The organism is Citrobacter sp. wls708, assembly GCF_005281255.1.
Classification (GTDB): Bacteria; Pseudomonadota; Gammaproteobacteria; order Enterobacterales; family Enterobacteriaceae; genus Citrobacter; species Citrobacter werkmanii.
In genome coordinates this window covers 1-57,671 of sequence record NZ_SZXE01000016.1, presented here as the reverse complement: position 1 = coordinate 57,671, position 57,671 = coordinate 1, and the positions used below count along the sequence as shown (strand labels likewise).

The following is a 57,671-nucleotide window of genomic DNA, read 5'->3' as shown; positions in this document are numbered from 1 at the left end:
ACGCACATGGCGGATCTGGACTACGGCGAACTGCGTGTTTATCCGGGGAACTACGACGAATACATGACGGCGGCCACCCAGGCGCGTGAACGTCTGCTGGCCGATAATGCCAAGAAGAAAGCGCAGATTGCCGACCTGCAATCTTTCGTCAGCCGCTTTAGCGCCAACGCCTCAAAATCTCGTCAGGCGACTTCCCGCGCCCGTCAGATCGATAAAATTAAACTGGAAGAAGTTAAAGCTTCCAGCCGTCAGAACCCGTTCATTCGCTTCGAACAGGATAAGAAACTGTTCCGTAACGCGCTGGAAGTGGAAGCGCTTACTAAAGGTTTTGATGAAGGCCCGCTGTTTAAAAACTTCAATCTGCTGCTCGAGGTGGGTGAGAAGATTGCCATTCTGGGCGCCAACGGCGTGGGTAAATCCACTATGCTGAAAACGCTGGTCGGTGATTTGCAGCCGGATAACGGTACCGTGAAGTGGTCCGAAAACGCGCAAGTTGGTTACTACGCGCAGGATCATGAATATGAGTTCGAAAACGATCTGACCGTATTCGAGTGGATGAGCCAGTGGAAACAAGAAGGCGATGATGAACAGGTTGTGCGCAGCTTCCTCGGTCGTCTGCTGTTCAGCCAGGACGATATCAAGAAGCCTGCAAAAGTGCTCTCCGGTGGTGAAAAAGGGCGCATGCTGTTCGGTAAGCTGATGATGCAGAAACCGAATATTCTGGTAATGGATGAACCAACTAACCACCTGGATATGGAATCGATTGAGTCGCTGAACATGGCGCTGGAAATGTATCAGGGCACGTTGATTTTCGTTTCTCACGACCGTGAGTTCGTCAGTTCTCTGGCAACCCGTGTGATTGAAATTACGCCGGAGCGCGTGATCGACTTCACCGGTAACTACGAAGATTACCTGCGTAGTAAAGGTATCGACGGCTAATTTCCCGTCGTCTTTCACGCTGCAGATGTGTTGGCTTCACCTGTTCACCCCGGTCACTTACTAATGTAAGCTCCCGGGGATTCACAGGTTTGCCGCCTTCCTGCAGCGCGAAATACTTAGGGAAAGGCGTCGAGCCTTTATTCCCTCTCCCTGTGGGAGAGGGGTAGGGTGAGGGCATCAGGCAGCACTACACCAGCCACTCGCCCCCTTCAACCCCATTCACCAGCAGCTTACGTTTTTCCCCCGCCGGTAACGACACCTTCAGCGCCTTCCACGCCGGATGATAATCCCCACGCGCGTTGACCTTCAGATTGATCGCTGCGCCATCACACACCATCTCCCATTCCACCCACAGCGCATTGCCATTCTGGTAGCCCCAGCTTTCGCCGTCATCTTCAAACAGCAGGCCGGAGGTTGTGCCGACGCCTTTCACCGGGAACAACTTCAGCTCACGGGTGTTGTCTTTTTCAGCGGACACGTGGGTAATGCGTTCGCTTAGCGGAAGAGCAGCACCTGCGCGTACCAGCAGCGGCAGTTTTTCCAGCGGCGCGTCGAGAACGATGGATTGCCCGCCAGCGAACCACTCGTTGGTGTAAAAATCGTACCAACCGGTTTCGTTATCCGGCAGCCAGACACGACGCTCGCGCTGCCCGGCTTCGACGACGCTTGCCACCAGCAGGTCGCGGCCCAGCAGGAAGTCATCGCACTCTTCAAAGGTCTGCGCATCGTGTTCGTGATCGAGGAAGGTCGGGCGCAGCATCGGCTCGTCGTCGGCATGCGCCTGCCAGAGCAGGGTGTAAAGATACGGCAGCAGGCGATAGCGCAGTTCAATGGCTCCACGAATGGCAGGCGTCACGCCCGGATACATCCACGGTTCGTTCACCGTGTGGTCATCATTCCAGGAGTGAATGGTAAAGCGCGGATGCATCACGCCGTTTTGTACCCAGCGGACAAACAGCTCGGCGTCCGGCTTGTCGCCGGAGAAACCGCCGACGTCGTGACCGACGTTGAACAGCCCGGACAAACTCATCCCCAGCCCCATGCGGGTGTTGAAGCGCAGGGTATCCCAACTGGTGCGGTTATCACCGCTCCAGGTCTGCACGTAGCGCTGCATCCCGGCGCAGCCGGAACGGGAGATGAGATACGGGCGCTTCTCCGGGGCGAAACGCTGCTGCGCTTCCAGCGAGGCGCGCATCATCAGCAGCGGCATTACCGGGCGAATGTGCTTGATAGCGATCTCCTGGCCGAAGCCATGGCAGCGCGCTTCGCCGTCCCACACTTCAAACTCGTTGTTGTCGTTCCAGGTGGCGTCGATCCCCATCTCCAGCAACTGCGTGGTGACGCCTTCCTGCCACCACTGGATAGTCTGCGGGTTGGTAAAGTCAAGGTTAGAGCCTTCGTCATCCCAGAAGCTGGAACGTTCTGGCGCATCGGTTTCTGAATCGCGAATAAACAGGCCGCGTTCTGCCACTTCGTTATAACGCGGGTGATCCTGCAACAGGCACGGTTTGATATTGGCCGCCAGTTTCAGCCCCGCGTCGTGGAACGCCTGGCTCATCACCTTCGGTTGCGGCACCTTGTCGTAGTTCCAGTTAAAGACGTAGCGCTTGCCGTTGATCGAGGTGTAGCCGGACGAGAGCTGGAACGAGTCGCACGGAATAGCATGTTCTGCGCACAGGCGGATGAAGTTCATGAGCTGGTTCTGCGCGTCCGGTGCGTCGGTGTAATGCATGGTCGAGCCGCTGTAGCCCAGGCTCCATTTCGGTCCGAACAGCGTTTTGCCGGTCAGACGGACAAAGGCTTTGGTGACGTCCAGCACGCGCTTGCCGGTAAAGATGTAGTAATCAATATCACCGGCTTCCGCCTGCCAGCGGCGATAGGCGGTGTGGTAGTTATCGATTTCGTTACCCAAATCCAGCCAGCAACTGCTCAGGTTGTCGTAGAACAGGCCGTAGCTCACATCATGACGGCGGGCGATAGTGAATGGGATGTGCTTGTACAGCGGGTCAGTGCTGACTGCGTTATAGCCCATCGCATCGAGGTTGCGCATTTCATAGCGTTTACCGTTACGCTGCAGATCGCCCGCTTTCTCGCCCAGGCCGTAGAAACGCTCATCCTTAGAGCGGCTCAGATAGTGCGCCACGCCGTCGCCGTGGGCATTCAGCAGGTAGGCGCTGGTTGGACGGTCATTGACCAGCGGCTGCCACTCGCCCGCCTCATTGCGGTAGTGCCACTCCAGCCACAGCGGCTGGTGGACGGTCACGCGTAGCTGTTCGGTTGCCACGGTTAGCGCACCATCCTGCTGCGTCAGGTTCCAGGCCGGGCAGGAGAAACCGCTTATGTCGTCACGATGGCGGCCTTCCCACGGCACGTCTTTTTCCGGTGCGATACTCCAGGTGCGGTCCAGCGCCAGCTCGCCTTTGCGCTTAACCAGCACGCGGAAAAGATTCTCTTCCAGCACATACAGACACAGACGGTGCTGGTTATCGACCAGCAGTTCAAGATGGTTTGCTGACTGCTTGTCTACGATCCAGTTTTTCAGGGTTTTCATATGTAATACATCCACTATCAGGCGCGTTTAGCGCGACGTTCAGCAATAAATGCTACCAGGAAGACAGCGCCAATCAGGTCAAAGAAGCCCATGGCAATAAACAGCGGGTTAAAGCCGATTTTGTCGGCGGTTACGCCGATTAACAGCGAGAACAGGAAGCTGGCGATCCACGCAGCAGAGCCGCGCATGCCGTTGACAGTCGCCATCTGGCCTTTGTCGAACGACTCCACGACCAGGGCGCTCAGCATGCAGGAGATGATCTGGTGCCCGAAGCCGCCGATGGAGATCAGCACGATGGTGATATACGGGTCGCGGGTGATGGCTACGATGCCCAGAGAGATCATCAGGAACGCGCCCGTCACGGAGCTTGCTACCACAGAGTTAACGCGGGAGCAGCCGAACAGACGGGTATACAGACGCGTCAGGTAACCACTCACCACGCTACCGAGGTCGGCGGCGAGGAACGGCAGCCAGGCAAACATCGCAATCTGCTTCAAATCCATACCGTGCTCTTTGGCAAGGTACAGCGGCACCCAGAAGCTCAGTACTGCCCAGGCGGGCTCCGCCATAAAGGCCGGGATGGCGATGCCGTAGAAGCGTTTGTTTTTTGAGACGGTCTTCAGCGCAGTCAGGAAGGGCAGTTTGACCGCTGGCGGTTCGTTATCCTGCTTAATAAACGCCAGCTCGTCCTTACTCAGGTTCGGGTGCTGTTCCGGATTGTGGTAGAACGCCCACCACAGGATCACCCATAGCAGCGCCAGCACGCCGGTAAACATAAACGCGCCCTGCCAGCCGAACGAGGCGTGAGCAAAGTAGATGATAGGCGGTGCCAGCATCGCGCCGATGGAGAAACCCACACCCGCCCAACCTGCGGCAACAGGACGTTCTGATTTCGGGAACCATTCGCCAATGGTTTTGGCGTTCGCCGGGGTCGCAGCCGCTTCGGTCGCTCCCATAAAGAAGCGAAGAATGGCCAGGTGTAGCCAACTTCCGGCGCCCGCGTGGAAAATACACATCAGCGCCCATATCGCGGCGCAGATCATAAAGCCAATCTTCAGGCCGATAACGTCGATCAGCCAGCCGCACAGGGGCTGGAAAATGGTGTAGGCAATCTGAAACGCGCCGACGATCCAGGAGTATTGCTCGGTGGTGATGCCGAGGCTCTCTTTCAACTCCGGAGCGAGAATACCTAACGAGTTTCGGGTGATGTAGTTAACGGTGACGCCAAGTAAGAACAGCACCAGGATGTACCAGCGCAGGTTCTTGATGACGCGACGGGTGTTGCTTGTCGCAACGGTGTTATTGATGTCCTGACTCATTTTACTCTCCACAAGACGGACGGTAAGGGGACGGAGGTTCAGGTGTCACACAAATTTTTATGTATTTGATTTCTATGCGTTTTAAATACGTAAGTTGATATACAACTAGTATGGAAGTGGTGTGACAAGTTCACCTTAAGGGAGAACATGAGCGGGAAATAGTCGTTTTTGTGCAAAATTTCTCATAAATAACGTAAGTCATTTGGCATGATGGCTCCCATGCCAGTTATTTACTGATAAATACGCCATGAAAATTTTTTCATTTTGCAAATGGAGCCAGATCACAAAATGGACAAAAGGCTAAAAATTACCGAAATCGCAGCCCGTACTCAGCTCTCTATCAGCACGGTTTCCCGCGTGCTGGCGGGGAAGGCCAACACCAGTGAGAAAGCACGGGCAAAGGTGTTGGCATGCGCGCGGGAGCTGGGGGTGATTGACGGCATGGCGGCCGGGCGTTTGCTGCTTAACTCTCTGGTGGTTTTTGCGCCGCAGCGGGCGTTTGACGAGCGGTCCGACATCTTTTACTACCGCGTGATCCAGAGCGTGAGTAAAGGCCTGGCATCCCACGAGGTTCGCCTGCGCTATTGCGCGCTGGAAGAGAATGATAGCGATGCGCAGTTGTTTCTGACGCGAATGAACGAGCCGGACACCCAGGCCGCCATTCTTCTCGGTATCGACGATCCTCATATCCACGATCTGGCGGTGGATGTCGCTAAACCCTGCATGTTAATTAACTGCCGGGACCGGCACATGCGCCTGCCCGCCGTCACGCCCGATCACCGCGCCATTGGCGAACGGGCGGCGGAATATCTGTTCGAAATGGGGCACCGGGAGGTGCTGAATGTAATGTGTCTGCGCCGCTACACTATGGAGCTGCGCCTGTCGGGGATCCGCGACGCGTGGCAGTCACACAACCTGAAATTTAATGACCTGCGCGATCTGCTGGTGGTGCCGAGCTTTAGCGCTCGTGAAACGGAGGAGCTGGTAAATGCCTGGCTTATTGAGCGGCAGGGTAAGGATCTGCCGACTGCATTTTTAGTTGGCGGCGATTTTATGGCGGCGGGTACCATCAGTGCTCTGCAAAAACACGGCCTGCGCGTACCTCAGGACGTCTCTGTCATGAGCATCGACGGCTTTAATCTGGCGGCGATTCAGGATGTACCCTTAACCGCAGTGCATGTTCCCCGTGATGAACTGGGAACGGAAGCGGTATATATGCTCCAGCAGCGGCTGATGCGCCCGGATGCGCCGGTGGGGACATTATTGCTTAACGGCATGCTGGCCGTACGGGAATCAGTACGGCGGATACGTCAGGGGAAACGACGCACCGCCGTTGATCGGGAAGGACTGTACGACAGCTAAGCTATACCCAGCGCGCGTTTACCGTGGATATTCAAATCCTCCAGCGTGAAGCGTCCTTCCCAGCCAGTTTCATAATCCTCGCGCGGGAAATCCCCCGGCGACGCGCCTTTTTCCAGCGCGGCCTTCACTTTGTGGGCGTAGGCCAGATTCTTTTCGCACATCGGCGCGGCAGGGATATACATCACATTGCCCCAGCCCTGCTGATTTTCCACCGGCGCGACGGAGTGGATCACATCGCAATGCCACCAGACGGAGTCTCCGGCGTCCAGTTGCGGAATACTGGTTAACGCCTCTATCAGCAGCGGATGCCATTGCGTGGAAATCGGCAGAACTCTGCCGGGCGCGACGCCGCAAAGCTCATCTTCCGGCACATCGTCAAGCAATGGACGTAATAGCACATAGGCCATCGCTTCAGGAATCGGGACTACGTGCAACAATCCCTGACCTGGCAACATATCGGAGAGTGCCGTCCAGCCCTGGAAGGTACGAAATACTGAACATTTAGTGGTGTTATCTACCGTGTACTCTTCAACTTCTGTGCGATGCGCCGCCTGCCATGGATCGTAATCTTCCAGCTTGCCATTGAAAACATTCGCAAAGACCTGCTGATATGCCGGCAGAAGCCAGCGCTCCAGCGCGCCGGAATCCGTATGCGCGCCCAGCCCTTTGGACGTTGTTCCCGGCGGACGACGACGTATGCGGTCAGGATAGATGACGCTGATGTCCGGGTTAAACCATTGTTTCCCTTCGCTTGTAAACGTCCACAGACGATTAAGGAATGACTGCGCATTGGCCATTTCTTCGCTCTGACGGGCCTGCATTTGCGCCTGGGACCAGTAGATGGGGTAGATCTCCGGTCGGGATGCGCTGAGGGTGCCAAAGAAGTTATCACCGGGGCCTTTGTAGACCTCATCGAAATGGTTTCGATCCAGGTAATCGAGCATCGACTGATCCCATGCCAGCGCCTGTTCGCGGGGGAAATGTCCCTTGATGACCACGCATCCGCGACGCTTAATCTCTTCACGTTGCTCTGCGTTTACGCGTCCCGCCTCGATATCCGCATAGGACAACGTTGGCCAAACCGGAGAACCTTGCGCTTTGAGGGCGTTGATTTCCGCCACGCGAGTGGCAATGGCATCGCTCAACTGATTGAAAATCAACTGAACATCCCCAAGCTGTGCCCGCAATTGCTGTTTCATCTGACGGATTGCCGCTTTGTGATCGACGGGCAATGTGTCGCTGGTAAACGTAAAAGCCATAACCACCTCGCATTAACTTTCATTCGAAACTAATTTATCTTACACATGCAATATAAGTTAAAAATAGGTTAATGCAAGTTTAAAAACTTGATGGTGTGCACGGAATGCATTAAGCGTGAGAACCGGAGCACGCCCCGGTTAGCAGGATTAGACGTTAGTTAAAAGGAGAGGTGTTATCCAGCACCGCCTGAATCACATTCAGCGCGCCCTGATGGTTATTGTCATCGGTCTGATAGCGGGCAATCGCTTTGATGCTCTCTGCCGCATTGGCCATGGCGAAAGAGTAATGCGCCATTTTCAACATTTCTGCATCGTTGCCGCTATCGCCAATGGCGACGACGTTTTGTGGAGACAGGTTCCAGCGTTTCAGCAGGCGGCTGATACCGTTGGCTTTATGTAAGCCCGGAATAATCAAATCGATAAACCCAAAGCCGCTGGTGACGGGCTTCATTATGCCATCCAGAGCGGTATGCAGGTGATCGATAACCAACGGGATTTGTTGGTCGGGTAAGTTCAGTGAAAACTTAAACAGCACATCATCAATGTCCTGATAATCCTTCACCGGTTTCAGGCGATGGTAGTGTTTCGACATCAATGCCACGAAAGACTCAGGAGCATTCTCACTGACGTAGGCGCTTTGCAGACCACAGGCAACAAAATTGAGCTGCTTGTCTTTGAGGAGTTCGCCAATAACAATGCGTGATTCGTGACGGGTAAGCTCGCCGTGAAACAGCTGTTTGCCATGCTCATAAACCAGCGCGCCATTCTCAGCGACAAACGATATTTCGTCTTTAAGCTCCGGGAAAAAGGAGATCAGCTGGAAATACTGGTTGCCGCTGGCCACGACAAATTCAATATCTCGTTTTTTCAGTTCCTGATACTGCGCCATAAAACGTGCACGATCGTATTTCTTGGCGTCGTCGAGAAAAGTTCCGTCCATATCGGTGACGATAACTTTGATGGTCATACTTGCTCCTGGCTCATAACTGCGACCAGAAACATTCTAATAACAATGTGACCTGAAGCACAAATTTAATTTCGAATGAAAGTAAAAGGCCGGGTGGCAGCTTCGCCTTACCCGGCTAAGGGGAGAGCAGTTGTAGGCCGGATAAGCGTCAGCGCATCCGGCAATGGGGAGGGTAGCGTGCCGGATGGCGGCGTGAACACCTTATCCGGCCTACAATATTGCTTACAGCATATGCTCAGTACGCGCGATGATATCGTCCTGCGCATCCGGAGACAGGGCAGTGAAGAAGGCGGAATAGCCTGCGACACGCACCACCAGGTCACGGTATTGATCCGGGTGTTTTTTTGCTTCCAGCAGCGTTTCACGGGACACAATGTTGTACTGAATATGCCAGCCTTTGTGCTCTTCAAAGAAGGTGCGCAGCAGGATCATCAGCTTTTGTTTATCTGATTCATTCTCCAGCGTGGCCGGATTCAGCTTCTGGTTTAACAACACGCCGCCGAGAATGGAGCCGGTCGGCAGTTTACCCACCGAGCCAATCACCGCCGTCGGGCCGAGATGGTCCGTCCCGGAAGCCGGACTTGCGCCTTCAGCCAGCGGGGTGTGAGCTTTACGGCCATCCGGCGTTGCCATGGTTGCCGCGCCAAACGGCACGTTGGCGGAGATAGAAGAGGTCCCGGCGTAGTAATTGCCGCCAACCGGACCGCGACCATAACGTGGATTATGGTACTGTTTCAGTTCATCAATATAGGTCTGATAAGCGCGGGCCAGCAGCGTATCAACGGAATCGTCATCGTTACCGTACTTCGGCGCGCCGTTGATCAGTCGTTGGCGTAATTGCTCGTGAGTCAGACCGTCAAAATCATCAGCCAGTGCCGCAGCTAATTGCTGCTGGCCGATAGCGCCTTGATCGAAGACCAGTTTCTTCACAGCCGCCAGGCTGTTGCCGAGGTTGGCAATACCCACCTGCAAACCCGATACCCAGTCATACTTCGCGCCGCCTTGCTTAATGCTTTTCGCGCGTTCGATACAGTCGTCTACCAGCGCCGAACAGAGAATATCGTGTACGTTCTCTTCCAGCATGGTGTCGACGACATACTCGATTTCGATGGATTTACGCGTGTAGTAGCGAATCTGTGTATCCCAGGCGTCCATCACTTCATCGAAATTGTTGAAATTGCCGGCCGAGAGCGCTTTTTCCTGCGGCAGGAAGACCTTGCCGCTGGTGGCATCGCGTCCGCCTTCCAGCGCCGCCAGCATCACACGGGCAAAGTTAATAAAGCTCATACCGGTACAACGATAGCCCCATTTGCCGCCAACGGCGGTTTCGATGCAACCAATGGCCGCATAGTCGTAGGCATCCTGCGGTTCAATGCCAAGCTTGATAAATTCAGGTATGACGATTTCATCGTTGTTAAAGGCTGGCATCCCGAAGCCGCAGCGAATGACCTGCACACAGGCATCAAGGAAATCGTCACTCATCCCCGCATGATAGCGCACGCTCAGGTTAGGCTGAGTAGAGCGCAGGCGGCCGCAGGATTCGAGAATGGCGTAGGAGAGCGGGTTGACGGCATCCACCGCCTGACCGTTAACCAGATTCTGTCCGCCAATGGTCACGTTCTGATACAGCGGGCTACCTGCCGATGCTTTGGAGTGGGAGCCGGAGCGGATTTTGTTTACTTCCAGCAGCTTCAGCCAGCAGCTGTGCAGCAGCTCAATGGCGTGCTCACGATCAAGACTCTGGTTCAGTTCAACGTCACGACGATAGAACGGATAGAGGTATTGATCCATACGACCAAACGACACCGAGTGACCGTTGGATTCAATTTGCAGGATCAACTGGATGAAGTAGCACAACTGCAGCGCCTGCCAGAACGTTTTTGGCGGTTCATGGGCAATCACATCACAGTTTTCCGCCATGGCCAGCAGTTCCTCGCGACGGCTGGCGCGGGTCTCCGAGGATGCCATTTTACGTGCCAGAGCGGCAAAGCGCTCAATATGCAGACTGACGGCCTCCAGCACGATATCAATCGCTTTCAGAAACTGATCGCCATGGAGGTCTTCCAGACAAGTCAGATTGATGCGGGAGCGACGTTCATCGACTTTGTGGCGCAGGCCGTCGAGACCTTTTTCCAGCAGCAGCGGGAAGTTCACCGCCAGGTGTGCGTCGCCGGAAGTCATATTGCCTTCGGCTTTGATAATGCCGGTTTCCAGCAGACCTTTCTGCTCATCGGTAAACATCCCGTAGCAGCGATCCTGTACGGTCTGGCCGCGCCACCACGGGCACACCTCGTGCAATACGCGTTTGTTCTCTTCACTTACCGAAAAGCCAGCGCCCGGCCTGTCGGCGAGGTCATCGATCTCTTTTTCAATCCAGGAGACGGTGTATTCCGGGAAGATCGGTGCAGCGCGCACTTCGCTCGCCTGGTTGCCGATAATCAGTTCGTCATGCTTGATCCAGATAGTACGTTCCGCCAGATGATGGGCCAGCGCCAGCGCGCGGCGTACCGGGATCGGCTTATCCAGATGTTGTTGATACATCTCGGTATAGTGCTGGGCGCGCTCGGTGCAAACCGGCGGCTTCACGATGTGGATCAGGGCTGTTTTATGCGCTTTGATACGGTCGCTGAGTGTGTCCAGTTTCAGAGTGGTCATGGCGATTATCCTCGTAGGGTCGCGGTTAAACCTTTATGGCGGGCATACTGCTGAGCAAATTCGAGCAGGGCAGGCGCCTCAAGCGGTTTATCCGGTGCGTTGTAGGGGTGACTGAGTAAGTGGTATTTATTGATGCCCAGGGTGTGATAGGGCAAAAAATGGATCTCACCGACGTGAAGCTCGTCGGCAGCAAAATCGGTAATAGCCTGGATGGCGGCTTCGTCAGCGTTGAAACCCTGAATCAGCGGTACGCGGATAATCATTTTTTTACCCGCAGCGGCCAATTTTTTCAGATTGTCTAATACACGAGAGGCACTGCCATCGGTCCACTGCTTAAACGGCGCGTCGGCGACATGTTTTAAATCAGCCAGGAACAGATCAACGTAAGGTAATGACGGCTCGATATACTTCCACGGCACATGTAGACAGGTTTCGACCGCCGTATGAATGCCCGCATCGTGGCTGGCCTTGAATAATTCTGCCGCCAGGTCTGGCTGCATAAACGGTTCGCCACCGGAGAGGGTGAGCCCGCCACCGCTACGATCGTAAAACGGTTTATCACGCAGTACGGTCGCCATGATGTCGTCCACGCTTTTTACCTCTCCGCAGACGGTCAACGCCTGGGTTGGACAGCAGTCCGTCAGGGCGGCGAAAGCGTCATCGGTCAGTTTTTCGCGATGAATAAGCAGACCGCTCAGCGCTCGCTCAATCACCGCAGGTGCCGCCTGAGCACAGAGATCGCAACCGTCGAGACACAAACGTGCGTCGTAGAGCAGGTCCTGTGTGCGGGCGCGGCTTTCCGGATTCTGACACCAACGACAGCCCAGGGAGCATCCCTTAAGGAACACCACGGTACGGATACCGGGACCATCATGCGTGGAATAGCGCTGGATATTGAAAATCATAAGCGGCCTCTTTTCTTTCGTATAAAGATTAAATTACTTTCGAATGAAAGTTATATTGACGTGCGTCAACTAACCGTGAGGTTTCGCCGTGCTACCTTTTATTCATGCTAATTATTCGTTTGAGGAAAGGTTATGGAACTCTATTTAGATACGTCTGATGTTGCCGCTGTCAAAGCTCTGGCGCGTGTTTTGCCGTTGGCTGGGGTGACCACTAACCCGAGCATTGTGGCGGCTGGTAAAGAGAGGCTGGAAGTGTTGCTGCCGCAACTGCAGGAAGCGATGGGAGGACAAGGCCGTCTGTTTGCGCAGGTGATGGCGACGACCGCCGAAGGTATGGTCAATGATGCGCGTAAACTGCGGGCAATTATCGCGGATATCGTGGTCAAAGTACCGGTGACGGCAGAAGGTCTGGCGGCAATTAAACTATTGAAAGAAGAAGGGATCCCGACGCTGGGTACCGCGGTATACGGTGCTGCTCAAGGGCTGTTAGCGGCGCTGGCGGGAGCGGAATATGTTGCGCCATACGTAAACCGCGTGGATGCGCAGGGGGGAGATGGTATTCAGACGGTGACCGAACTGCAAACCTTACTGAACATGCATGCGCCGCACGCCAAAGTACTGGCAGCCAGCTTCAAAACGCCGCGTCAGGCGCTGGATTGCCTGCTGGCAGGCTGCGAGTCCATCACGCTGCCGCTGGACGTGGCGCAGCAGTTTATGACCTCTCCGGCTGTGGATGCGGCGATTGTGAAGTTTGAGCAGGACTGGCAGGGGGCGTTTGGACGGACGTCGATCTAGTTTTAGGTCGGATTACTCCGGCATATTTGCGTAGGTGATTCCGTTAAAATGAATCTGTTGCAGTTAAGAGCAATAAACTGCGAATCCCCCTCGTAAAACCGGTAAAGCCTGCATGCTACCCGTCATCGCGACGGGTACATTCACGTCATCATGTTTATCAGGTGACGGACCGCCATGAAAAAAACACCTACAGCCACACCGCACGATGCGCTGTTTAAAACATTTTTAAAATACCCTGCCACAGCCCGTGATTTTATTGAAATTCATCTTCCTCCCACGCTACGGGCGCTTTGCGATCTGGCGACGTTAGAACTGCAACCTACCAGTTTTATTGAAGAAAACTTACGCGCATATTATTCAGATGTGCTTTGGTCGATGAAAACCAGTGAAGGGGAGGGTTATATCTATGTCGTGATTGAACATCAAAGTCGTCCTGATGTGCATATGTCGTTTCGCCTGATGCGTTATGCGATAGCGGCAATGCAAAGCCACCTTGACGCCGGGCATACCCGCTTACCGTTAGTCGTGCCGATGTTGTTTTATCATGGCGTCGATACGCCTTATCCCTTCTCTTTATGCTGGCTGGATGAGTTTGATAATCCGCTCCTGGCGCGCCAGCTTTATTTGTCGGCATTTCCATTGGTGGATATTACCGTGATCCCGGATGAAGAAATTATGCAGCACCGGCGTATCGCACTGCTGGAATTGATTCAAAAGCATATTCGCCAGCGCGATTTAGTAGTACTGGTGGACAATCTGGCTACGCTGCTGGTTACAGGAAGTGCTAATGACAGCCAGCTAAAAGCGCTGTTTAATTATCTGCTAATCCAGCATGGTCACAAACCGCGCTTTGGGCGATTTATGCGTAAGCTGGCGCAGCAGGTACCCGAACACAAGGAGAGTACAATGAATATTGTTGAAAAAATACGTAGGGCAGGGGAGCGAAAGGGGCTACGGAAAGGCATGGAGCGCGGTCATGAAAAAGGTTTAGCTGAAGGTCGTCGCGAGGAAGCGCAGCGCATTGCCCACTCAATGCTGGCCGATGGTCTCCCACGGGAGCTTATCGTGAGAATCACCGGGCTATCTGAGGAAGATATTAAATCTTTGACGCATTGAATGTATGTTAATACAGCCCCGGAAAATAAATGCCGCCGGGGCTTACCGTTACTGCCCGCACACCTCACATCCCGGGTTACGCATCAGCTTCATTTCGCGAAACTGGCAGGTCATGGCGTCGTACATGACGATTTTTCCAGATGCGGGTTTACCGTAGTTTGCCAATAATTTAATGGCTTCCATGGCCTGTAATGAGCCGATCACGCCGATTAGCGGAGCCATTACGCCAGCTTCCACGCAGGTGAGGGCATTTTCACCGAACAGGCGGCTCAGGCAACGGTAGCAAGGTTCGCCTTCCTGATAGGTAAAGACGGTAATTTGTCCTTCCATGCGAATTGCCGCCCCGGAAACCAGCGGAACCTTTGCGCTAAAGCATCCGGCATTAAGCTGATTGCGGATGCTGACGTTATCCGTACAGTCCAGCACCAAATCGTGTTTGGCGATCAGCGCGTGAATTTCGCTATCATCCAGCAGCGCATTCACTGGCGTAATGGCGATATAAGGATTAATCCGCGCCAGCGCGTCGCGGGCGGATAGCACTTTCGGTTGCCCTACGGTTGCATCGCTGTGCAGCGTCTGACGCTGGAGGTTCGACACGGAAACGGTGTCAAAGTCGAGCAACGTTAAATGCCCGACGCCAGCGCCAGCCAGGTATTGGGTCGCGGCGCAGCCAAGTCCCCCCAGACCAACGACCAGTACCCGCGCCTCCTTCAGCGCTTCTTGACCTTCAAAATCGAAGCCGCGCAGAATGATTTGCCGGTTATAGCGCATCATCTCCTGGTCGCTGAGTTCCGCCATTACAGACCTCCAAACAGCGCGTTAAACGGCTCGACTTCAACCCACTCTCCGGCTTCAACGTTACCACGATCGCGTTCCAGCACGATAAAACAGTTGCCGAGGCTAAAGGAGCTAAAAATATGCGAACCCTGGTGTCCGGTGGTGGTGACTTCCAGTTCGCCTTCTGCGGTGCGCTGCAATACGCCACGTTGAAAATCCAGACGGCCTGGCGTTTTCTTCAGACGTGACGCGGTGCGTACGCGTTGACGAGGAGGCAACCCACAGCCCGTGTTGCCGCTAAGCTTCGCCAGCATTGGTTGCACCAGTTGATAAAAGGTGAGGGCTGCTGACACCGGGTTACCCGGCAGGCCGCAAAACCAACTGTTGCTTAGTTTGCCAAAGGCGAACGGTTTGCCCGGTTTGATGGCCAGCTTCCAGAAGGCAATTTCTCCCAGTTCCTCCAGAATGGTTTTGGTGTAATCCGCTTCACCGACAGAAACGCCACCGGAGCTGATAACGACATCGGCCTGGCTGTCGGCTTCAATAAACGCCGCGCGTAGCGCGTTGGGATCGTCGCGAATAATCCCAAGGTTGATCACCTCGCAGCCCAACTGTTGCAGCATCAGGTGAACGGCCAGACGGTTGGTGTCATAAATCTGTCCGTCGCCCAGCGGTTGACCCGGCAGTTGCAGTTCATCACCGGTGGAGAACAACGCCACCCGGACTTTGCGCACAACAGGCACATCAGCAATACCGAGCGAAGCCAGAACCGGGAGCTCGGCGGTTGTCAGGCGAGTCCCGGCGGGGAAGACGACTGCACCGTTTGCAATATCTTCACCGCGCAGACGAATATTTTGTCCGCCGCGGACTTCGGCGGTAAAACGTACACCGTCATCGGTTTGTTCCGTTTGTTCCTGCATGACCACCGCTTCACAACCGGCAGGCACCGGGGCACCGGTCATGATGCGGATACAGGTCCCCGCGGGCCATTCGCCGTGAAAAGGCTGTCCGGCAAAGGCTTTGCCTGCTACCGCAAGCGGCAGACCCGAGCGTAAATCGTCTAATCGCACCGCATAGCCATCCATTGCCGAATTATCGAATCCTGGTACATCAATGGGGGAAACGACGTCGGCGGCCAGAATGCGGCCAAAGCATTGAACCAGCGGCAGCGTTTCGACGGCGGTGAGCGGGGTAATACGCGACAGCATCTGAGAGAGAGCCGTTTCAAGCGGCATCAGTCCGGCGGTAAATTCCATGAGAAGACTCCTGCGGGCAAAATCGAATCCGGCCATTATGTCAGAAAATGGCCGCGGACAGTATGCTACCTCAGGCTTAGAATCAGATCTGATCAAGGTTTCATGCCAGAGGATAGCGCCACAGGAAAAAAGCAGTATAGACTCAATATTTCCGCTCTTTTTCCCCAGGGGGCTAAATGGCTACTCCTATTCCGGACGCAATTCGACGACAGGTGAATGCCGCCAGTGCGCTCATCCGCCAGCTTTTCGAGGAGAATCTCGTGGCTATTCATCTGTATGGTTCTGCTGTCGACAGCGGTTTAAAACCTCTCAGCGACATTGATTTGTTGGTCACCATACGGGAACCAATGGATGCCCGGTTAAGAGAAACCGTGATGCGGGAATTGCTGACCATTTCAGCGCCGCCCGGGACCTCAGAACGTTACCGCGCGCTGGAAGTCACCGTTGTTGTGTACTCGCTGATCGTACCGTGGCAATTCCCACCCGTAAGAGAAATGCAGTTTGGCGAGTGGTTGCGTGAGGAGATCGGCGCCGGCGTGTTTGAACCGGCGCTGGCGGATGCTGATCTTGCCATTTTGCTGACCCAGGCCCGGCGCGCCAGCGTACCGTTGTTCGGTGAACCCGCTGATATATTTTTCAACGCCATTCCTGCCAATGATGTCTTGAAAACGTTTCGACATACTCTTGAACAGTGGCAAGAACCCGCAGATTTAGAGGGTGATGAGCGCAATATTATTCTGGCTCTGGCGCGTATCTGGTACAGCGTCGTGACCGGCGATATTGTCGCTAAGGATGAGGCCGCGTCGTGGCTCATGCCTAAATTGCCCGTTGAGCATGCTGACACGCTGCAAGCTGCATGTGCGGAATATCTGGGGGTGGCCAAAACGAACTGGGCTGAATCCATGCCGTCAGTACAACGGTTTGTATGGCATGCAAAAAAACAGATTACCGATCTGCTTGAATAGGTTATTCAACGTCGTCGGGGATTCATTCCTGTTAACTCCATCTGAATGACCTGACAGCATCGATTATGAGAGGCAGGCCTTTACCTTTACATGACGTCTGCATCTTTCTATATTCAAAAATCGAATCAATAAGTCACCGAAATTCTGATATTTATAACCCCGGAACCGGTCACCTTAATGGACGAAAAAATGGGTAAAGCAGTTATTGCAATTCACGGCGGCGCCGGGGCTATTACCCGTGCACAGCTGAGCCAGGAGCAGGAGTTGCGTTATATACAGGCGCTGTCAGATGTTGTCGAAACCGGTCAGCGGATGCTCGAAGAGGGGCGTAGCGCACTGGATGTGGTGACCGAGGCCGTGCGTCTGCTGGAAGAGTGCCCGCTGTTTAATGCCGGAATTGGCGCAGTATATACCCGTGATGAAACCCATGAGCTGGACGCCTGCGTGATGGACGGTAATACCCTGAAAGCGGGAGCCGTCGCGGGAGTCAGTCATCTGCGAAATCCAGTTCTCGCGGCACGCCTGGTGATGGAACACAGCCCACACGTCATGATGATAGGTGAGGGGGCAGAGAATTTTGCCATTGCGCAGGGTATGGAGCGCGTTTCGGCGGATATTTTCTCGACGCCAGAACGCTACGCTCAACTGCTGGCGGCGCGAACGGCGGGTGAAATGGTGCTGGATCATAACGCTACCCCACTGGATGAGAACAACAAAATGGGTACCGTGGGGGCGGTTGCGCTGGATATGTCTGGTAATCTGGCGGCGGCGACATCGACCGGCGGGATGACCAACAAATTGCCGGGCCGGGTGGGTGACAGTCCACTGGTTGGCGCAGGCTGTTATGCCAATAACGCAAACGTGGCGGTTTCCTGCACCGGAACTGGAGAAGTCTTTATTCGTGCGCTGGCGGCTTATGACATTGCGGCATTGATGGATTATGGCGGCCTGAGTTTATCTGAGGCGTGCGAGCGTGTGGTGATGGAAAAATTACCGGCGTTGGGCGGCAGTGGCGGCTTAATTGCTATCGATCATGAGGGCAATGTCGCCTTACCGTTTAACATTGAAGGCATGTACCGTGCCTGGGGATACGCGGGCGATACGCCAACCACCGGTATTTATCGGGAAAAAGGAGATACCGTTGCCACACAGTGATGAGCTTGACGTCAGTGACGTGCTGGCAGTGAGTAACCTGAACATTGCCTTTGAACAGGAACAGCAGCGCGTAAGTGCGGTGCGTAATCTGTCATTTCGTCTGAAGCGTGGCGAAACGCTGGCGATAGTTGGCGAGTCCGGTTCAGGAAAGTCGGTCACGGCTTTGTCGCTGATGCGTCTGATAGAACAGGCTGGCGGCGAGGTGAGCTGTGATGAAATGCTCCTCCGACGCCGCAACCGCCAGGTTATTGAGCTGGGTGAACAGAGCGCATCACAGATGCGCCACGTGCGCGGCGCGGATATCGCGATGATCTTTCAGGAGCCGATGACATCGCTAAATCCGGTGTTTACCGTGGGTGAGCAGATTGCTGAGTCTATCCGTTTACACCAGGGGGCCAGTCATGAAGAGGCGATGCTGGAAGCTAAACGGATGCTCGATCAGGTCCGTATTCCTGAGGCGAAGGCGATTTTATCGCGTTATCCGCACCAGCTTTCCGGCGGCATGCGCCAGCGCGTGATGATCGCCATGGCGCTGTCGTGCCGCCCTGCGGTGCTGATTGCCGATGAGCCGACCACCGCGCTGGATGTCACTATTCAGGCGCAGATCCTGCAACTCATAAAAGTGTTGCAGCAGGATATGTCGATGGGGGTGATCTTTATTACCCACGATATGGGTGTGGTGGCGGATATTGCCGACCGTGTGCTGGTAATGTATCAGGGTGAGGCGGTTGAAACCGGCAGCGTTGAGCAGATCTTTCATGCTCCCCAGCATCCCTATACTAAAGCGTTGCTGGCAGCCGTACCGCAGCTTGGCGCCATGAGCGGACAAGAGTATCCGCGCCGTTTCCCACTTATTTCTTTACACGATCCCAGTCATGTTGAACCGCAAACCGAGCAGGACACCGTGGTTGAAGGCGAGCCTATCCTACGGGTACGCAATCTGGTGACGCGTTTTCCTCTGCGCAGCGGCCTTCTTAACCGGGTAACCCGTGAGGTGCATGCGGTGGAAAACGTCAGCTTTGACCTGTGGCCGGGAGAAACGCTCTCGCTGGTGGGCGAGTCGGGCTGCGGCAAGTCCACCACAGGACGGGCGTTGCTGCGCCTGGTTGAGTCTCAGCGTGGAGAGATCATCTTCAACGGACAGCGGATTGATACCCTCGCCGCCAGCAAACTGCAGCCGCTGCGCCGGGACATTCAGTTCATCTTCCAGGACCCTTATGCATCGCTCGATCCTCGCCAGACGGTGGGATATTCCATTTTAGAGCCGTTACGGGTGCATGGATTACTGCAAGGTGATGCGGCGGCAAAACGGGTTGCCTGGCTGCTGGAGCGCGTAGGATTGCTCCCTGAGCATGCCTGGCGCTATCCGCACGAGTTTTCCGGCGGTCAGCGTCAGCGTATCTGCATTGCCCGGGCGCTGGCGCTCAATCCCAAGGTAATTATTGCCGATGAGTCGGTCTCGGCGCTGGATGTCTCGATTCGTGGGCAAATTATCAACTTGTTGCTCGACCTGCAGCGCGAAATGGGGATCGCATATCTGTTTATTTCCCACGATATGGCGGTAGTGGAGCGGATCAGTCACCGTGTGGCGGTGATGTATCTGGGGCAGATTGTCGAGATCGGCACCCGGCGGGCGGTATTTGAAAATCCACAGCATCCGTATACGCGCAAACTGATGGCGGCAGTACCGGTTGCCGATCCATCACATCATCGGCCCCAGCGCGTGCTGTTATCGGATGATATCCCCAGCAATATCCGCAAGCGCGGCGAAGAGATTTCCCCCGTGTCACTACAGTTAGTTGGCCCGGGGCATTATGTCGCGCGTCCACAACCAGAAAATGCGCTTTCGCGTTTATAACAGGCAGACAGGGTTTAAGGAGAATAACATGACAAAAATTGTTGCTCGAAAATGGCTGGTTGCTGTGGGAGTGGCCTCGGCGCTGGCCGCCGCACCGGGCTGGGCCGCCAAAGACGTGGTGGTGGCAGTGGGATCTAACTTCACCACGCTCGACCCCTATGACGCGAACGACACGTTGTCGCAGGCGGTAGCAAAGTCGTTTTATCAAGGACTGTTTGGCCTTGATAAAGAGATGAAGCTGAAAAATGTGCTGGCGGAGAGTTATACGGTTTCTGATGATGGCCTGACTTACACCCTTAAGCTGCGTCAGGGCGTGAAGTTTCAGGATGGCACTGACTTCAACGCCGATGCGGTCAAAGCTAACCTCGATCGGGCCAGTAATCCGGAAAACCATCTGAAACGCTACAACCTGTATAAGAATATTGATAAAACCGAGGTTGTCGACCCGTCGACGGTGAAGATTACGCTGAAGCAACCGTTCTCGGCATTCATCAATATTCTGGCGCACCCGGCAACGGCGATGATTTCGCCTGCCGCGCTGGAGAAATACGGTAAGGAGATCGGCTTTCATCCTGTCGGCACCGGACCGTATCAGCTTGAAACCTGGAATCAGACGGATTTTGTCAAGGTTAAGAAGTTCGCGGGCTACTGGCAGCAAGGGTTGCCAAAGCTTGACACGATTACCTGGCGTCCGGTGACCGACAACAACACGCGTGCGGCCATGCTGCAGACCGGGGAGGCGCAGTTTGCCTTCCCGATCCCTTACGAGCAGGCGGCGCTACTGGAGAAGAACAAAAACCTGGAACTGGTGGCCAGTCCGTCTATCATGCAGCGCTATATCAGCATGAACGTCACGCAAAAACCGTTCGATAACCCGAAGGTGCGTGAGGCGCTGAATTATGCCATCAACCGTCAGGCGCTGGTGAAAGTCGCTTTTGCCGGGTACGCGACGCCTGCCACCGGTGTTCTCCCGCCATCGATTGCCTATGCGCAAAGCTATACGCCGTGGCCTTACGATCCGGCGAAAGCGCGCGAGTTGCTGAAAGAAGCGGGTTACCCTAATGGTTTTACCACCACGCTATGGTCTTCGCATAACCACAGTACCGCGCAGAAAGTACTGCAATTTACCCAGCAGCAGTTGGCACAGGTGGGCATTAAGGCGCAGGTAACGGCGATGGACGCTGGTCAGCGAGCGGCGGAAGTTGAAGGTAAAGCGCAGAAAGAGAGCGGAGTGCGGATGTTCTACACCGGCTGGTCTGCTTCTACAGGTGAAGCGGACTGGGCGCTGTCGCCGCTATTTGCATCACAAAACTGGCCGCCGACGCTGTTTAACACGGCGTTCTACAGCAATAAGCAGGTGGACAGTGATTTAGCCGCGGCTTTGCAAACCAACGATCCGGCGCAGAAAGCGAAGCTGTACAAAGATGCGCAGGATATCATCTGGAAAGAGTCGCCGTGGATCCCGCTGGTGGTTGAAAAACTGATTTCGGCGCACAGCACCAGGTTGACGGGATTCTGGATCATGCCGGATACCGGATTTAGCTTTGATGATGCGGATTTAAAATAAGCGATGCATTCGGCCCCGTAATGCAGGGGCCGGCGAAGGGAGCGTGATGCTTAACTATGTTTTCAAGCGCCTGCTGGGGTTGATCCCAACGCTGTTGATTGTGGCGGTGCTGGTGTTTTTATTTGTTCACCTGCTACCCGGCGATCCGGCCCGGCTGATTGCCGGACCGGAGGCCGATGCTGAGGTGATTGAACTGGTGCGTAAGCAACTGGGTCTGGACCAACCGCTGCATATTCAGTTCTGGCATTACATGACCAACGTGTTGCAGGGCGATTTTGGAACCTCGATGGTTTCTCGCCGCCCGGTTGCGGAAGAGATTGCCAGCCGTTTTATGCCATCGCTATGGCTGACAATTGCCAGTATGGCGTGGGCAGTGTTATTTGGCATGACGGCGGGGATTATCGCCGCCGTGTGGCGTAATCGCTGGCCGGACAGGTTAAGTATGACGCTGGCGGTCACCGGGATCTCTTTTCCGGCTTTTGCGCTCGGCATGCTGCTTATGCAGATATTTTCCGTTGAACTCGGCTGGTTGCCCACCGTGGGCGCTGACACCTGGCTGCACTATATCCTCCCGTCAATTACGCTGGGGGCGGCGGTGGCTGCGGTGCTGGCCCGCTTTACCCGTGCTTCGTTTGTCGATGTGCTCAGTGAAGATTATATGCGCACCGCGCGAGCTAAAGGGGTGAGTGAAACCTGGGTGGTGTTGAAACATGGTCTGCGTAACGCGATGATCCCGGTGGTTACCATGATGGGGCTACAGTTTGGTTTTTTACTCGGCGGCTCAATCGTGGTTGAGAAGGTGTTTAACTGGCCAGGGCTTGGACGACTGTTAGTGGACTCAGTCGAAATGCGCGACTACCCGGTGATACAGGCCGAGGTGCTGTTATTCTCTCTGGAGTTTATTCTTATTAATTTAGTGGTGGATGTACTCTACGCCGCCATTAATCCGGCTATCAGGTACAAGTAAGGATGCGATTTTTTAACTGGCGCCGACAGGCGATTTTAAATGCGATGCCCCTTGTTAAGCCAGAGCAGATTCGCACGCCGTGGCATGAGTTCTGGCGTCGTTTCCGCCGCCAGCGCATGGCGATGATCGCGGGATTGTTTGTCCTTATCCTGATTATGGTGGCGATTTTTGCCCGCTGGCTGACGCCATTTGATGCCGAAAACTACTTCGATTATGACCGTCTGAATGACGGGCCGTCGATGCTGCACTGGTTCGGCGTTGACTCCCTGGGACGGGATATCTTTAGCCGTGTGCTGGTTGGCGCGCAAATCTCGCTGGCGGCAGGGGTCTTTGCCGTATTTATTGGCGCGACGATTGGCACCGTGTTGGGATTGCTGGCGGGATACTACGAAGGCTGGTGGGATCGACTGATTATGCGCATCTGCGATGTACTGTTCGCCTTTCCGGGTATTTTGCTGGCGATCGCTGTGGTGGCAGTGCTGGGCAGCGGTATTGCCAACGTGATTATTGCCGTGGCTATTTTTTCTATTCCGGCCTTCGCGCGCCTGGTGCGTGGGAATACGCTAGTGCTGAAGCAGCAGACCTTTATTGAATCTGCGCGCAGTATTGGCGCCAGCGATGCAACCATCATCTTTAACCATATTCTGCCGGGAACGGTCTCATCGATTGTGGTCTTTTTTACCATGCGAATTGGCACGTCGATTATCTCTGCCGCGAGCTTGTCATTTCTGGGATTGGGCGCGCAGCCGCCGACCCCGGAGTGGGGGGCAATGCTCAATGAGGCGCGGGCCGATATGGTGATTGCGCCGCATGTGGCGATTTTCCCGGCGGTGGCGATATTTCTGACGGTGCTGGCGTTTAACTTACTGGGCGATGGCCTGCGCGACGCGCTGGACCCGAAGATAAAAGGATAAACCACAGGCCGGATAAGACGTAACGCTTATCCGGCCTGCGTTGGGTTACGCTATTTAAACGCGGGTGCCCCACAGATCGTATTCATCTGCGTTTTCGACCTTCACGCGGATGATATCGCCAGGTTTCACCCTGGTTTCGCCATTCAGGTATACCGCGCCATCGATTTCCGGGGCGTCAGCCATACTGCGACCAATCGCGCCTTCTTCGTCAACTTCATCAACGATAACCAGAATTTCGCGGCCCACTTTCTCCTGCAAGCGTTCAGCAGAGATCTGCTGTTGCAACTGCATAAAGCGGTTCCAGCGTTCTTCTTTCACCTCTTCCGGGATTTGATCTGGCAGGTCATTGGCGCCAGCGCCTTCTACCGGGCTGTACTTAAAGCAGCCGACGCGATCCAGGCGTGCTTCCTTCAGGAAGTCGAGCAACATCTGGAAGTCTTCTTCTGTTTCCCCCGGGAAACCAACAATGAAGGTGGAGCGCAGCGTCAGTTCAGGACAAATTTCACGCCACTGCTTGATGCGCGCCAGCTGTCTGTCCACGGAGCCTGGGCGTTTCATCAGCTTGAGAATACGCGGGCTGGCATGCTGCAGCGGGATGTCCAGATACGGCAGAATTTTGCCTTCCGCCATCAACGGGATCACGTCATCAACGTGCGGGTAAGGATAGACGTAATGCAGACGCGTCCAGATCCCCAGTTTTGATAACTGTTCGCACAGATCAACCATGCTGGTTTTGACCGGCTCGCCGTTATGGAAACCGGTGCGATGCTTCACATCCACGCCGTACGCGGACGTATCCTGAGAAATGACCAGTATCTCTTTCACGCCCGCATCTACCAGACGCTTGGCTTCGCTGAGAACGTCGCCGATCGGACGACTCACCAGATCGCCACGCATCGACGGAATAATGCAGAACGTGCAGCGGTGGTTGCAGCCTTCAGAAATTTTCAGATAGGCATAATGGCGCGGAGTCAGCTTGACGCCCTGCTCAGGAACCAGACTCTGGAACGGGTTATGCTTTGGTTTTGGCACATAGTGATGAACGTGCTCCAGAACCTGTTCATAGCTGTGCGGACCGGTGATTTCCAGCACTTTCGGGTGGACTTCACGGATCTGATCGACTTTCGCGCCCAGACAGCCGGTAACGATCACCTTGCCGTTTTCGTTCAACGCTTCGCCGATTGCTTCCAGGGACTCCTGAACCGCGCTGTCGATAAAGCCGCAGGTGTTAACGATAACCATATCCGCGTCGTCGTAGCTTGGCACAACATCATAGCCTTCGGTACGAAGTTCGGTCAGGATGCGCTCAGAATCGACGAGGTTTTTCGGACAACCTAGTGATATAAAACCAATTTTTGCCATTTTCTTATACTGTACATTGCTCGTAATCGGGGGATTATACAGATGCCGTCACGGTACATCTATATCTGATCGGCATAAGACCGGGAGAATAAAGACCAATACCTATAAATAGTGGATCGGTTAGCGGAAGGTGTTTAGCGAGTCTAATTCCGGCTTTAAGTGTCACTTCTTGGCTGTAGAAATTAATTAGCGTAAATTTTTATCTCGTCGAGCGTTATTAATGAGGTTAAATTTGAAAGATATTGTTTTGCAGTCGAAGCTTGAAATGGCTAAAACTCTTTATGCTAATGGTGTGAGTTTATATTATATCTCACTGGCCACAGGCTTAAGTTGGCGTGCATTAATGACAGAATTAACGTTTATCGCCAGTCATGAAATTATTCGGCAAAAAACTGACGCTCGCAAACCCAGAGTTTAAATAATTCACCTGTCTATTACCCATCCTGCAAAATTTGAAAGGTAACGTTAATATGTATATTTCGCCACTGCCGCTCGCGGCGGACTCTGATGTTGATAAACTGAGAGATGATATTGCTAATAAACTTTTATTTACTATTGGCAAAGATCCCGCCATCGCCACGAAACGGGAGTGGCTTAATGCGACGTTATATGCGGTACGCGATCGAATGGTCGAGCGCTGGCACCGTTCTAATCGGGCACAATTCTCTCAGGATGCGCGCCAGGTTTATTATCTGTCGATGGAATTTTTAATTGGCCGTACGCTGTCTAATGCGTTGCTCTCGTTAGGTATTTACGACGAAGTCAGAAGCGCGCTTGAGGCAATGGGGCTGGAACTGGAAGAGCTGATTGACGAGGAAAATGATCCCGGACTTGGGAATGGCGGCCTTGGACGACTGGCGGCTTGTTTCCTTGATTCGCTGGCAACGCTTGGCCTGCCGGGATGCGGATACGGCATTCGCTATAACTACGGTATGTTTAAACAAAATATTGTCGATGGCGTGCAAAAAGAGTCGCTGGACTATTGGTTAGAATATGGTAATCCGTGGGAATTCAAACGTCATAATACGCATTATAAAGTGCGCTTTGGCGGGCGACTGCAACAAGAAGGGAATAAAACCCGCTGGCTAGAAACTGAAGATATTCTGGCGGTGGCCCATGACCAGATTATTCCCGGTTATGCGACGGACACCACCAATACTTTGCGGTTGTGGAACGTTCAGGTAAATAGTGAGGTCAATGCGGGCAAACTGAATCAGCAGGAAGACTTTGCTACGGAAGTGGAAAACAAATATCACTTCGAGCGGATCTCGCGAGTTTTGTACCCGGATGATTCGACTGATGCAGGGCGAGAACTGCGTTTACGCCAGGCCTATTTCCTGGCCTCGGCCACGATTCAGGACATCCTGAGCCGACATTATCAGTTGCACCGCACATACGATAATCTGGCCGATAAAATCGCTATCCACCTCAATGATACGCATCCGGTGCTGGCGATCCCTGAGCTGATGCGTTTGTTGATCGATCATCACCAGTTTAGTTGGGATAACGCGTTTGACGTGACCTGTCAGATTTTTTCTTATACCAACCATACGTTGATGAGCGAGGCGCTGGAAACCTGGCCGGTAGAAATGTTAAGTCGAATTTTACCGCGTCATTTGCAGATTATTTTTGAGATTAACGACCGCTTCCTGAAGACGTTACAGGAGCGCTATCGCGATGACAGCGAACTGTTGCAGCGCGTATCGCTGATTGATGAATCTAATGGGCGCGTGGTGCGCATGGCCTGGCTGGCGGTGGTTGTCAGCCATAAGGTAAATGGCGTGTCGGCGTTGCATTCAAAACTGATGACCGACTCTCTGTTTGCTGATTTTGCGCGTATCTTTCCTCTGCGTTTCACCAACGTAACCAATGGTGTCACGGCGCGGCGTTGGCTGGCGCTGGCTAATCCTCCGCTTGCCAATGTGCTGGATGAGAATATTGGTGAAAGCTGGCGGACCAAATTAGTGCAATTGGGCGAGTTAAAGCAATACATAGATTATCCGACGGTGAATGAGGCGGTACGCCGGGCGAAGTATGAAAATAAGCAGCGACTGGCGCAACATATTGCCGCCCATTACGGCGTGGTGGTGAATCCAGATGCGTTGTTTGATGTGCAGGTGAAACGTATTCACGAATACAAGCGGCAGCTTATGAATGTGCTGCATGTGATCACGCGCTATAACCGGATTAAAGCCGCGCCGGATGCCAACTGGGTTCCACGGGTGAATATTTTTGCCGGAAAAGCCGCCTCGTCTTATTACATGGCGAAGCAAATTATCCGCTTAATTAATGATGTGGCGCAGTTAGTCAACAATGACCCGCAAACAGGCGGCAAATTGAAGGTGGTTTTCATCCCGGATTACAGCGTCAGTCTCGCACAGCTAATTATTCCGGCTGCCGATCTGTCAGAGCAAATTTCTCTGGCCGGGACGGAAGCCTCCGGGACCAGCAATATGAAGTTTGGTATGAATGGCGCGTTGACCATCGGTACGCTCGACGGTGCGAATATTGAAATGCGCGAGTACGTTGGGGAAGATAACATCTTCATCTTTGGTAATACGGCTAATCAGGTTGCAGCCTTACGACGCGATGGCTATGACCCGCGACGCCTTTTTGAAAATGATGAGGAACTGCACCTGGCGCTGACGCAAATCGGTACGGGTATGTTCAGCCCTCAGGAGCCCGGACGTTACAGAGACGTGCTGGATTCATTAATCAATTTTGGCGACAACTATCAGGTGTTGGCGGATTACCGCAGCTATGTGAACTGTCAGGATGCGGTGGATGAGCTGTATCGAACTCCCCGGGAGTGGACGACCAGGACGATGCACAATATTGCCAACATGGGGTATTTCTCATCGGACAGAACGGTGCAGGAATATGCCGACCATATCTGGCGCATAGCTAAAATTCACATATAGCAATTTTCCCAACGCTGAGCCTCCCTGGTTTTCATAACAGGGAGGCGGTTTGCAAATCGGCCAGAATGGGGGAGAGGATCTTATGGGTATTGCTGTCTTTGCGCGATGAAGCAAACACGCTAAATTGCGGCAGGGGAAACGGCGTGTTTATTTTTTTCAGCCCATACAGATGAGCATGTGTTGCAAATACCTTTTCCGGGATCACACCTATACAATGGGTATTGGACACAATCGTCAGTATCGCCGTAAATGATGAGGTCAGCAGGCAGCGATCCCCGGATCTGAATTTTTTATCCACAATACTGCGATGGTAAATGATTTTTTCATTCTTGGTATTATAACCCACCAGGTTCGCGTTTCTGAATTGTGCTTCGCTAATGGAACTACCGTATAAATCGTTATTCTGCGACGCTACCAGTACCAGGCGCATATCGCATATTTTCTGGCATGAAAGGCTTGCTGACTCAACGGAAAAAGTTGAAAAAATGGCATCCGCCTGGCGCATATTCAATAACTCAATAATGCTCTGTTCATTCAGGTCGGCGGTGAGATGCAAGAGACTGATATCGGCGTCGGTATCGATTATCCTCGCGGTAACGTCGGGAATGACGATAGGGGAAATAAAAGATTCCGTATAGAGCGTTAGCCTTTTTTTGGCGGCAGGCGTGGAAAGCGGCATCAGCAACGACAGTTTGTCGATAATAGGGATCGTTTTATCATAAAGCTCATCAGAGTAGACCGTCGGTAACAGCGCATTTCCGCTGCGGACAAACAGATTATCCCCCATCATTTCGCGCAGTTTTCTCAAGGACTGGCTGACGGCAGAGGGTGAGATATTCAACATATCAGCGACTCGGGAGATACTGCCTACGCTATAGATCAAACAGAAAATCGTCAGCAGATTGAGATCAATTTTTGAGAGCGTGCGAATTTTCTCTGCATCATTTGCTTTCGACATAGACCCCTCATAATCAGCACTACGGCAGTAATCACATCAGGTATAGCAAAAAATGTCATGCCAGCGGGAAACTGACTCTTTTCGCTAAGCGCATCGCCTGGAGTTGTAACATTGTAAATTATGTTAATCAATTGAGCTTTGTTGATGTAGGACATCTATTTGTTCAAAAAACAACCATACTATTAAGTTGCACCATGGTTGGAAAGAGGAGGAACAAAGTATGGTTGTTGACAGACTGAGAACCGATCTTCTCAACAAATTGATAAACGCCCGTATCGAACTTGCCGCTTATCTGCTGTTGAGAAAAGCGAAAGGCTACATGTCAGTCAGCGAGAGCGATCGTCTGCGTGATAATTTTTTTGTGCTGAATCGCGAATTGCACGAGCAATCACAGCTTCACGGTATGCATCTTGATCAGGAAGAGTGGAATGCCCTTCATCGTGCTGAAGGGGCGTTAGCCGCCGCCGCTGTTTGTCTTATGAGTGGACATCACGATTGTCCAACTTTTATCGCCGTTAACGCAGATAAACTGGAAAACTGCCTGACAACGCTGACGCTGAGCATCCAGTGTTTGCAATCTTATCCAACGCTGGAACACGTCTGAATCAGGGGGAGGGCGCTCCCCCTTTTCGTTAAGATTATGTAAATGTGACGGGATAATTCCCCCTGCTGGCTACGCTTTATGCAGAGCCATTAAGGAGGTGTTATGCGTCGACTCTTTCTCTGTGCTATCCCACTTGCGCTATTTTCCTCTTATGCCGCCGCGGTAAAGGTGGAGGTGCTGCAAACCAAACTTGATCACCCGTGGTCGCTGGCTTTTTTACCCGATAATCGCGGTATATTAATTACCCTTAAAGGCGGCCAGCTTAGACTTTGGCAACCTGATAAGGGGCTTTCCGACCCGCTGAACGGCGTACCTAAAGTCTGGGCGAATGGTCAGGGAGGATTGTTGGATGTGGCGTTAGCGCCTGATTTTGCACAATCCCGGCGAGTGTGGCTCAGCTTTGCTGAAGCCGACAGTGAAGGTAAAGCCGGTACGGCGGTAGGTTACGGACGCCTGAGCGACGATCTCAAACACCTGCAAGCGTTCCAGACCGTTTTTCGCCAACAGCCGAAGCTCTCAACCGGAAACCATTTTGGCGGGCGCATGGTGTTTGATGGCCATGGCTATCTGTTTATTGGCCTGGGTGAAAATAACCAACGTGCAACCGCGCAGGATCTGGATAAATTGCAGGGCAAGGTGGTACGTCTGACCGACGAGGGCAAAACGCCGCCGGATAATCCGTTTGTGAATCAGGCGGGGGCGCGGGCAGAAATTTGGTCGTATGGCATCCGTAATCCACAAGGTATGGCGATGAATCCATGGAGCGATGCGCTGTGGCTCAATGAGCATGGTCCGCGCGGAGGCGATGAAATCAATATCCCCGCAAGAGGCAAAAACTACGGTTGGCCGATCGCCACCTGGGGCGTTAATTACAGTGGTCTTAAAATTCCCGAAGCGAAAGGCCAAATTGTTGCGGGTACTGAGCAACCCATCTTTTACTGGGAAAAGTCGCCGGCAGTTAGCGGAATGGCTTTTTATGATAGCGATACCTTCCCGCAGTGGCGGCAGAAGTTATTCATTGGCGCATTGAAAGATAAAGAGGTGATCGTGCTGAGCGTCAAAGGGAATGCGGTCACGGAGGATGGTCGCATTTTACAGGATAGAGGGCAGCGGATCCGCGATGTGCGCGTCGGACCAGACGGCTATTTGTACGTGTTAACCGACGAGTCCGACGGGGAATTATTGAAAGTGAGTCCCTGAGCTGATTAGCTGACCGGGATCATTACCACTTTTTGAAATGCCGGGCGTTCAGTCAGTTGCTGATACCAGCGTTCCAGGTGTGGCCGCGGGGTCCAGGTGAGACCAACGTTGAACAGGTTATAGACGAATGGCGCAATGGCGATATCCGCCGTGCCGAATTCCGCTCCGGAGAACCACGGCTGGTCCGCCAGCGCGTTATCCAGAATAGCAAACAGCTTATCGCAAACCTGAGTACTTGCCTCAATGGCTGCCATGTCGCGCTGATCGACCGGCGTTCTGACCAGACCAAATAAGATAACCCGGTGCGTAGGACTCAGCGTCTGGTTCGCCCAGTCCATCCATTTTTCGCCGACAGCACGCGCGGCCGGGGCGTCAATCCATAAGCGATTTTGTCCGTACTGAGCCGCCAGATAACGGACTATAGTATTGGATTCCCACAGGACAACGTCCGTTTCATCATCGCGTAGCAGTGGGACCAACCCGTTCGGGTTCATCGCCAGATAGCCGGCGTCGCGGTTACCGCCATGCTGCCCGCCCGCCAGAATTTGGTTATACGGCAGTTCCAGTTCTTCAAGCGTCCACAATACTTTTTTTACGTTGGTCGAGTTATTGCGACCCCACAGTGTAATCATAGTAACCCCGCAAATTAATTGAGCAGCTTCATGGCTGCAGATACCCTCTGACTCGCTCACATGGTGGGGTAAACCTAATATTTACGCAACAACGTCTAAAAAAATCGTGCCAGGGGCAGCGCTGCGCGGCGTTATTGCATAAACTTTAAAAACTTTACCAACTTACGGTTTCTTTAAGCTCGTTAGTGCGTTATTACTCACCGCACTTATTTTACACGTCATCCATCAGACTTTTTCTGCAATGGGTTGGCCGAGGTTGTCTGGCCAGTTTTGTGTAAACACGGTGTGGTATGACGTGGTTTTTTAGAATGGATACTCGGGTGGCATTTATGACGCAATACTTCTCTTCACTTCGCAGCTTTGCTGCAGGTTCTGCACTCTTAATCCTTTTGGCGCCGACCGTACAGGCGGCGGAGCAACCCACGGCTCCTCCGAGCGTGGACGCGCGTGCATGGATCCTGATGGATTACGCCAGCGGCAAGGTGCTGGCGGAAGGTAATGCTGATGAGAAACTGGATCCTGCCAGTCTGACCAAGATTATGACCAGCTATGTGGTCGGTCAGGCGCTGAAGGCCGGAAAAATTAATCTCAACGACATGGTCACCGTGGGCAAAGATGCCTGGGCGACCGGTAATCCGGCCCTGCGCGGTTCGTCGGTTATGTTCCTCAAACCTGGCGATCAGGTTGCGGTATCCGATCTGAACAAAGGCGTTATCATTCAGTCTGGTAATGATGCCTGTATCGCACTCGCTGATTACGTTGCCGGGAGCCAGGAGTCCTTCATCGGTCTGATGAACGGTTACGCGAAAAAGCTGGGACTGACCAATACCACGTTCCAGACGGTGCATGGCCTGGATGCGGCAGGGCAGTTCAGTACCGCGCGTGATATGGCGTTGCTCGGCAAGGCGTTAATCCACGATGTGCCCGAAGAGTACGCTATTCACAAAGAGAAAGAGTTTACCTTTAATAAAATTCGCCAGCCGAACCGCAACCGTCTGTTGTGGAGCACCAACCTGAACGTGGACGGAATGAAAACCGGTACCACAGCGGGCGCAGGTTATAACCTCGTCGCTTCCGCGACCCAGGGGGATATGCGCCTGATCTCCGTCGTGCTGGGAGCGAAAACCGACCGTATCCGTTTTAATGAATCCGAAAAGCTGCTGACCTGGGGCTTCCGCTTCTTTGAAACCGTTACGCCGATCAAGCCGGATGCCACCTTCGTGACTCAGCGCGTCTGGTTTGGCGATAAGAGCGAAGTCAATTTGGGGGCCGGGGAAGCGGGTTCGGTTACCATCCCGCGCGGTCAGCTTAAGAACCTGAAAGCCAGCTTTACGCTGACCGAGCCACAGTTAACTGCGCCGCTGAAAAAGGGGCAGGTTGTGGGGACTATCGACTTCCAGTTGAACGGTAAATCTATTGAGCAGCGTCCGTTGATGGTGATGGAAGCGGTGGAAGAGGGTGGTTTCTTTAGCCGGATGTGGGATTTTGTGATGATGAAGTTCCACCAGTGGTTTGGCGGTTGGTTCTCTTAATCTTACCGATTGCCGGATGGCGCTACTATCGCTGTCCGGCAGTATCACCTAATACAACAGCTTTATGCGTTGCGCCTTAGCGTATTCCACAAACTCATCGTCGGGGCGGCTATCACTGATGATGGTATCAAAACGTTTTAATTCCCCCATCCTCGCAGGACGTACCTTCCCAAACTTGCTGTGGTCGACCACCAGAACGTGATGCTGCGCCATCGACATTGCCCAGTGTTTCACCGCTAATTCTTCCAGATTAAAGCAGGTCGCGCCTTTCTCAATGTGCACGCCAGCCGCGGAATAAAAGGCGATATCCGGGCACAGATTATTCAGTGTTTCCTGAAAATCGAGCGGTTTGAAGATGGCGTTACTGGCATGAAATTCCCCACCACACAGAATGACGCGACACTGCGGTTTTTCCTGCAATACCAGAAACGTATTTAGCGAGTAGCAGATTGCGGTGAAAGGCAGTTCATTGTCGATAGCCTCAATAATCCACGGCGTGGTCGTGCCGCAGTCGAAAAAGATGGTCTGATGCGCCTGTACGAGGCTCGCCGCCTGCTGGGCGGCACGGCGCTTTTCATCAACCAGACGGGATTTTTGATCGCTGATTAAATAGTGGTTGGCGCTGCGGGGCTCCAGAACAATATAGCCCCCGAGCAAGACGACAGGCGCATTGTTATTATTCAGGTCGCGACGAATGGTCATCTCAGATACGCCCAGCAGCGTCGCGGCTTCTTTGAGGTGTAATTTATCGCTGCGTTTCAGCGCCTGTAGCAACTGACCAATACGCTCGTCGCGTCGAGTTTCCATAGTTCCCCTGGAGAGTAGTATAAGTGCTCGTATTGCGCCTAATACTACTCTTTTTACCGTGGGTTAGTCACGCACCCAGCCTTTACGGATGGGCAGAGCGAAACAGGTGCGATAGCAGGTCTGCAAGCCGAAATATAGGGTGGCGCCGAACCGTTGCCAGATCATCTGGGCGCTCAGGCAACCGATCAGCCCAGCCAGGAATCCGCCCAGCATATCCAGCGGCCAGTGTACGCCAAGGTAAACGCGCGACCATGCAATCGCCACGGCGACAACCATCAGCAGCGCGCCAGTCCACAGACGATGCCAGAACAGGAAAGCCAGAGCAAAAGTAAAGATAACCGTGCCGTGATCGCTCGGGAAAGAGTCATCCGCCGCATGGTGGAGGAAGTTGTACCCAATGTGGTTAACGAACGGACGATCGTGGGGGAACAGATGCCCCATCAGCCATGAAATAGTCAGGCCGACTGCCAGCGCTATCGCCATTTTTATGACCAACTGGCGCTGGAGAGTAACCTGAGCGCGCGGTCCCCAAAGCCAGAGAATAACGGCTAACAGCGGGACAATGCTGATTAAATCTTTGGCAATAAATATGGCGAGCGAGATAGCCCATTGCGCAGAGTCCGGCGTGGCATTGATGAGATAAAAAAGCGAGTTGTTCAGGTTTTCCAGCATAACGTCCAGACTCAGTGTAATTGTCAAAAGGCCCATAGGGGGAGAGCATAAAATTGCTGTTACAGGATAAAAAGCGGTCTTGTCTTATTTGTCTGCTAAATGACTATTTTTAAGACAATTAATGGGACTTATTGAGCATGATAGCGGCCTCAACTTAAATTAACCTTAAAGCAAAATGTTCTTGAGCAAATGAATGTAAAAATGTGCGCATTTTGCTTTCAAATCACATAATTCACTATCACCGGTACGGCGCATTTATTACACTTTGCGCGTTTTTTCCTTTCCTAAGAGACTGCATGCAAAACCGTTTATCTTCAGGCGCCCGGTTGGGGCGTCAGGCATTACTTTTTCCTCTCTGTCTGGTGCTTTACGAATTCTCTACTTATATCGGTAACGATATGATCCAACCTGGAATGTTGGCGGTGGTGGAGCAATATCAGGCCGGATTAGACTGGGTACCCACTTCCATGACTGCCTATCTGGCGGGTGGCATGTTTTTACAGTGGCTGTTAGGACCGCTGTCGGATCGTATTGGTCGTCGCCCGGTGATGTTAACCGGTGTGCTGTGGTTCATTGTGACCTGCCTTGCGACTCTGCTGGCACAGAATATTGAGCAATTTACCTTTCTGCGTTTCTTGCAGGGGATAAGCCTGTGCTTTATCGGAGCGGTAGGTTACGCCGCAATTCAGGAATCTTTTGAGGAAGCGGTATGCATTAAAATTACCGCGCTGATGGCAAACGTGGCGCTGATTGCGCCGCTGCTGGGACCGTTAGTTGGCGCGGCCTGGGTGCATGTTCTGCCGTGGGAAGGGATGTTTATCCTGTTTGCCGCCCTCGCAGCTATCTCCTTTTTTGGCCTGCAACGCGCGATGCCGGAAACGGCGACCCGGCTTGGTGAAAAACTGTCCATTAAAGATCTGGGTAAAGATTATAAGCTGGTGCTAAAAAATGGGCGTTTTGTTGCCGGCGCGCTGGCGTTGGGTTTTGTCAGCCTGCCGTTACTGGCGTGGATTGCCCAGTCGCCGATTATTATCATCAGCGGAGAACACCTCAGCAGTTACGAATATGGCCTGTTGCAGGTGCCGATTTTTGGGGCGCTGATTGCTGGTAATCTGGTGCTGGCGCGTCTGACTTCGCGCAAGACCGTGCGTTCGCTGATTATCATGGGCGGCTGGCCTATCGCCGTCGGGCTGGTGATTGCCGCGGCGGCCACGGTGGTGTCATCCCATGCGTATTTGTGGATGACGGCGGGTTTGAGTATCTATGCGTTTGGCATTGGCGTGGCGAATGCGGGGCTGGTCCGCCTGACGTTGTTTGCCAGTGAAATGAGTAAGGGTACGGTTTCTGCCGCCATGGGCATGTTGCAGATGCTGATTTTTACCGTCGGTATTGAGTTGAGCAAACATGCTTATCTGCTGGGAGGAAACGGCTTGTTCAGCCTGTTTAATCTGGCAAGCGGCGTACTGTGGCTGATATTGATGGTTATCTTTCTGAAAGATAAACGGGTAGGGAATTCCCGGGAAGGCTGAAGCCCGGTTTCCCGGGCTTCGCAAAACTTAGTGGTGATCGTCAATCTGATGTTCGATGATCATCCCTTCACCTACGCTGGCAACATGTCGCGCATAAGGATGCGCGCGATAGACCGGGGCCGGGGCAGGTGCCGGCGCAACATACACCGTTTGCGGCGCGGTCGTCACGCTGACCGCCTGCGGAACGCTGACGGAAGAGGGCACGACCACCACTTTATAACCGCTTGGTACATCCACGGTAACGCTTTGCGCAAATGCTGTTCCGGTAAAGCCCAGCAACAATGTCGCCATCAGTACACTTTTCTTCATGATCCGCTCGCCTGAAGTAATCACCGGAGGTAATAATCCAGTGGAGTTAATTTGAGGCGGATTATGAATAGATCATATCATCATTTTGTTGCCGTCTGTGCTGAGGCGTTAATGTGTAAACGGCGCTTCGTTTTTTAATACGCGGTCGATAACATCCAGCACACCCTCTTCGTTGTTCGATCCCGCGCGATATTTTGCCGCCTGGACAACCGGTTCGTGAGCGTTGGCCATTGCGAAACTAAATCCCGCCTGACGCAGCATCTCAATATCATTTCCGCCATCGCCAAACACAACAACCTCGTCGTCGCTAATATTCCAGCGTTGTTGCAGCAGGCGCAGACCGTTTGCCTTATGCACACCTGGAATAATTAAATCGATGCTGCCGTAGCCGGTATGCACCGGTACCATGATATCGCCAATTGCCTCATGGAGATCGGCCTGCACCTGCGGGATACGGTTGTCTGAAATATTCAGCCCGAATTTGAAAAAAACGTCGTTGAGGTTGTCAAAATTATCTACAAACTCAAGACGATGATAGTACATGGCGGAAACGGATTTATGCTCATCGCTGTATTTTTTGAGCGTATAGGCGCTGTTTTTACCGCAGGCGATAATGTCGATGTCCGTACGGGTCAACAGATGATTCATGATGGCCTTGAAATCGTCTTTTGCCAGTTCACCGTTAAAAATATCTTTCCCTTCACTGACTACCCAACCGCCGTTTTCAGCGACAAATGAGATTTCATTGGCCAGTTCAGGGAAAAAGGAGATGAGCTGGTAATACTGGTTGCCGCTGGCGACGACAAAACGGATGCCTTGTTTTTTCATCTGCTGGTATTGCGCCATAAACCGCTCACGGTTATAGGTTTTTTGGTCGCTTAAAAAAGTGCCGTCCATGTCGACCGCAATTAATTTGATACTCATTAGCTGTTCTCCATCACAGGGGTATTTTTGAGATCCGGTTTCGCCACCGCTTTCGCGACGATGGCGGCGATAAGCACCAGCGCCAGCACCACCAGCATAGCGCTGCGCAGGCCGTAGTGTTCACCCAGATAGCCGAGCAGCGGCGGCCCTACCAGGAACGCCAGGTAGCCGGTGGTCGCCACAACGCTGACGCGGGTTGGCGCATCGGGACCGGTGTCGCTGGCGGCTGAAATGGTCAGCGGGAAGCCGAGCGATGCGCCAAGCCCCCAGAGAATAACGGAAACACCTGCTACCCAGGTACTATCGACAAAAATAATCAGACTGATGCCAAGTGCACCCATCAGCGCGCTGGCACGCACTACCGCGACGCGGCTGTAGCGGTCGATGAACCAGCCGCCGGTGAATCGACCCACGGTCATCCCCAGCGTAAAACCAGCATAAATCAGCGAGCCTGATGTCGGGCTAAACCCGTGGCCATCCACCATTAGCAGCGGCAGCCAGTCGTTGGCCGAACCTTCAGCAAACGCCATTGCCAGCACTACGACGCCAATCAGCAGCAACTGAATGTCGCGATAAAAAGGCACGCCTTTTTCGCTGGAGTGAGCGCCGTCAGAGGCATTCTTGCCCGTGCCGTCTGGAATGGCCTTGATGGCGATAAAGATAGGAGTGATTGCCACCATTGCCGCCAGTAAAATATGTAAAGTCGCTGGAACGCTGAAGGCGGTAAGCATCATCCCGACCCCGGCACCCGCCAGCGTTCCCAGACTGTAAAAACCATGCATCATCGGCAGCACGGTTTTGTTCATTTCGCGCTCAACTGCCGCGCCTTCGACGTTGATGGCGACTTCCGCCGCGCCAAAACTGGCGCCAAACACGCCCAGGCCAAACGCGAAAAGCCATGCGGAATGCAACCAGAGCGCTGCGCTGAGGATAGCCATCCCGAGGACTGCACAGGACATGGTGGTGCGGATCACTTTACGCGTGCCAAATCGTTTCACCAGCCAGGCCGAACAAAGAATGCCACTCATCGAACCAATTGAGAGTCCAAACAATACCGCGCCCATTTCGGCGGTGGAGATGGAGAGGATATCTCGGATGGCAGGAGTACGCGTTGCCCAGGAAGCCATTAGTAATCCGGGTAAAAAGAAAAACGTGAAAAGCGCCCAGGTGCGACGTCTTAAGGCTTTGCGTGGTGAGGTGCCTGTCATGAATTCGAGCCAAAGAAAAGAGGGAAGAAGACAACATTAGCAAGACTGTGTACATTTGTACACAAATGCAAGGAGAGGAAATGCAGTGCGACGCGCGAACGATCCGCTACGGCGGGAAAAGATAGTTCAGGCCACCCTGGAGGCGGTAATCGCCTACGGTGTCCATGGGGTTACGCACCGAAAAATCGCCATGATTGCCGGGGTGCCGCTGGGTTCAATGACCTATTATTTCTCAGGAATAGATGAGCTTTTAATGGAGGCGTTCGGGCGCTTTACTGACACAATGTCTCAGCAGTATCAGGCTTTTTTTGCCGACGTTGCGGATGCGCAGGCAGCCTGCCATGCCATTACCGAGATGATTTACAGCTCCCAGGTTACGACGCCCGATAATATGGAACTTATGTACCAGCTGTATGCTTTCGCCAGTCGCAAACCGACGTTGAAAATGGTGATGCAAAACTGGATGTTACGCAGTCAACAAACGCTGGAACAATGGTTTGAACCGGTAACTGCGCGGGCGCTGGATGCATTTCTCGAAGGAATGACGCTGCATTTTGTCACCGACAAAAAACCGCTGTCGCGGGAGGATATTCTGGTGATGGTGGAGCGTATTGCCGGATTGCCGCAGAGATAAAATTATCAAAATGGTTTGTCGAGGCGGGTAACGGCCTGACGTAAAAAATCGATGACTTTCATCGCCGCTGGCGTCAATGGTCGGGCGGCTATTTTTACCGTCCCGACATCCATATAAGTAATAAAATCATCAATCGTTCTGTGCATAACGCGCAGACCATCCAGTGACCACGGGCGATACACCAGGTCGGATAAAATGGTTATGCCTCTACCTTTTGCAACCAGGCTTCTTATGGCTTCAAAAGAGTTGCTGCGAAAACTGATATTGGGCGTATAACCACGCTGCTGCCAGTAATCGATGATTACGTCAGGGTACTTATCGGTTTCCAGCAGTAAAAATGGAAGCTTCTCGACGTCTTTTAAACGGATCGAAGACTTGCTCTGTAGCGGATGCCCAATAGACGTCCACAGGCGGCGCTGTGAACGAATAAATGTTTCGATCTCCAGGTCGTTATCATGGCTGATGTTTGAGGTAAGAAGCAGACAAAAATCGACCTCGTGTTCCCGTAGCGCCTGTACCAGTTCCGGTGCTGTAGCTTCATAAAACACGATCTCCAGCAAAGGAAAACGTCGTTCAATATCGTTGAGTATATCCGGGATAAGATAAGCAGAGAGCGTTTCGGCAATGCCTATGCGCACCGTGCCGGTAAGAATTTCACTCCTGTCATGCAGGTCGTCAACAGCCGAGTGGCTACTGTTGATGATGTTGCAGGCATGTGCCAGAAAGCGCTCGCCCTCGGCGGTGAGCTTCACCCCTTTGGGGTAACGTACAAATAGCTGCACGTCTAATGCTTCTTCCAGATTCCGCATGGCAATAGTCATTGATGACTGAGAAATATGACAGCGCGCAGCAGCTTTGGAAATTTGTAATGTTTCTGCAAGTGCGATGTAAAACTCAAGTTGCCTTAGCGTAAATTTCATAGTTTTAATCTATGCACATGGATAAAAACGTTATATTAGCATTCATTTTCACACCGCCGTAGCCTTGTGGTCATACCGTACAACTGACAATAAGGCGCATATATGCCCTATCTTTTACTCAGTCTGGCTGCCTGTTTTTGGGGTGGAAATTATGTGATTGGTCATCTATTGGTCGCTGAAGTTGATCCCATTGTTTTATCAGCGGCACGCTGGATATTTACCGCGTTATTATTGATGGCGCTCTATTTTCGTCAGGTCACAGAGCAATGGCCGGTGATGAAAAAATCCTTTGGTACTATCGTCTTCCTCGCGCTTTGTGGTCAGGTTCTTTTTCCCTTAACGCTGTATATCGGCCTGCAATATACAACCTCGCTCAATGCGGCGATTTATATGTCCACCACCCCGGCGCTCGTTCTGTTAATCAATAAGTTCTTTTTTAAAGAGCGGATTTCTGCGCGAAATATAGCCGGTGTGATCCTGAGTACAGTTGGTGTTACCTGGCTGGTGTCGCAGGGCGATATGATACACGCGCGGGTATTTGCACATCTGAATCAGGGCGATGTCTGGACCATGGGGTCGGCGGTAAGTTGGGCTGTTTATTGTGCTTTTTTGCGCATTAAACCGCGTGAGGTGAAGGGAAACGCCTTTGTCGCCGTGAGCGCGCTGCTCGGTGCGATGGTGCTTATTCCGGTACTGGCTGTGGAGCTGATGCGCAATGGTATGCCGGGCTGGGATAGCTATACCAATACAGGTGTTATTACTGGGCTGGCATACCTTGTTATTTTTCCTTCCTGGCTGTCATATCTGTTATGGAACAAAGGGATTAGCGCCATTGGCGCAACCCGCGGAGAGATATATTCACACTTGATCCCACTGAGTGGCGGATTATTTAGCGTTATGTTTTTGCACGTCACTCTGCATTCATATCATCTGGTGAGCGCGTTGGTTATTATGTGCGGTATAGCATTGTGTTCCCGCCCGAGTGCAAAAAAAGGCTCGCAGCAGCGCACGGCGTTAAAAAGCGAGTAAATTAGCTTACAGTTGCGCCCCCGGTAATATTTACCACCGTGGCGGTTATTGCTCTGGCATGGTCTGAAGCCAGAAAGGTTATAACCTCAGCGATTTGTGCCAGCGTAGGCAGGCGTCCGAGCATGGTGCCTTGTGCCGCACCGCCTAACCATTGTTCGACGGTTAAACCCATTGACTGCGCTTTCGCGGTGAAAATCTCCCCGGTATAGGAACCGGCCGCTACCGCATCCACAATCGCATGCGAGCGCACGCCGACGACACGAATGTTTTTTGGTCCCGTCTCGCTGGCAAGCGCTTTAATAAACGCTTCTGTTCCTGCACAGCCGACGATATGGCCGAGATGCCCGGGCATCGCCATCGTGGCGGCGGGCGCAACGATGGTGATAATGACGCCCGCTCGATTGCCGCCCATGTGCGGCATTACGGCTTTTGCGATATTGAACTGCGCCGCAAGGAAAGGGGTGATACCGCTCATAAACTCAGAGAGGGATAATGCGTCGATGCGCTTGCCCTGTTCATGCATAAAGCCGGTCGCGTTAACCACCACATCAATTCCACCGGTTTGCTGTACCAGGCGGGTAACTTGTGTTGAGGTGTCGTGCTCGTCGAGCACATTGGTGATAAACGTATCGACGGTACCCCCCGCCATTCGCAGGCGACTGGCCGCCCAATCAAGCTTTTCCTGACAGCGCGCGCCCAGGCATACATGGGCACCTTCGCGTGCCATCGCCTGTGCAACCGCGCTACCAATAGCACCGCTGCCGCCGAAGATCACCGCAACCTTTCCAGTAAGCAACATAGTAAACTCCCGTCACCTTTAAGCACCGATTAAAAGTATGTGCCATAACCGGCGTGCTGCAAATTTAGGGAGGAATTACGGGGAGAAGGGGGGATAGCAAATTTCAGGCAACAAAAAACCCATCAACCTTGAACCAAAACGGCGGGGTTGATGGGCTCCACAAATTGGGGACATCAAAGAAAAGCAGTGGCAATAGTTATGACTGACACCTTGAAGAAAAGTTCTGCTGAACTGCAAAAAATTTTCTTTTAAGGGTAATTTTCAGTGCTAACCAAGGCCAGGCCAGACGATGACGATGAGTGTTCCCGCCAGGGTCAGCAGAACGTTGGCAATGGCGTAGGTGCCAGCATAGCCTAATGCCGGGATGTTGCTGCGGGCCGTGTCGCTGATGATTTCCATTGCCGGAGCACAGGTACGCGCACCCATCATGGCGCCAAACAGCAGGGCGCGGTTCATGCGCAATACGTAAGCGCCAAACAAGAAACAAATAACAACCGGAACCAGGCTCACAATCAGACCGGCAATCAGCATTTGACCACCCACGGCGCCAAGGCCATTGCCAATGCCGCTACCCGCGCTTAAACCGACGCCTGCCATGAATACCATCAAACCAAACTCTTTCACCATGTTCAGCGCGCCCTGCGGGATATAGCCAAACGTAGGATGGTTGGCACGCAGGAAGCCCAGCATAATCCCGGCGAACAGTAATCCCGCTGCATTCCCGATGCCGAAGCTGAAATTGCTGAACTGGAAGGTGATCATCCCAATCATCAGACCAATGATAAAGAAGGCGCAGAAGGCCAACAGATCGGTCACCTGACTGTGAATGGAAATGAAGCCGATACGATCTGCGATCGTTTTAACGCGACGGGCATCACCGCTCACCTGCAACACGTCACCTTTATTGAGCACGACGTTGTCATCAATAGGCATTTCGATCTGGCTGCGGATCACGCGGTTGAGGAAACAGCCGTGGTCGGTCAGTTTCAACTGGGCCAGGCGACGGCCAACGGCATTGTGGTTTTTCACCACAATCTCTTCCGTGACGATACGCATATCGAGCAGATCGCGATCGAACACTTCTTTGCCGTTACGGAAACTGGGATCGAGGCGGGCATGCGCGTCTGGATAACCGACTAAGGCTATTTCGTCGCCCATTTGCAGCACTGCGTCACCGTCCGGGTTAGCCAGGATGCCGTTGCGGCGGATGCGTTCAATGTAACAGCCGGTCTGACGATAAATACCTAACTCGCGCAGGTTCTTACCATCAGCCCATGCTACCAGCTCCGGGCCCACGCGGTAGGCGCGGATCACTGGCAGATAAACCTTACGGTTGGCGTCAGTGTCCAGACCTCGTTCACGCGCAATTTGTTGGGCGCTGGTTTGCAGGTCCTGATGCTGAAGTTTCGGCAGATAGCGCGCGCCGACAATCAGACTGACCAGTCCAATCAAATAGGTGAGGGCGTAACCCAGACTCAGGTTATCGAGGGCGGTGGAAAGCTGTGGGCCTGCCATTCCGGAATGGCGCAAGGTATCGCCTGCGCCGACCAGCACCGGCGTGGAGGTCATCGAACCGGCCAGCATACCCGCCGTCAGGCCGATGTCCCAGCCAAATAGCTTACCCAGTCCCAGGGCGATCAGCATTGCGCTACCGACCATCACCAGAGCAAGCATTAGATAATTTTTCCCATCGCGAAAAAAAATCGAAAAAAAGTTGGGGCCGGCTTCGACGCCGACACAAAAAATAAACAGCATAAAGCCGAGATTTAATGCATCGGTGTTAATACTAAAGTGCTGCTGACCTAATAATAGGGACACCACTAAAACGCCAATGGAATTACCGAGTTGGACTGAACCCAGGCGTAATTTACCCAGGCAGAGGCCCAGAGCCAGGACCACAAATAATAACAGGATGTAATTCCCATTTAACAAATCTGCGACGTTTATATTCACTGAGGCTAACTTCTTGTTTACTAGTAAGCTATTGAAAGAAATGGCAATTTACGCTAATGTTTTTGCCAGAAATTAAGGGGCGACAGCACCGCACACAGCCCCGATTAATGCAGCATAACAATATATGCGGATAGTTTAATCTCATTACGTATCAACGGCTATAAGAATCGTGTGGGTGTGTTTTTGGCATGGAATGCCGAGTTACTTTATCTGACTGGACGCCTGCGGGCGAAAAGAGTGTTCGATAGAGAATGTGTCAGGAGGAACGATTGAAACATAAGCAAAGTTGGGCGGGGGCGATCTGCTGCTTTGTGCTCTTTATTGTGGTGTGTCTTTCATTAACGCTAAACGTGAAAGGGGCATTCAGAGCGGCAGGGCATCCTGAGGTCGGGTTGTTGTTTTTTATCTTGCCTGGTGCTGCAGCAAGCTTTTTCTCCCACCGTCGGGAGGTGCTCAGACCTCTTCTGGGTGCAATGTTGGCGGCGCCATGCTGTCTGTTGCTAATGCGGTTCGTTTTTATGCCGACGCGTTCATTGTGGCAAGAACTGGCGTGGTTATTCAGTGCGGTTTTTTGGTGCGCGCTTGGCGCATTGTGTTTTTTGTTTATCAGTAGCTTGTTCAATCAGCATCAACGACGGAAAAAGAACTGATCACGCCCTCCCGCGGAGGGCGTAGAAACAGCTGTCAGGCGAACAGATTCATATTCTCTTTTGCCCACGCCTCAAAATCCGTGCAGCCGCCGATGTGTTTTTGATCAACAAAAATCTGCGGAACGGTTTCTACTGGCTTACCTACCGTCTTCTCCAGATCGGCTTTCGTAATACCTTCGGCATGAATATCAATGTAGCGGAAGTTAAAATCGTCATGCTCATTGCTTAATTTTTCTGCTAATTCTTTTGCGCGCACGCAATACGGGCACCCTGGACGACCAAAAATAACGGCAAACATCTCTCTCTCTCTCCTCGAACTTATCAGGCCGGATGGCGAATACTTATTATGATGCCGCGATTTGTGACGGATGGAAAGCAGGTTCGGCCTGTTGCTTTGATATCCTCAAGCTATAACTGTTAAACACGACGAGCCGGAACGTTTTATAATAAAAGCCATTTCGCCGGGAGACCGCTTATGCGCACCATTGGTGTATTACCGAAAAGCGTATTGATGCTGGAAATAATGGGGATGGTTTTGTTATCGCTGGCGCTGCTGTCGCTTAACGATTACCTGACCTTACCCGCGCCGCTTAACAGCCCGCTCGCCTTAGTTGTGATGATATTTCTGGGCGTACTGCTGATGCTCCCCGCCGCGGTGATGTTGATGTGGCGCATTGCTCAACTGCTGGCGCCGCAGCTCCTGTCGCGCGCTCCCGACGATTCTTCCCGTTCAGACAGAGAAAAAAGAGATGACGCCAACCATTGATTTAATCCGCAGCCACCGTTCTATTCGCCGTTTCACCGAAGAAGCTATTTCTGACGCACAACGAGAGGCGATTATTGCCGCCGCTCAGGGCACCTCAAGCTCCAGTTTTTTACAGTGCACAACGATTGTTCGGATAACCGATAAAACCCTGCGTGAATCACTGTCTACCTTATCTGGCGGTCAAAAGCACGTGGCGCAGGCCGCTGAATTCTGGGTGTTTTGCGCTGACTTTAACCGTCATTTGCAGATTTGCCCTGACGCGCAGTTGGGGCTGGCAGAACAACTGCTGCTGGGCGTGGTTGATACGGCGATGATGGCGCAAAATGCGCTGACGGCGGCAGAATCGCTGGGACTTGGCGGTGTGTATATAGGTGGGTTGCGTAACAATATTGAGTCGGTCACTGAATTATTGAAGTTGCCGCAGCATGTTCTGCCGCTGTTTGGTTTGTGCCTTGGCTGGCCTGCGGATAACCCGGATATCAAGCCGCGCCTGCCTGCGTCGCTGGTTGTGCACGAAAACCAGTATCAGCCGCTTGATACAGACGTTTTGTCGCAGTATGACGAACAGCTTGCGCAGTACTATCTGACCCGCGGCAGTAATACGCGTCGTGACACATGGAGCGATCACATTCGTCGTACCATCATTAAAGAAAGTCGCCCCTTTATCCTGGAATATTTGCATAAACAGGGATGGGCCACGCGCTAAAGATTTCAACCCAGTGTATGATACGCCTGCTTTTACCAGGTCATTGAGAGGTGCAGGGTGAAAATTGCCATTTTGTCCCGGGACGGAACGCTCTATTCTTGTAAGCGCCTGCGTGAAGCGGCGATGCAGCGCGGTCACCTGGTTGAAATTATCGATCCGCTTTCTTGCTATATGAACATCAGCCCGGCGGCGTCATCTATTCATTACAAGGGCCGCCAGCTTCCTCATTTTGACGCGGTGATCCCACGGATTGGTTCAGCGATTACCTTTTATGGTACGGCGGCGCTGCGTCAGTTTGAAATGTTGGGTAGCTATCCGTTAAATGAATCAGTAGCGATTACGCGCGCGCGCGATAAGCTGCGTTCGCTGCAGTTGCTGGCGCGTCAGGGAATCGATTTACCCATTACCGGGATTGCTCACTCTCCGGACGATACCAGCGACATGATTGATATGGTCGGCGGCGCGCCGCTGGTGGTGAAACTGGTTGAAGGCACACAGGGGATCGGCGTGGTGCTGGCGGAAACACGGCAGGCCGCGGAAAGCGTCGTGGATGCGTTTCGTGGGCTGAATGCTCATATTCTGGTTCAGGAATATATCAAAGAAGCGCAAGGGCGTGATATTCGCTGTTTCGTGGTGGGAGACGAGGTGGTGGCCGCCATTGAACGCCGGGCGAAAGAGGGCGATTTTCGTTCTAATCTCCATCGCGGCGGGGTTGCTACGATTGCGAATATCACGCCGCGCGAAAGAAAAATTGCGCTCAAAGCCGCTCAGACTATGGGGCTGGATGTTGCAGGTGTGGATATTTTGCGTGCAGAACGTGGGCCGCTGGTCATGGAGGTTAACGCTTCTCCGGGTCTGGAAGGGGTCGAGAAAACCACCGGGATAGACATTGCCGGCAAGATGATCCAGTGGATCGAGCGCCATGCTACGCCTGAATTTTGTCTTAAAATCGGCGGCTAAACACAATATCGATTGCGATCGTGGTATGACACGCTCTTTTTGCGTAAGCTGTGCCGGTATTTTTTTCATCAATAGAGGTCGCATATTATTATGACATCACTGGTCGTTCCCACTCTGGATACGTTGCGTCAATGGCTCGACGACCTGGGCATGAGTTTTTTTGAATGCGATACCTGTCAGGCGCTGCATTTACCTCATATGCAGAACTTTGACGGCATCTTTGATGCAAAAGTTGATTTGGTGGATAACGTCATTCTGTTTTCTGCGATGGCGGAAGTCAGACCTTCCGCACTGTTGCCACTGGCCGCCGATTTGTCCGCGATTAATGCCAGTTCGCTGACGGTGAAAGCATTTCTGGATATGCAGGATGATAATCTGCCAAAGCTGGTGGTTTGCCAGTCTTTATCCGTTACGCCGGGCGTAACGTTTGAACAGTTTGAGTGTTTTGTTCGCCAGAGCGAAGAGCAGATATCGATGGTGATCCTCGAAGCCGGGGCGCATCAGCTGTTATTTAACGCTGAAGACGATACGCAAAACAGCAATGCTGAAGTCCATTTCCTCCATTAATTCTCCCTGAATCTGGACACATTTTGCGCAGCCGCTACCAGAGCGGTTGCGTACTGCCTGTTTTTATTCTGCGTTTAACCTTTTATTAAAGAATTATTCACTTCCATTCTGCTCCTTCCGCTTTATGTCATAGACAATTCCTGCATAAAAAATTGATAAAAGACGTTTTTTAATCTGGGCTATATCCACAAAACCTGGCTAAAGTTATTCTTGCGAAGCATATAGACGTCAATTTTCTAACTGCCCCGTATGACCTGAGCTGCGGCTACAATACGTGGTGAATGAGTGAGCGGATATCTGCGCGCGATAGCGGCATCGGGAGAGGACTCTCTTTTTATTGGTGCTGCATGAAAGAATATGCACGTTTCTTGCATATCATTAGAGTGTGACATTTTTGTTCGTTTGTTAACGAACTTTCAGAAGGAAAGAGATTATGACCGCCTTAAATAAAAAATGGTTATCAGGCCTGGTTGTGGGTGCTCTGATGTCCATCTCTGCCGGCACGCTCGCTGCTGAACAAAAAACGCTGCATATTTATAACTGGTCTGATTATATTGCTCCGGATACGGTGGCTAACTTTGAAAAAGAGACCGGAATTAAAGTTATCTATGACGTATTTGATTCCAATGAAGTACTGGAAGGTAAGCTCATGGCGGGTAGCACCGGTTTTGACCTGGTTGTTCCTTCCGCCAGTTTCCTCGAACGTCAACTGACCGCCGGCGTCTTCCAGCCGCTGGATAAGAGCAAACTACCGGGCTGGAAAAACCTCGATCCTGAGCTGCTGAAGCTGGTGGGTAAACACGATCCGGACAACAAGTTTGCGATGCCGTATATGTGGGCAACGACCGGCATTGGCTATAACGTGGACAAAGTGAAAGCGGTGCTGGGGCCAGATGCGCCGGTTGATAGCTGGGATCTGATCCTCAAACCGGAAAATCTGGAAAAACTCAAAAGTTGCGGTGTCTCTTTCCTTGATGCGCCTGAAGAGGTGTTTGCTACCGTGCTGAACTATTTGGGTAAAGATCCAAACAGTACCAAAGCAGATGATTACACCGGACCGGCGACCGACCTGCTGTTGAAACTGCGTCCGAATATTCGCTACTTCCACTCTTCGCAATATATTAACGACCTGGCAAACGGAGATACCTGTGTAGCAATTGGTTGGGCGGGGGACGTATGGCAGGCGGCGAACCGTGCAAAAGAAGCGAAAAATGGCGTCAATATCTCTTTCTCAATTCCTAAAGAGGGGGCGATGGCGTTCTTTGACGTGTTCGCAATGCCAGCCGATGCCAAAAACAAAGAAGAAGCCTATCAGTTTCTCAACTACCTGCTGCGTCCTGATGTGATTGCGCATATTTCCGACCACGTGTTCTATGCCAATGCCAACAAAGAAGCGACGGCTCTGGTTAGTCAGGAAGTTCGTGATAACCCTGGTATCTACCCGCCTGCGGATGTGCGCGCCAAGCTGTTCACGCTGAAAGTACAGGATCCGAAGATCGACCGTGTCCGTACCCGAGCGTGGACGAAGGTAAAAAGCGGAAAATAACCTGATGTTTGGGACATGACCCGGCAGGATTTATGCCTGCCGGGCAGTGTTGATCCTAAACACACCTAACCCGGCAATACGCACCACCGTGGTGCGTTATTTGCACCGTTTCTTTGTTTTATGCCGGAGAGCACCTGAGTGAATGATGCAACCCCACGCCCACACGCGAAAATCCGCAAGGCGCTGACCCCGCTGCTTGAAATTCGCAACCTGACCAAGTCTTTCGACGGGCAACACGCCGTCGATGACGTCAATCTTACTATCTACAAAGGTGAAATATTTGCCCTGCTCGGCGCATCCGGCTGTGGCAAATCGACTCTGCTGCGCATGTTAGCGGGATTTGAACAGCCGACAACCGGGCAAATTATGCTTGATGGCGTCGATTTAGCGCACGTCCCGCCTTATCTGCGTCCGATCAATATGATGTTTCAATCCTATGCCCTGTTTCCGCACATGACGGTAGAGCAGAACATTGCCTTTGGCCTCAAGCAGGACAAGCTGCCAAAAGCTGAAATTGCCAGCCGGGTGAATGAGATGCTGGGCCTGGTGCACATGCAGGAATTTGCCAAACGCAAACCGCATCAGCTTTCCGGCGGTCAGCGTCAACGTGTGGCGCTGGCGCGTAGCCTGGCGAAACGGCCGAAGTTGCTGCTGCTGGATGAACCGATGGGGGCGCTGGACAAAAAGCTCCGTGACCGTATGCAACTGGAAGTGGTGGATATCCTTGAACGCGTCGGCGTGACCTGCGTGATGGTAACGCACGATCAGGAAGAAGCCATGACGATGGCAGGGCGCATTGCGATCATGAACCGTGGAAAATTTGTGCAGATCGGCGAACCGGAAGAGATCTACGAGCATCCGACTACGCGCTATAGCGCCGAGTTTATCGGTTCGGTTAACGTCTTTGAAGGACTACTGAAAGAACGCCAGGAAGATGGGCTGATTATTGAGTCTCCTGGACTGGTGCATCCGCTTAAAGTAGATGCAGATGCGTCTATTGTCGATAACGTCCCAGTGTATGTTGCGCTGCGCCCGGAAAAAATCATGCTCTGTGAGGCTCCTCCCCCAGACGGTTATAACTTCGCGGTAGGCGAAGTGGTACACATTGCCTATCTGGGCGATTTGTCGGTGTATCACGTACGTTTGAAAAGCGGCCAGATGCTGAGCGCTCAGCTACAAAATGAACATCGTTATCGCAAGGGATTACCTACCTGGGGTGACGAGGTCCGTTTGTGCTGGGATGCAGACAGTTGTGTGGTGTTGACGGTTTAAGGAGCGAAGATGAGTACACTTGAACCTCCGGCGCGCGTGGATAAAGCAGGGCGATTCACGCTGCTTATGTCGCGGCTGCAAATGAACCACGGGCGCAAGCTGGTGATTGCGCTGCCGTATGTGTGGCTGCTGCTCCTGTTTCTTCTGCCGTTTCTGATCGTCTTCAAAATCAGTTTGGCTGAAATGGCGCGGGCTATTCCACCGTATACCGACCTCGTTTCATGGGCTGACGATCAGCTATCCATCACGCTCAACTTAGCCAACTTCCTGCAACTAACGGACGATCCGCTCTATTTTGATGCCTACCTGCAATCTTTGCAGGTGGCGGGGATTTCGACGATCTGTTGTCTGCTGTTGGGCTATCCGCTGGCGTGGGCCGTCGCACACAGTAAACCCTCGACACGCAATATTCTGTTGTTGCTGGTGATCCTGCCGTCCTGGACGTCGTTTTTGATTCGCGTGTACGCCTGGATGGGGATCCTGAAAAATAACGGTGTACTGAATAACTTTCTGATGTGGCTGGGCGTTATCGATCAACCATTGACGATTCTGCACACCAATCTGGCGGTCTATATCGGGATTGTTTATGCCTATTTACCCTTTATGGTGCTGCCGATTTACACCGCGCTGACGCGTATTGATTATTCGCTGGTAGAGGCGGCGCTGGATTTGGGCGCCCGACCGTTGAAAACCTTCTTTAGCGTGATTGTGCCATTGACCAAAGGCGGGATTATCGCCGGGTCGATGTTGGTGTTTATCCCGGCTGTGGGGGAGTTTGTGATCCCTGAACTGCTGGGCGGCCCGGATAGCATCATGATTGGTCGCGTGCTGTGGCAGGAGTTTTTTAATAACCGCGACTGGCCGGTGGCATCTGCCGTTGCCATTATTATGCTGCTGTTACTGATTGTGCCAATCATGTGGTTCCACAAATATCAGCAAAAAAGCATGGGGGAACACGGATGAATAACTTACCGGTCGTGCGTTCGCCGTGGCGTATTTTTATCCTGGTGCTGGGCTTTACCTTCCTGTACGCGCCGATGCTGATGCTGGTTATCTATTCGTTTAACAGCTCGAAGCTGGTAACGGTCTGGGCGGGGTGGTCAACGCGTTGGTATGGTGAACTTTTCCACGATACCGCGATGATAAGCGCCGTTGGCATGAGCTTAACGATTGCCGCGGGTGCGGCGACGATGGCGGCAATCCTCGGCACTATAGCCGCCGTGGTAATGGTGCGTTTTGGCCGTTTTCGCGGATCGAATGGGTTTGCTTTTATGATTACCGCACCGCTGGTTATGCCGGATGTCATTACCGGTTTATCACTGCTGCTGCTGTTTGTGGCGCTGGCGCATGCCATCGGCTGGCCTGCGGATCGCGGTATGTTGACCATCTGGCTGGCGCACGTCACATTCTGTACGGCGTACGTGGCGGTGGTGATTTCCTCACGGTTGCGCGAACTGGATCACTCCATTGAGGAAGCGGCGATGGATCTTGGCGCCACGCCGCTGAAGGTCTTTTTCGTTATCACGCTGCCGATGATTATGCCTGCGGTGATCTCCGGCTGGTTACTGGCCTTCACGTTGTCGCTTGATGATCTGGTTATCGCCAGCTTTGTCTCTGGTCCTGGCGCCACAACATTACCGATGCTGGTGTTCTCCAGCGTACGTATGGGGGTTAACCCGGAGATCAACGCGCTGGCGACGCTGATTCTTGGCGTGGTAGGAATCATCGGATTTATCGCATGGTATCTGATGGCGCGAACAGAAAAACAACGGATTCGCGATATCCAACGTGCAAGACGCGGCTGAAAAAACTAAAATCTGCCAACCTGTCTATACGGCGCCGCTGTGGTGGCTGCGCCGTTTTCATGGAAGACGACGCGTTGGGATTTTTTAAGAAATCATCCACATCACATGCTCGCTTAAACGTCCCTGCGTTGGTGCAGGTGGCGGCGCTGGCTATTATCATGATCCGCTGTCTCGATCTGTTGATGATTTTTAATACGCTAGGGTTGCATGGAACCAGCGAATTTATTCATCGCAGCGTGCAGACCTGGAATTTGACGCTGGTGTTTCTGGGCAGCCTGGCGCTGCTGTTTATTGAAATCTACTGCGCATTTTCGCTGGTGAAAGGACGTAACTGGGCGCGTTGGGTTTATCTGTTGACCCAGATTATCGCCAGCGTTTATCTGTGGGCGGCCTCGTTGGGTTATGGTTATCCGGAACTGTTCAGCATTGCGGGAGAGTCCAGACGTGAGATCCTGCGTACGCTGGTGATGCAAAAGTTGCCGGATATGCTGGTGTTGCTGCTACTGTTTGTTCCCGCGTCCAGTCGGCGGTTCTTCCGTTTGCAGTAAATGTGGTCGGTGTTGTTTGTAGGCCGGATAAGGCGTTTACGCCGCCATCCGGCACCGACTCCGCACAATTGCCTGATGGCGACCCTAACGCGTCTTATCAGGCCTACGAAAGCTCAGGCCTGATATGCATCCCGAATGATTTTACGTATATAATCTCCGCCCTCGATCACGTAAAGGTTTTTGTATGCAGTGCGCACTCTATGACGCCGGTCGCTGTCGTTCCTGTCAGTGGATTGAACAGCCGGTTTCCCACCAACTCACCGCCAAAATGGCCGATTTACGCCAACTGCTTGCTGAACATGCGGTGGCGGAGTGGCGCGCGCCGGTCAGCGGCCCGGAACGCGCTTTTCGCAACAAAGCCAAAATGGTGGTCAGCGGCAGCGTGGAAAAACCACTGCTTGGGATGCTGCATCGTGACGGTACGCCGGAGGATTTGTGTGATTGTCCGCTCTATCCTGCGTCTTTTTCGCCCGTATTTGCCGCGCTCAAACCGTTTATCGCCCGTGCGGGGTTAACGCCCTATAACGTGGCGCGTAAACGCGGGGAGCTTAAATATCTGCTGTTAACGGAAAGCCGGTTTGATGGCGGTATGATGCTGCGCTTTGTCCTGCGTTCAGACGCCAAACTGGCGCAGTTGCGTGCAGCGTTACCGTGGTTGCAGGAACGGTTGCCACAGTTAAAAGTGATCACTGTGAATATTCAACCGGTGCATATGGCGATTATGGAAGGGGAGACAGAAATCTTCCTCACCGAACAACAGGCGCTGGCGGAACGCTTTAATGATGTGCCGCTGTGGATACGTCCGCAGAGCTTTTTCCAGACCAACCCAGTGGTGGCGGGACATTTATATGCCACCGCACGCGACTGGGTGCGCCAGCTTCCGGTTAATCATATGTGGGATCTGTTTTGCGGCGTAGGAGGGTTTGGTTTGCATTGCGCCACGCCGCAGATGAAACTGACAGGTATTGAAATCGCGCCAGAGGCGATTACCTGTGCGAAACAGTCGGCGCAGGAGCTTGGGTTGCAAAATCTGCGTTTTCAGGCGCTGGATTCGACTCAGTTTGCTATCGCCCAGGGCGAAGTACCCGATCTGGTTCTGGTGAACCCGCCGCGTCGCGGGATTGGCAAACCGCTGTGCGATTTTCTTTCCCGCATGGCGCCACGTTTTATTGTCTATTCAAGCTGCAATGCGCAAACTATGGCGAAGGATATTCACGAGTTGCCAGGGTATCGCATTGACCGCGTTCAGCTTTTCGACATGTTCCCACATACCGCGCATTACGAAGTGTTAACGCTGCTCAGCAGACAATAACGGATATGCCTGATGGCGCTTTGCTTATCTTAAACGGTTTGGCTGAGCAGGCGCTGTTTGATGTTTCTCACAAGTCTAACGGCTTTAGCAACGTTGATGTTTTGGAAGTAACGGATAAGGGACAAGAGGTTGAGTTTTGGGATCGCAAGGATGGTGCCTATATATATCATCGTGCGGTGGCTGAAATTAAAGAATGCACTGAAACCGGTCCAAGTGGCATGAAGATTGTTCGCGTGTCGTATACGAGGAAGCCGGTTGATGTACCAAGTTGGGTAGATAAAAGCGCATTCGCTGGTGTCAGAGAAATGACTGAACCTGCTGAAAGTCTTATCTCTCTTGTTAAGACCAGTAATAGTTGGAAAGCTAACTAAAGGGATACCAGATCGATAAATGCCCCTGTTGCTTTGTAGAAAGCCAGGCGGGGGCATGATTGCTCAAACTACTTAGTCACAGTTTGATATAGAGTCTACTCGAAATAGTATATCTTCGTAATATTTGAACTGTATTTCTCATTGGCATGTCTACGGTTATGGTTGGCACTTATATCAACCTCCCGGTAATTGCTATCATAGGACTATTGCTGTAAAGATGTTCTCTTTGATAATATTGAATTCAGTTAGTGAATAGAATGTGAAAATTAAAAAATGAGATCCACTATTTATCTAACGTTGTTGTTTTTAAATATTTGATTAATGCAAATGTTTATTCTGAAAATTATATTTTCATGTAGAGTATGATTGCTTTGAGACTGATAGGTAATCATGTCAGAGTAAAAATAATTGATTTGGCTAAGTGAGTTATTGTAATATGAGTTAATCCAGAACTGATAAAACATCAAAAGTAATGAACGTAATAGATATTGTAAAAGATTCGTGGTTATTCGATGAGCATTTCAAGGGGATCACTGGGCCGCTAATCGTAGCTATTTCTTTCTGGTCAGTAAAATCTATAAGACGACTTTTTTTTCCATTCTTTTGGATCTTTAGAAATAATCTGTCATCCGGTTTTTTAAAACTATCGGTAGATGATAAAATTGATGCCTTAAAAATAATAGGTGAATATAAAGAGAGTGACAAAGAATATAATGTTTTAATTAAGGAGTTAAAACTAAAACAATATGGTCTGTTTTATCCTCTACCAATACTACAAGTGTTATTCAGTTATATTCATGATAATAATATTCGTATGAACAGCACAGGTTTTTTGTCCTTTTTAGATTGCAATCAGATTTTTGATTATGATAGGGATACAATGCCAATACATTCTTCAAAAAAAATAATTCTTCATTTGATTGCTTATGCCGTATTTATGGCTTTTCTAATCTACTATATTTTTGGCGTGTTTGAGTTAATTGGTTCACTATATCATGATCCTAAAAATTTGATTAATACAATGACATTATTATCAATGCTTGTTATTGTTATTATAATATTTAGAATCATATATATAATTTTAGAAAATTCAGTTTCTTTTATTTGGGCTATTAACTTTTCGAAAAAACTTAGGGAGTATTCATTTTCAATGAAAAGAGAAAAGCTACTTGAGAAATATAGAGTAACACCTAAATATTCTGATAGAAGTAGCTAATATATTTATTTATCAAAAATAATAACAAGACTACGAATAGATATTATTATAACGTCTGATTAAACCTAGTTTTGTAGAGTTAGCTTTATAACAAACTCTACAAATATTTATGTAGTAGGCGTTTATAACGTCTGGATTGGGGACTGCATTTTATAAGAACAATGAAATATTGTTGGCTGCAGTAAGTCCTCCTCTATGTGCGCACCTAATTATTCAGGAGTAATATTCATGGTTGGCCATATTTTATTATTATCGATAAACCTGTCTAAATTAAGCTTGTTTAGATCTAAAAATAAATAATCTTCTGTCTCGCCTCTATTTATTCCTGCAGCCCAATATGAAAAAAAACGGCTATAATATCTGAGGCCTGTAATTGTAAATATTCTTCTGAGTTAGCATGTGTTAATTGCATCCCTTTTAATGAATGTTGAATTTACGGCGATCATAGCCTAATTCTACATCAGATTGAGATCAACCCAAAATTGTGAAAAGAGCAGTTTTTTCGATGCTGTGGGATTAATCATGGCTTATATAAAAGTCTTTTGGATAGTCATTGCCTCATTGAACACAATATGCAAATAGTGTAGGGATAGATGGATCTAAAGATAGTTTATTAACTCCATTTAATGCATCATATAATAATATTTCTAGTTTGAAATATAAGTTCTATATCTCTTTTGAATTGCTCATGTCTAGAGAATTCTCTAATGTTTTCAACATCAGGGTAAAATTTATCAATCTGCGCTTGTTCTTGTCCAGGAATCATGTTGACAAAAGATGAATACATTTCTGCTATTAAATTTTTATTGCAGAATGTTGGTGGGCAATAATATAGCATATTTGATAAAGCAATGTTCCAGCCATTTAAGTAAAGATTTTTTCAGTTAAATACATTATATGCTAAATTAAGATATCAATAATTTTAGGTGTTATCATGGAATATTTCAAAAATACACTGTATTTTTATGGTTTTATTCTTAATTAATTTGCTACACATGAATCTTATTATTGCATCTTGTCTATTTTTTCTATGCTTCAGACATTTTAAAATGAACTTCCAGTGATGATCTAGAATTGAGTGATCCTATAAGATTAAGGTCATTATTATCTGAAAAAGAACAACTTGCTAACGAAAAGACAGGCTGATTAACTTCTAATAAGTTGAGGCAGTGTTTCCAGATTCGTCAAGGTAAATATTTGGCACTAACATTTCCCTTCTTATAATTTTATCCTTGTTCCTATTCTCTTTTTGACGTGTTTTTCAAACTCATCTGGTGGTACATAGATACTCAGCACTTCATCAAACACGTATTTGTCAGCAATACGCATATCGTGTTCAATATCAGAAGTCACAGGCTTCTTCTTGGCCCAGACGAATTTCTTTTTTATGTATTTAACCGCAAGAATGGTGAAACGTTTGAAAATTCTATCCTGACGTGATTTAACCAGTTTCTTCTTACTGTTAACAAGAGTGCACTTAATCGCTCTGGTAGTTAAAGAGGATGCGGTTTTCAATTTATTGCGTGTATGAGGTGCAGGGGCAATCAGAACAGGAGATTTTTCTCCAGCCATACAAGCCTTACTTACCTTGTTGGGATCACGGTAAGATTTTACTGCTAGCCTTTGGTATAGTTCAGATGCCGCTACAACTGGCTGTTGCTTTTCTCTGGCTGTGGTTCAGAAAGAACAGATACCGTAAAGTTTCTGATATCAATAACGATCTCAAGTGGAAGATCACTGAAGGTTGTATAAACTGTCTTCGCCTCCGCGATTTGATGATCGCGTAAAGTTAGCAGGAACATCATACTCAGGTTTTTGAGTTTGTTGCACGCATCAGGTGTCGTCAGCCGCGAATCGGTACGCGTAAACTGCGCTATCTGCTGAACACTCAGACCGATAAAACGCTGAATATCGGGTGGGACCGTCTATTTAACCTGCTGAAACCCAGACCTGAACAGGTTACCGTTCTTGATCCTGAGCAGGTCTGGGTTGCCGATATTACTTATCTTGCACTACGCAGCGGCACGGCCTATCTGAGTCTGGTCACCGATGCCAGCTCCAGAAAAATCATGGGTTACCATATCGGGGAAAACCTGCAGACAGAAAACTTGGTTAAAGCGTTCAGACAGGCGCTGAGGCGAAGAAAAACGACAGGTCCGCTTGTACATCACTCTGACAGAGGAGTGCAATACTGTAGCTACTTTATAAGTCAGTCCATGAAAGAATCGGAATAACCTGTTCAATGACCGATGGTTATGACTGCTACCATAATGCGCTGGCTGAGCGGGTAAACAGGATCCTGAAAAATGAAATTTTACTCTCGCGCCCAACAGACCTGGTGCAGGCCCGGGAAATGGTAAAAGAATCCGTGGCAATTTATAACCATGAGCGGCCACATCTGGCCCTGAGATACAAAATGCCTGATGATGCTCATCAGGCATTTTACAGACAGAAAACTGTCAACCTATGTCAGGACTAGTCACATTTTATACAGGATAAAACCAATTTAGCGTTGTAAGAAATTGATTTTATATCAAATATGGAGTGGGGGATTGACTCGCTTTGCTCGCCCCTTCGGGGCAGCCCGTTCGCGATGCTCCCGGTCTGTCCAGCTGGCTGCGCCAGCAGTCGA

Annotated in this window: 50 protein-coding genes and 3 pseudogenes (1 of these 53 running past the window's edge); 32 read left to right on the top strand and 21 right to left on the bottom strand. The window is 51.6% G+C overall.

Annotated elements, in window-relative coordinates; translation table 11 throughout:
- Nucleotides 1–939, top strand: partial view of an ABC-F family ATPase gene (locus FDW97_RS09955; protein ID WP_038639134.1) — the 3' portion only. It extends 657 nt beyond the left edge of the window; only the last 939 of its 1,596 coding nucleotides appear in the window; its start codon lies off the left edge, out of view; its stop codon occupies nucleotides 937–939.
- A gap of 187 nt (nucleotides 940–1,126) precedes the next feature.
- On the opposite strand, the gene FDW97_RS09950 is transcribed toward FDW97_RS09955, so the two are convergent.
- Nucleotides 1,127–3,490 carry a TIM-barrel domain-containing protein gene (locus tag FDW97_RS09950; protein ID WP_137350988.1) on the bottom strand — a complete coding sequence of 788 codons (2,364 nt, stop codon included), beginning with the start codon at nucleotides 3,488–3,490 and terminating at the stop codon, nucleotides 1,127–1,129.
- Between the two features lie 17 nt (nucleotides 3,491–3,507).
- Nucleotides 3,508–4,809, bottom strand: coding sequence for an MFS transporter (locus FDW97_RS09945; RefSeq protein ID WP_121528808.1), 1,302 nt, complete (start codon nucleotides 4,807–4,809; stop codon nucleotides 3,508–3,510).
- A 288-nt stretch (nucleotides 4,810–5,097) separates the two neighbouring features.
- Between FDW97_RS09945 and FDW97_RS09940 the strand changes: the two genes are divergently transcribed.
- A complete protein-coding gene (locus FDW97_RS09940; RefSeq protein ID WP_137347385.1) occupies nucleotides 5,098–6,171 on the top strand; it encodes a LacI family DNA-binding transcriptional regulator in 1,074 nt (357 codons plus the stop codon).
- Here FDW97_RS09940 and FDW97_RS09935 read toward each other — a convergent pair.
- From FDW97_RS09935 to FDW97_RS09920, 4 genes are all read right to left on the bottom strand, one after another.
- A complete protein-coding gene (locus FDW97_RS09935; protein ID WP_137350987.1) occupies nucleotides 6,168–7,430 on the bottom strand; it encodes a DUF1479 domain-containing protein in 1,263 nt (420 codons plus the stop codon). The two genes, FDW97_RS09940 and FDW97_RS09935, sit on opposite strands and share 4 nt — an antisense overlap.
- Before the next feature lie 154 nt (nucleotides 7,431–7,584).
- Nucleotides 7,585–8,397, bottom strand: a complete 813-nt coding sequence (locus FDW97_RS09930; protein ID WP_038639148.1) for a Cof-type HAD-IIB family hydrolase — start codon at nucleotides 8,395–8,397, stop codon at nucleotides 7,585–7,587.
- Nucleotides 8,398–8,619: 222 nt separating this feature from the next.
- A complete protein-coding gene (locus FDW97_RS09925) occupies nucleotides 8,620–11,052 on the bottom strand; it encodes a glycyl radical protein (RefSeq protein WP_137350986.1) in 2,433 nt (810 codons plus the stop codon).
- A 5-nt stretch (nucleotides 11,053–11,057) separates the two neighbouring features.
- Nucleotides 11,058–11,957 (bottom strand): glycyl-radical enzyme activating protein, encoded by a 900-nt coding sequence (locus tag FDW97_RS09920; protein WP_137350985.1) that lies wholly within the window; start codon nucleotides 11,955–11,957, stop codon nucleotides 11,058–11,060.
- Nucleotides 11,958–12,089: 132 nt separating this feature from the next.
- On the opposite strand from FDW97_RS09920, the gene fsa reads away from it, so the two are divergent.
- Together fsa and FDW97_RS09910 are read left to right on the top strand one after the other, a co-directional pair.
- The gene (gene fsa, locus FDW97_RS09915) at nucleotides 12,090–12,752 is read left to right on the top strand and encodes a fructose-6-phosphate aldolase (protein WP_087857587.1); all 663 of its coding nucleotides are present in this window, start codon (nucleotides 12,090–12,092) and stop codon (nucleotides 12,750–12,752) included.
- 174 nt (nucleotides 12,753–12,926) lie between these two features.
- Nucleotides 12,927–13,868, top strand: a complete 942-nt coding sequence (locus FDW97_RS09910) for an Rpn family recombination-promoting nuclease/putative transposase (protein WP_087857586.1) — start codon at nucleotides 12,927–12,929, stop codon at nucleotides 13,866–13,868.
- Between the two features lie 48 nt (nucleotides 13,869–13,916).
- Here the strand turns inward: FDW97_RS09910 and moeB are convergent, their stop codons facing one another.
- Nucleotides 13,917–14,666, bottom strand: coding sequence for a molybdopterin-synthase adenylyltransferase MoeB (moeB, locus tag FDW97_RS09905; RefSeq protein WP_038639163.1), 750 nt, complete (start codon nucleotides 14,664–14,666; stop codon nucleotides 13,917–13,919).
- Complete coding sequence (moeA, locus tag FDW97_RS09900) at nucleotides 14,666–15,901, bottom strand: molybdopterin molybdotransferase MoeA (RefSeq protein ID WP_137347390.1); 1,236 nt, start codon at nucleotides 15,899–15,901, stop codon at nucleotides 14,666–14,668. Before moeA ends, moeB begins: the two co-directional genes overlap by 1 nt.
- Before the next feature lie 176 nt (nucleotides 15,902–16,077).
- Here moeA and FDW97_RS09895 point away from each other — a divergent pair, with 176 nt between their 5' ends.
- The 6 genes from FDW97_RS09895 to gsiD all read left to right on the top strand — a co-directional run bounded on the left by FDW97_RS09895 (nucleotide 16,078) and on the right by gsiD (nucleotide 23,327).
- Nucleotides 16,078–16,866 carry an aminoglycoside adenylyltransferase family protein gene (locus tag FDW97_RS09895; protein WP_085047452.1) on the top strand — a complete coding sequence of 263 codons (789 nt, stop codon included), beginning with the start codon at nucleotides 16,078–16,080 and terminating at the stop codon, nucleotides 16,864–16,866.
- 189 nt (nucleotides 16,867–17,055) lie between these two features.
- On the top strand, nucleotides 17,056–18,021 hold the full coding sequence (gene iaaA, locus FDW97_RS09890; protein ID WP_137350984.1) for a beta-aspartyl-peptidase: 966 nt from the start codon (nucleotides 17,056–17,058) through the stop codon (nucleotides 18,019–18,021).
- Nucleotides 18,008–19,879: a glutathione ABC transporter ATP-binding protein GsiA gene (gene gsiA, locus FDW97_RS09885; protein WP_137350983.1), complete on the top strand. Its 1,872-nt coding sequence runs from the start codon at nucleotides 18,008–18,010 to the stop codon at nucleotides 19,877–19,879. The genes iaaA and gsiA overlap by 14 nt, the downstream gene beginning before the upstream one ends.
- 28 nt (nucleotides 19,880–19,907) lie before the next feature.
- The gene (gene gsiB / locus FDW97_RS09880; protein WP_137350982.1) at nucleotides 19,908–21,446 is read left to right on the top strand and encodes a glutathione ABC transporter substrate-binding protein GsiB; all 1,539 of its coding nucleotides are present in this window, start codon (nucleotides 19,908–19,910) and stop codon (nucleotides 21,444–21,446) included.
- Between the two features lie 46 nt (nucleotides 21,447–21,492).
- Nucleotides 21,493–22,413 (top strand): glutathione ABC transporter permease GsiC, encoded by a 921-nt coding sequence (gene gsiC, locus FDW97_RS09875; protein WP_069323225.1) that lies wholly within the window; start codon nucleotides 21,493–21,495, stop codon nucleotides 22,411–22,413.
- A gap of 2 nt (nucleotides 22,414–22,415) precedes the next feature.
- On the top strand, nucleotides 22,416–23,327 hold the full coding sequence (gsiD, locus tag FDW97_RS09870; RefSeq protein ID WP_069323226.1) for a glutathione ABC transporter permease GsiD: 912 nt from the start codon (nucleotides 22,416–22,418) through the stop codon (nucleotides 23,325–23,327).
- Nucleotides 23,328–23,381: 54 nt separating this feature from the next.
- Here the strand turns inward: gsiD and rimO are convergent, their stop codons facing one another.
- Nucleotides 23,382–24,689 (bottom strand): 30S ribosomal protein S12 methylthiotransferase RimO, encoded by a 1,308-nt coding sequence (gene rimO / locus FDW97_RS09865; protein WP_038639187.1) that lies wholly within the window; start codon nucleotides 24,687–24,689, stop codon nucleotides 23,382–23,384.
- Between the two features lie 232 nt (nucleotides 24,690–24,921).
- Between rimO and FDW97_RS09860 the strand changes: the two genes are divergently transcribed.
- Both FDW97_RS09860 and glgP read left to right on the top strand, forming a co-directional pair.
- A complete protein-coding gene (locus FDW97_RS09860) occupies nucleotides 24,922–25,107 on the top strand; it encodes a glycine cleavage system protein T (RefSeq protein WP_223229568.1) in 186 nt (61 codons plus the stop codon).
- A 52-nt stretch (nucleotides 25,108–25,159) separates the two neighbouring features.
- Nucleotides 25,160–27,610: a glycogen phosphorylase gene (gene glgP / locus FDW97_RS09855; RefSeq protein ID WP_137350981.1), complete on the top strand. Its 2,451-nt coding sequence runs from the start codon at nucleotides 25,160–25,162 to the stop codon at nucleotides 27,608–27,610.
- 31 nt (nucleotides 27,611–27,641) lie between these two features.
- On the opposite strand, the gene FDW97_RS09850 is transcribed toward glgP, so the two are convergent.
- Nucleotides 27,642–28,568 carry a LysR family transcriptional regulator gene (locus FDW97_RS09850; RefSeq protein WP_121528816.1) on the bottom strand — a complete coding sequence of 309 codons (927 nt, stop codon included), beginning with the start codon at nucleotides 28,566–28,568 and terminating at the stop codon, nucleotides 27,642–27,644.
- A 220-nt stretch (nucleotides 28,569–28,788) separates the two neighbouring features.
- Between FDW97_RS09850 and bssR the strand changes: the two genes are divergently transcribed.
- On the top strand, nucleotides 28,789–29,172 hold the full coding sequence (gene bssR / locus FDW97_RS09845; protein ID WP_038639191.1) for a biofilm formation regulator BssR: 384 nt from the start codon (nucleotides 28,789–28,791) through the stop codon (nucleotides 29,170–29,172).
- 102 nt (nucleotides 29,173–29,274) lie between these two features.
- Nucleotides 29,275–30,372 carry a PQQ-dependent sugar dehydrogenase gene (locus FDW97_RS09840; protein WP_137350980.1) on the top strand — a complete coding sequence of 366 codons (1,098 nt, stop codon included), beginning with the start codon at nucleotides 29,275–29,277 and terminating at the stop codon, nucleotides 30,370–30,372.
- 5 nt (nucleotides 30,373–30,377) lie between these two features.
- Here the strand turns inward: FDW97_RS09840 and FDW97_RS09835 are convergent, their stop codons facing one another.
- Nucleotides 30,378–31,004, bottom strand: coding sequence for a glutathione S-transferase family protein (locus FDW97_RS09835; RefSeq protein ID WP_137350979.1), 627 nt, complete (start codon nucleotides 31,002–31,004; stop codon nucleotides 30,378–30,380).
- Nucleotides 31,005–31,333: 329 nt separating this feature from the next.
- Between FDW97_RS09835 and dacC the strand changes: the two genes are divergently transcribed.
- Entirely contained in the window at nucleotides 31,334–32,536 is a 1,203-nt protein-coding gene (gene dacC / locus FDW97_RS09830; RefSeq protein WP_032940149.1) for a serine-type D-Ala-D-Ala carboxypeptidase, read from the top strand.
- Between the two features lie 48 nt (nucleotides 32,537–32,584).
- Here dacC and deoR read toward each other — a convergent pair whose 3' ends face one another.
- Nucleotides 32,585–33,343, bottom strand: a complete 759-nt coding sequence (gene deoR, locus FDW97_RS09825) for a DNA-binding transcriptional repressor DeoR (RefSeq protein ID WP_042309541.1) — start codon at nucleotides 33,341–33,343, stop codon at nucleotides 32,585–32,587.
- A gap of 63 nt (nucleotides 33,344–33,406) precedes the next feature.
- A complete protein-coding gene (ybjG, locus tag FDW97_RS09820) occupies nucleotides 33,407–34,015 on the bottom strand; it encodes an undecaprenyl-diphosphate phosphatase (RefSeq protein ID WP_038639201.1) in 609 nt (202 codons plus the stop codon).
- Nucleotides 34,016–34,311: 296 nt separating this feature from the next.
- Here ybjG and FDW97_RS09815 point away from each other — a divergent pair, with 296 nt between their 5' ends.
- Nucleotides 34,312–35,544: an MFS transporter gene (locus FDW97_RS09815; protein WP_038639204.1), complete on the top strand. Its 1,233-nt coding sequence runs from the start codon at nucleotides 34,312–34,314 to the stop codon at nucleotides 35,542–35,544.
- Between the two features lie 27 nt (nucleotides 35,545–35,571).
- Here FDW97_RS09815 and FDW97_RS09810 read toward each other — a convergent pair whose 3' ends face one another.
- The 3 genes from FDW97_RS09810 to FDW97_RS09800 form a co-directional block, all read right to left on the bottom strand.
- A complete protein-coding gene (locus FDW97_RS09810; protein ID WP_038639207.1) occupies nucleotides 35,572–35,853 on the bottom strand; it encodes a hypothetical protein in 282 nt (93 codons plus the stop codon).
- 108 nt (nucleotides 35,854–35,961) lie between these two features.
- Complete coding sequence (locus tag FDW97_RS09805) at nucleotides 35,962–36,777, bottom strand: Cof-type HAD-IIB family hydrolase (RefSeq protein ID WP_137350978.1); 816 nt, start codon at nucleotides 36,775–36,777, stop codon at nucleotides 35,962–35,964.
- Nucleotides 36,777–37,985, bottom strand: coding sequence for an MFS transporter (locus tag FDW97_RS09800; protein WP_137350977.1), 1,209 nt, complete (start codon nucleotides 37,983–37,985; stop codon nucleotides 36,777–36,779). The genes FDW97_RS09805 and FDW97_RS09800 overlap by 1 nt, the downstream gene beginning before the upstream one ends.
- Nucleotides 37,986–38,070: 85 nt before the next feature.
- Between FDW97_RS09800 and FDW97_RS09795 the strand changes: the two genes are divergently transcribed.
- Nucleotides 38,071–38,619 (top strand): TetR/AcrR family transcriptional regulator, encoded by a 549-nt coding sequence (locus FDW97_RS09795; protein WP_069323233.1) that lies wholly within the window; start codon nucleotides 38,071–38,073, stop codon nucleotides 38,617–38,619.
- 5 nt (nucleotides 38,620–38,624) lie between these two features.
- Here FDW97_RS09795 and FDW97_RS09790 read toward each other — a convergent pair whose 3' ends face one another.
- Nucleotides 38,625–39,539, bottom strand: a complete 915-nt coding sequence (locus FDW97_RS09790; RefSeq protein WP_121528822.1) for a LysR family transcriptional regulator — start codon at nucleotides 39,537–39,539, stop codon at nucleotides 38,625–38,627.
- A 102-nt stretch (nucleotides 39,540–39,641) separates the two neighbouring features.
- On the opposite strand from FDW97_RS09790, the gene FDW97_RS09785 reads away from it, so the two are divergent.
- Nucleotides 39,642–40,568, top strand: coding sequence for a DMT family transporter (locus tag FDW97_RS09785; RefSeq protein WP_137350976.1), 927 nt, complete (start codon nucleotides 39,642–39,644; stop codon nucleotides 40,566–40,568).
- Between the two features lies 1 nt (nucleotide 40,569).
- Here the strand turns inward: FDW97_RS09785 and FDW97_RS09780 are convergent, their stop codons facing one another.
- Together FDW97_RS09780 and FDW97_RS09775 are read right to left on the bottom strand one after the other, a co-directional pair.
- On the bottom strand, nucleotides 40,570–41,367 hold the full coding sequence (locus FDW97_RS09780) for an SDR family NAD(P)-dependent oxidoreductase (RefSeq protein ID WP_137350975.1): 798 nt from the start codon (nucleotides 41,365–41,367) through the stop codon (nucleotides 40,570–40,572).
- Between the two features lie 267 nt (nucleotides 41,368–41,634).
- Nucleotides 41,635–43,320: an aspartate:alanine antiporter gene (locus tag FDW97_RS09775; RefSeq protein ID WP_137350974.1), complete on the bottom strand. Its 1,686-nt coding sequence runs from the start codon at nucleotides 43,318–43,320 to the stop codon at nucleotides 41,635–41,637.
- A 269-nt stretch (nucleotides 43,321–43,589) separates the two neighbouring features.
- Here FDW97_RS09775 and FDW97_RS09770 point away from each other — a divergent pair, with 269 nt between their 5' ends.
- Nucleotides 43,590–43,970, top strand: a complete 381-nt coding sequence (locus FDW97_RS09770; protein WP_061388467.1) for an inner membrane protein YbjM — start codon at nucleotides 43,590–43,592, stop codon at nucleotides 43,968–43,970.
- Between the two features lie 34 nt (nucleotides 43,971–44,004).
- On the opposite strand, the gene FDW97_RS09765 is transcribed toward FDW97_RS09770, so the two are convergent.
- Nucleotides 44,005–44,268, bottom strand: coding sequence for a GrxA family glutaredoxin (locus tag FDW97_RS09765; protein ID WP_016152408.1), 264 nt, complete (start codon nucleotides 44,266–44,268; stop codon nucleotides 44,005–44,007).
- A gap of 177 nt (nucleotides 44,269–44,445) precedes the next feature.
- On the opposite strand from FDW97_RS09765, the gene FDW97_RS09760 reads away from it, so the two are divergent.
- From FDW97_RS09760 to FDW97_RS09705, 12 genes and pseudogenes are all read left to right on the top strand, one after another.
- Nucleotides 44,446–44,736, top strand: coding sequence for a YbjC family protein (locus FDW97_RS09760; protein ID WP_085049182.1), 291 nt, complete (start codon nucleotides 44,446–44,448; stop codon nucleotides 44,734–44,736).
- On the top strand, nucleotides 44,720–45,442 hold the full coding sequence (gene nfsA / locus FDW97_RS09755) for a nitroreductase NfsA (RefSeq protein ID WP_085049183.1): 723 nt from the start codon (nucleotides 44,720–44,722) through the stop codon (nucleotides 45,440–45,442). The genes FDW97_RS09760 and nfsA overlap by 17 nt, the downstream gene beginning before the upstream one ends.
- A gap of 57 nt (nucleotides 45,443–45,499) precedes the next feature.
- Entirely contained in the window at nucleotides 45,500–46,402 is a 903-nt protein-coding gene (gene rimK / locus FDW97_RS09750) for a 30S ribosomal protein S6--L-glutamate ligase (protein ID WP_038639233.1), read from the top strand.
- Between the two features lie 90 nt (nucleotides 46,403–46,492).
- Complete coding sequence (locus tag FDW97_RS09745) at nucleotides 46,493–46,969, top strand: YbjN domain-containing protein (protein ID WP_038639236.1); 477 nt, start codon at nucleotides 46,493–46,495, stop codon at nucleotides 46,967–46,969.
- Between the two features lie 433 nt (nucleotides 46,970–47,402).
- On the top strand, nucleotides 47,403–48,515 hold the full coding sequence (gene potF, locus FDW97_RS09740; RefSeq protein WP_038639239.1) for a spermidine/putrescine ABC transporter substrate-binding protein PotF: 1,113 nt from the start codon (nucleotides 47,403–47,405) through the stop codon (nucleotides 48,513–48,515).
- 138 nt (nucleotides 48,516–48,653) lie between these two features.
- Nucleotides 48,654–49,787, top strand: a complete 1,134-nt coding sequence (potG, locus tag FDW97_RS09735) for a putrescine ABC transporter ATP-binding subunit PotG (protein WP_069323238.1) — start codon at nucleotides 48,654–48,656, stop codon at nucleotides 49,785–49,787.
- Nucleotides 49,788–49,796: 9 nt separating this feature from the next.
- Nucleotides 49,797–50,750, top strand: a complete 954-nt coding sequence (gene potH / locus FDW97_RS09730) for a putrescine ABC transporter permease PotH (protein WP_069323239.1) — start codon at nucleotides 49,797–49,799, stop codon at nucleotides 50,748–50,750.
- A complete protein-coding gene (potI, locus tag FDW97_RS09725; protein ID WP_038639247.1) occupies nucleotides 50,747–51,592 on the top strand; it encodes a putrescine ABC transporter permease PotI in 846 nt (281 codons plus the stop codon). Before potH ends, potI begins: the two co-directional genes overlap by 4 nt.
- Before the next feature lie 59 nt (nucleotides 51,593–51,651).
- Nucleotides 51,652–52,140 carry a YbjO family protein gene (locus tag FDW97_RS09720; RefSeq protein ID WP_137350973.1) on the top strand — a complete coding sequence of 163 codons (489 nt, stop codon included), beginning with the start codon at nucleotides 51,652–51,654 and terminating at the stop codon, nucleotides 52,138–52,140.
- A 166-nt stretch (nucleotides 52,141–52,306) separates the two neighbouring features.
- Nucleotides 52,307–53,452 (top strand): annotated as a pseudogene (gene rlmC, locus FDW97_RS09715) (23S rRNA (uracil(747)-C(5))-methyltransferase RlmC); the annotation flags it as partial.
- Nucleotides 53,453–53,478: 26 nt separating this feature from the next.
- A pseudogene (locus tag FDW97_RS09710) lies at nucleotides 53,479–53,823 on the top strand (DNA-directed RNA polymerase subunit beta); the annotation flags it as partial.
- 472 nt (nucleotides 53,824–54,295) lie between these two features.
- Nucleotides 54,296–55,039, top strand: a complete 744-nt coding sequence (locus FDW97_RS09705; RefSeq protein ID WP_137350971.1) for a hypothetical protein — start codon at nucleotides 54,296–54,298, stop codon at nucleotides 55,037–55,039.
- A 1,218-nt stretch (nucleotides 55,040–56,257) separates the two neighbouring features.
- Here the strand turns inward: FDW97_RS09705 and FDW97_RS09700 are convergent.
- Nucleotides 56,258–56,611 carry a hypothetical protein gene (locus FDW97_RS09700; protein WP_085049186.1) on the bottom strand — a complete coding sequence of 118 codons (354 nt, stop codon included), beginning with the start codon at nucleotides 56,609–56,611 and terminating at the stop codon, nucleotides 56,258–56,260.
- A gap of 236 nt (nucleotides 56,612–56,847) precedes the next feature.
- Here FDW97_RS09700 and FDW97_RS09695 point away from each other — a divergent pair.
- Nucleotides 56,848–57,518, top strand: a pseudogene (locus FDW97_RS09695) (IS3 family transposase); the annotation flags it as partial.
- Between the last annotated feature and the right edge of the window lie 153 nt (nucleotides 57,519–57,671).

What these genes read in the sequence shown, in the direction of transcription:
- FDW97_RS09950 (WP_137350988.1), bottom strand. Translation starts at nt 3,490, where the DNA reads ATGAAAACCCTGAAAAACTGGATCGTAGACAAGCAGTCAGCAAACCAT.
- FDW97_RS09945 (WP_121528808.1), bottom strand. Translation starts at nt 4,809, where the DNA reads ATGAGTCAGGACATCAATAACACCGTTGCGACAAGCAACACCCGTCGC.
- FDW97_RS09940 (WP_137347385.1), top strand. Translation starts at nt 5,098, where the DNA reads ATGGACAAAAGGCTAAAAATTACCGAAATCGCAGCCCGTACTCAGCTC.
- FDW97_RS09935 (WP_137350987.1), bottom strand. Translation starts at nt 7,430, where the DNA reads ATGGCTTTTACGTTTACCAGCGACACATTGCCCGTCGATCACAAAGCG.
- FDW97_RS09930 (WP_038639148.1), bottom strand. Translation starts at nt 8,397, where the DNA reads ATGACCATCAAAGTTATCGTCACCGATATGGACGGAACTTTTCTCGAC.
- FDW97_RS09925 (WP_137350986.1), bottom strand. Translation starts at nt 11,052, where the DNA reads ATGACCACTCTGAAACTGGACACACTCAGCGACCGTATCAAAGCGCAT.
- FDW97_RS09920 (WP_137350985.1), bottom strand. Translation starts at nt 11,957, where the DNA reads ATGATTTTCAATATCCAGCGCTATTCCACGCATGATGGTCCCGGTATC.
- fsa (WP_087857587.1), top strand. Translation starts at nt 12,090, where the DNA reads ATGGAACTCTATTTAGATACGTCTGATGTTGCCGCTGTCAAAGCTCTG.
- FDW97_RS09910 (WP_087857586.1), top strand. Translation starts at nt 12,927, where the DNA reads ATGAAAAAAACACCTACAGCCACACCGCACGATGCGCTGTTTAAAACA.
- moeB (WP_038639163.1), bottom strand. Translation starts at nt 14,666, where the DNA reads ATGGCGGAACTCAGCGACCAGGAGATGATGCGCTATAACCGGCAAATC.
- moeA (WP_137347390.1), bottom strand. Translation starts at nt 15,901, where the DNA reads ATGGAATTTACCGCCGGACTGATGCCGCTTGAAACGGCTCTCTCTCAG.
- FDW97_RS09895 (WP_085047452.1), top strand. Translation starts at nt 16,078, where the DNA reads ATGGCTACTCCTATTCCGGACGCAATTCGACGACAGGTGAATGCCGCC.
- iaaA (WP_137350984.1), top strand. Translation starts at nt 17,056, where the DNA reads ATGGGTAAAGCAGTTATTGCAATTCACGGCGGCGCCGGGGCTATTACC.
- gsiB (WP_137350982.1), top strand. Translation starts at nt 19,908, where the DNA reads ATGACAAAAATTGTTGCTCGAAAATGGCTGGTTGCTGTGGGAGTGGCC.
- gsiC (WP_069323225.1), top strand. Translation starts at nt 21,493, where the DNA reads ATGCTTAACTATGTTTTCAAGCGCCTGCTGGGGTTGATCCCAACGCTG.
- gsiD (WP_069323226.1), top strand. Translation starts at nt 22,416, where the DNA reads ATGCGATTTTTTAACTGGCGCCGACAGGCGATTTTAAATGCGATGCCC.
- rimO (WP_038639187.1), bottom strand. Translation starts at nt 24,689, where the DNA reads ATGGCAAAAATTGGTTTTATATCACTAGGTTGTCCGAAAAACCTCGTC.
- glgP (WP_137350981.1), top strand. Translation starts at nt 25,160, where the DNA reads ATGTATATTTCGCCACTGCCGCTCGCGGCGGACTCTGATGTTGATAAA.
- FDW97_RS09850 (WP_121528816.1), bottom strand. Translation starts at nt 28,568, where the DNA reads ATGTCGAAAGCAAATGATGCAGAGAAAATTCGCACGCTCTCAAAAATT.
- bssR (WP_038639191.1), top strand. Translation starts at nt 28,789, where the DNA reads ATGGTTGTTGACAGACTGAGAACCGATCTTCTCAACAAATTGATAAAC.
- FDW97_RS09840 (WP_137350980.1), top strand. Translation starts at nt 29,275, where the DNA reads ATGCGTCGACTCTTTCTCTGTGCTATCCCACTTGCGCTATTTTCCTCT.
- FDW97_RS09835 (WP_137350979.1), bottom strand. Translation starts at nt 31,004, where the DNA reads ATGATTACACTGTGGGGTCGCAATAACTCGACCAACGTAAAAAAAGTA.
- dacC (WP_032940149.1), top strand. Translation starts at nt 31,334, where the DNA reads ATGACGCAATACTTCTCTTCACTTCGCAGCTTTGCTGCAGGTTCTGCA.
- deoR (WP_042309541.1), bottom strand. Translation starts at nt 33,343, where the DNA reads ATGGAAACTCGACGCGACGAGCGTATTGGTCAGTTGCTACAGGCGCTG.
- ybjG (WP_038639201.1), bottom strand. Translation starts at nt 34,015, where the DNA reads ATGCTGGAAAACCTGAACAACTCGCTTTTTTATCTCATCAATGCCACG.
- FDW97_RS09815 (WP_038639204.1), top strand. Translation starts at nt 34,312, where the DNA reads ATGCAAAACCGTTTATCTTCAGGCGCCCGGTTGGGGCGTCAGGCATTA.
- FDW97_RS09810 (WP_038639207.1), bottom strand. Translation starts at nt 35,853, where the DNA reads ATGAAGAAAAGTGTACTGATGGCGACATTGTTGCTGGGCTTTACCGGA.
- FDW97_RS09805 (WP_137350978.1), bottom strand. Translation starts at nt 36,777, where the DNA reads ATGAGTATCAAATTAATTGCGGTCGACATGGACGGCACTTTTTTAAGC.
- FDW97_RS09800 (WP_137350977.1), bottom strand. Translation starts at nt 37,985, where the DNA reads ATGACAGGCACCTCACCACGCAAAGCCTTAAGACGTCGCACCTGGGCG.
- FDW97_RS09790 (WP_121528822.1), bottom strand. Translation starts at nt 39,539, where the DNA reads ATGAAATTTACGCTAAGGCAACTTGAGTTTTACATCGCACTTGCAGAA.
- FDW97_RS09785 (WP_137350976.1), top strand. Translation starts at nt 39,642, where the DNA reads ATGCCCTATCTTTTACTCAGTCTGGCTGCCTGTTTTTGGGGTGGAAAT.
- FDW97_RS09780 (WP_137350975.1), bottom strand. Translation starts at nt 41,367, where the DNA reads ATGTTGCTTACTGGAAAGGTTGCGGTGATCTTCGGCGGCAGCGGTGCT.
- FDW97_RS09765 (WP_016152408.1), bottom strand. Translation starts at nt 44,268, where the DNA reads ATGTTTGCCGTTATTTTTGGTCGTCCAGGGTGCCCGTATTGCGTGCGC.
- FDW97_RS09760 (WP_085049182.1), top strand. Translation starts at nt 44,446, where the DNA reads ATGCGCACCATTGGTGTATTACCGAAAAGCGTATTGATGCTGGAAATA.
- nfsA (WP_085049183.1), top strand. Translation starts at nt 44,720, where the DNA reads ATGACGCCAACCATTGATTTAATCCGCAGCCACCGTTCTATTCGCCGT.
- FDW97_RS09745 (WP_038639236.1), top strand. Translation starts at nt 46,493, where the DNA reads ATGACATCACTGGTCGTTCCCACTCTGGATACGTTGCGTCAATGGCTC.
- potF (WP_038639239.1), top strand. Translation starts at nt 47,403, where the DNA reads ATGACCGCCTTAAATAAAAAATGGTTATCAGGCCTGGTTGTGGGTGCT.
- potH (WP_069323239.1), top strand. Translation starts at nt 49,797, where the DNA reads ATGAGTACACTTGAACCTCCGGCGCGCGTGGATAAAGCAGGGCGATTC.
- potI (WP_038639247.1), top strand. Translation starts at nt 50,747, where the DNA reads ATGAATAACTTACCGGTCGTGCGTTCGCCGTGGCGTATTTTTATCCTG.
- FDW97_RS09720 (WP_137350973.1), top strand. Translation starts at nt 51,652, where the DNA reads ATGGAAGACGACGCGTTGGGATTTTTTAAGAAATCATCCACATCACAT.
- FDW97_RS09705 (WP_137350971.1), top strand. Translation starts at nt 54,296, where the DNA reads ATGAACGTAATAGATATTGTAAAAGATTCGTGGTTATTCGATGAGCAT.
- FDW97_RS09700 (WP_085049186.1), bottom strand. Translation starts at nt 56,611, where the DNA reads ATGGCTGGAGAAAAATCTCCTGTTCTGATTGCCCCTGCACCTCATACA.